The sequence below is a fragment of the Thalassomonas sp. M1454 genome (genome assembly GCF_007097525.1).
Taxonomy (GTDB): domain Bacteria; phylum Pseudomonadota; class Gammaproteobacteria; order Enterobacterales; family Alteromonadaceae; genus Thalassotalea_A.
On record NZ_VKDD01000004.1, the window covers coordinates 1 to 57,671 of the forward strand.

General features: G+C 37.3%; 42 protein-coding genes, 2 tRNA genes and 2 rRNA genes (1 of these 46 running past the window's edge). 34 read left to right on the plus strand and 12 right to left on the minus strand.

Annotated features, from left to right (window positions below; genetic code table 11):
• From FNN08_RS09880 to hemN, 7 genes are all read left to right on the plus strand, one after another.
• Positions 1-118: ribosomal RNA gene (locus FNN08_RS09880) — 23S ribosomal RNA — on the plus strand; the annotation flags it as partial.
• 129 nt (positions 119-247) lie between these two features.
• Positions 248-362 (plus strand): 5S ribosomal RNA (gene rrf / locus FNN08_RS09885).
• Between the two features lie 34 nt (positions 363-396).
• A tRNA-Tyr gene (locus FNN08_RS09890) sits at positions 397-481 on the plus strand.
• 775 nt (positions 482-1,256) lie between these two features.
• Positions 1,257-1,808 carry a Der GTPase-activating protein YihI gene (gene yihI / locus FNN08_RS09895; RefSeq protein ID WP_143585306.1) on the plus strand — a complete coding sequence of 184 codons (552 nt, stop codon included), beginning with the start codon at positions 1,257-1,259 and terminating at the stop codon, positions 1,806-1,808.
• An 11-nt stretch (positions 1,809-1,819) separates the two neighbouring features.
• Entirely contained in the window at positions 1,820-2,305 is a 486-nt protein-coding gene (locus tag FNN08_RS09900; protein ID WP_143585307.1) for a DUF2489 domain-containing protein, read from the plus strand.
• A gap of 18 nt (positions 2,306-2,323) precedes the next feature.
• On the plus strand, positions 2,324-2,635 hold the full coding sequence (locus FNN08_RS09905) for a TraR/DksA family transcriptional regulator (protein WP_143585309.1): 312 nt from the start codon (positions 2,324-2,326) through the stop codon (positions 2,633-2,635).
• Between the two features lie 116 nt (positions 2,636-2,751).
• On the plus strand, positions 2,752-4,134 hold the full coding sequence (gene hemN, locus FNN08_RS09910) for an oxygen-independent coproporphyrinogen III oxidase (protein WP_143585311.1): 1,383 nt from the start codon (positions 2,752-2,754) through the stop codon (positions 4,132-4,134).
• Here the strand turns inward: hemN and FNN08_RS09915 are convergent.
• Together FNN08_RS09915 and FNN08_RS09920 are read right to left on the minus strand one after the other, a co-directional pair.
• Positions 4,131-4,670: a DUF1285 domain-containing protein gene (locus FNN08_RS09915; RefSeq protein ID WP_143585313.1), complete on the minus strand. Its 540-nt coding sequence runs from the start codon at positions 4,668-4,670 to the stop codon at positions 4,131-4,133. The two genes, hemN and FNN08_RS09915, sit on opposite strands and share 4 nt — an antisense overlap.
• 43 nt (positions 4,671-4,713) lie before the next feature.
• The gene (locus FNN08_RS09920) at positions 4,714-6,531 is read right to left on the minus strand and encodes a diguanylate cyclase (protein ID WP_143585315.1); all 1,818 of its coding nucleotides are present in this window, start codon (positions 6,529-6,531) and stop codon (positions 4,714-4,716) included.
• A gap of 228 nt (positions 6,532-6,759) precedes the next feature.
• On the opposite strand from FNN08_RS09920, the gene FNN08_RS09925 reads away from it, so the two are divergent.
• From FNN08_RS09925 to FNN08_RS09940, 4 genes are all read left to right on the plus strand, one after another.
• Entirely contained in the window at positions 6,760-7,827 is a 1,068-nt protein-coding gene (locus FNN08_RS09925) for a leucine-rich repeat domain-containing protein (protein ID WP_185962625.1), read from the plus strand.
• A 213-nt stretch (positions 7,828-8,040) separates the two neighbouring features.
• Positions 8,041-8,116, plus strand: a tRNA-His gene (locus tag FNN08_RS09930).
• Positions 8,117-8,393: 277 nt separating this feature from the next.
• Positions 8,394-9,998 (plus strand): sulfatase, encoded by a 1,605-nt coding sequence (locus FNN08_RS09935; RefSeq protein ID WP_143585319.1) that lies wholly within the window; start codon positions 8,394-8,396, stop codon positions 9,996-9,998.
• Positions 9,999-10,118: 120 nt separating this feature from the next.
• Positions 10,119-13,163, plus strand: coding sequence for a response regulator (locus FNN08_RS09940; protein ID WP_143585321.1), 3,045 nt, complete (start codon positions 10,119-10,121; stop codon positions 13,161-13,163).
• A 67-nt stretch (positions 13,164-13,230) separates the two neighbouring features.
• Here FNN08_RS09940 and FNN08_RS09945 read toward each other — a convergent pair whose 3' ends face one another.
• From FNN08_RS09945 to FNN08_RS16525, 5 genes are all read right to left on the minus strand, one after another.
• A complete protein-coding gene (locus tag FNN08_RS09945) occupies positions 13,231-14,550 on the minus strand; it encodes an aspartate aminotransferase family protein (protein ID WP_143585323.1) in 1,320 nt (439 codons plus the stop codon).
• A 163-nt stretch (positions 14,551-14,713) separates the two neighbouring features.
• On the minus strand, positions 14,714-15,931 hold the full coding sequence (locus FNN08_RS09950; RefSeq protein ID WP_143585325.1) for a BCCT family transporter: 1,218 nt from the start codon (positions 15,929-15,931) through the stop codon (positions 14,714-14,716).
• A gap of 159 nt (positions 15,932-16,090) precedes the next feature.
• Positions 16,091-17,779, minus strand: a complete 1,689-nt coding sequence (gene betA / locus FNN08_RS09955) for a choline dehydrogenase (protein ID WP_143585327.1) — start codon at positions 17,777-17,779, stop codon at positions 16,091-16,093.
• A gap of 122 nt (positions 17,780-17,901) precedes the next feature.
• Positions 17,902-18,804 (minus strand): TIGR01212 family radical SAM protein, encoded by a 903-nt coding sequence (locus tag FNN08_RS09960; protein ID WP_143585329.1) that lies wholly within the window; start codon positions 18,802-18,804, stop codon positions 17,902-17,904.
• 369 nt (positions 18,805-19,173) lie between these two features.
• The gene (locus FNN08_RS16525) at positions 19,174-20,427 is read right to left on the minus strand and encodes a cytochrome c (RefSeq protein ID WP_260679318.1); all 1,254 of its coding nucleotides are present in this window, start codon (positions 20,425-20,427) and stop codon (positions 19,174-19,176) included.
• A gap of 189 nt (positions 20,428-20,616) precedes the next feature.
• Between FNN08_RS16525 and yihA the strand changes: the two genes are divergently transcribed.
• The gene (gene yihA / locus FNN08_RS09970) at positions 20,617-21,291 is read left to right on the plus strand and encodes a ribosome biogenesis GTP-binding protein YihA/YsxC (protein WP_143585331.1); all 675 of its coding nucleotides are present in this window, start codon (positions 20,617-20,619) and stop codon (positions 21,289-21,291) included.
• Positions 21,292-21,833: 542 nt separating this feature from the next.
• On the opposite strand, the gene polA is transcribed toward yihA, so the two are convergent.
• The gene (gene polA / locus FNN08_RS09975) at positions 21,834-24,590 is read right to left on the minus strand and encodes a DNA polymerase I (RefSeq protein ID WP_143585333.1); all 2,757 of its coding nucleotides are present in this window, start codon (positions 24,588-24,590) and stop codon (positions 21,834-21,836) included.
• Positions 24,591-25,136: 546 nt separating this feature from the next.
• Between polA and FNN08_RS09980 the strand changes: the two genes are divergently transcribed.
• Positions 25,137-26,633, plus strand: coding sequence for an alanine/glycine:cation symporter family protein (locus FNN08_RS09980; protein ID WP_143585335.1), 1,497 nt, complete (start codon positions 25,137-25,139; stop codon positions 26,631-26,633).
• Between the two features lie 351 nt (positions 26,634-26,984).
• Here the strand turns inward: FNN08_RS09980 and gorA are convergent, their stop codons facing one another.
• A complete protein-coding gene (gene gorA, locus FNN08_RS09985) occupies positions 26,985-28,334 on the minus strand; it encodes a glutathione-disulfide reductase (protein ID WP_143585336.1) in 1,350 nt (449 codons plus the stop codon).
• Between the two features lie 318 nt (positions 28,335-28,652).
• Here gorA and FNN08_RS09990 point away from each other — a divergent pair, with 318 nt between their 5' ends.
• From FNN08_RS09990 to FNN08_RS10010, 5 genes are all read left to right on the plus strand, one after another.
• On the plus strand, positions 28,653-29,885 hold the full coding sequence (locus FNN08_RS09990) for a dicarboxylate/amino acid:cation symporter (RefSeq protein ID WP_143585969.1): 1,233 nt from the start codon (positions 28,653-28,655) through the stop codon (positions 29,883-29,885).
• 133 nt (positions 29,886-30,018) lie between these two features.
• Positions 30,019-32,061, plus strand: coding sequence for an oligopeptidase A (gene prlC / locus FNN08_RS09995; RefSeq protein ID WP_143585338.1), 2,043 nt, complete (start codon positions 30,019-30,021; stop codon positions 32,059-32,061).
• 184 nt (positions 32,062-32,245) lie between these two features.
• A complete protein-coding gene (locus FNN08_RS10000; protein ID WP_143585340.1) occupies positions 32,246-33,334 on the plus strand; it encodes a flavin-containing monooxygenase in 1,089 nt (362 codons plus the stop codon).
• 87 nt (positions 33,335-33,421) lie between these two features.
• Positions 33,422-34,138: a DNA-3-methyladenine glycosylase I gene (locus FNN08_RS10005; protein WP_143585342.1), complete on the plus strand. Its 717-nt coding sequence runs from the start codon at positions 33,422-33,424 to the stop codon at positions 34,136-34,138.
• Positions 34,139-34,257: 119 nt separating this feature from the next.
• A complete protein-coding gene (locus tag FNN08_RS10010; RefSeq protein WP_143585971.1) occupies positions 34,258-35,001 on the plus strand; it encodes a class I SAM-dependent methyltransferase in 744 nt (247 codons plus the stop codon).
• A 62-nt stretch (positions 35,002-35,063) separates the two neighbouring features.
• Here FNN08_RS10010 and FNN08_RS10015 read toward each other — a convergent pair whose 3' ends face one another.
• Positions 35,064-38,072, minus strand: coding sequence for a hypothetical protein (locus FNN08_RS10015; protein ID WP_143585344.1), 3,009 nt, complete (start codon positions 38,070-38,072; stop codon positions 35,064-35,066).
• A 613-nt stretch (positions 38,073-38,685) separates the two neighbouring features.
• Between FNN08_RS10015 and FNN08_RS10020 the strand changes: the two genes are divergently transcribed.
• A complete protein-coding gene (locus tag FNN08_RS10020; protein ID WP_143585346.1) occupies positions 38,686-39,507 on the plus strand; it encodes a transporter in 822 nt (273 codons plus the stop codon).
• A 29-nt stretch (positions 39,508-39,536) separates the two neighbouring features.
• On the opposite strand, the gene FNN08_RS10025 is transcribed toward FNN08_RS10020, so the two are convergent.
• Positions 39,537-40,496, minus strand: coding sequence for a LysR family transcriptional regulator (locus tag FNN08_RS10025; RefSeq protein WP_143585348.1), 960 nt, complete (start codon positions 40,494-40,496; stop codon positions 39,537-39,539).
• A gap of 188 nt (positions 40,497-40,684) precedes the next feature.
• Between FNN08_RS10025 and FNN08_RS10030 the strand changes: the two genes are divergently transcribed.
• From FNN08_RS10030 to FNN08_RS10080, 11 genes are all read left to right on the plus strand, one after another.
• Positions 40,685-41,704 carry a DUF1254 domain-containing protein gene (locus FNN08_RS10030; protein ID WP_143585350.1) on the plus strand — a complete coding sequence of 340 codons (1,020 nt, stop codon included), beginning with the start codon at positions 40,685-40,687 and terminating at the stop codon, positions 41,702-41,704.
• 159 nt (positions 41,705-41,863) lie between these two features.
• Positions 41,864-42,832 carry an AAA family ATPase gene (locus FNN08_RS10035; protein ID WP_143585352.1) on the plus strand — a complete coding sequence of 323 codons (969 nt, stop codon included), beginning with the start codon at positions 41,864-41,866 and terminating at the stop codon, positions 42,830-42,832.
• Positions 42,833-42,842: 10 nt separating this feature from the next.
• Positions 42,843-43,790, plus strand: a complete 948-nt coding sequence (locus tag FNN08_RS10040; RefSeq protein ID WP_143585354.1) for a DUF58 domain-containing protein — start codon at positions 42,843-42,845, stop codon at positions 43,788-43,790.
• A 59-nt stretch (positions 43,791-43,849) separates the two neighbouring features.
• Positions 43,850-44,356: a DUF4381 domain-containing protein gene (locus FNN08_RS10045; protein WP_143585356.1), complete on the plus strand. Its 507-nt coding sequence runs from the start codon at positions 43,850-43,852 to the stop codon at positions 44,354-44,356.
• Positions 44,349-45,377 (plus strand): VWA domain-containing protein, encoded by a 1,029-nt coding sequence (locus tag FNN08_RS10050; RefSeq protein WP_143585358.1) that lies wholly within the window; start codon positions 44,349-44,351, stop codon positions 45,375-45,377. The genes FNN08_RS10045 and FNN08_RS10050 overlap by 8 nt, the downstream gene beginning before the upstream one ends.
• Positions 45,370-46,365 (plus strand): VWA domain-containing protein, encoded by a 996-nt coding sequence (locus FNN08_RS10055; protein WP_143585360.1) that lies wholly within the window; start codon positions 45,370-45,372, stop codon positions 46,363-46,365. The genes FNN08_RS10050 and FNN08_RS10055 overlap by 8 nt, the downstream gene beginning before the upstream one ends.
• On the plus strand, positions 46,359-47,033 hold the full coding sequence (locus tag FNN08_RS10060) for a tetratricopeptide repeat protein (RefSeq protein ID WP_143585362.1): 675 nt from the start codon (positions 46,359-46,361) through the stop codon (positions 47,031-47,033). The genes FNN08_RS10055 and FNN08_RS10060 overlap by 7 nt, the downstream gene beginning before the upstream one ends.
• Positions 47,020-48,411, plus strand: a complete 1,392-nt coding sequence (locus tag FNN08_RS10065) for a BatD family protein (RefSeq protein ID WP_143585364.1) — start codon at positions 47,020-47,022, stop codon at positions 48,409-48,411. Before FNN08_RS10060 ends, FNN08_RS10065 begins: the two co-directional genes overlap by 14 nt.
• 143 nt (positions 48,412-48,554) lie before the next feature.
• Positions 48,555-49,625 carry a DUF1254 domain-containing protein gene (locus FNN08_RS10070; RefSeq protein WP_143585366.1) on the plus strand — a complete coding sequence of 357 codons (1,071 nt, stop codon included), beginning with the start codon at positions 48,555-48,557 and terminating at the stop codon, positions 49,623-49,625.
• Between the two features lie 375 nt (positions 49,626-50,000).
• A complete protein-coding gene (locus tag FNN08_RS10075; RefSeq protein ID WP_143585368.1) occupies positions 50,001-51,059 on the plus strand; it encodes a DUF1214 domain-containing protein in 1,059 nt (352 codons plus the stop codon).
• 707 nt (positions 51,060-51,766) lie between these two features.
• The gene (locus FNN08_RS10080; protein ID WP_143585370.1) at positions 51,767-52,840 is read left to right on the plus strand and encodes a DUF1214 domain-containing protein; all 1,074 of its coding nucleotides are present in this window, start codon (positions 51,767-51,769) and stop codon (positions 52,838-52,840) included.
• 133 nt (positions 52,841-52,973) lie between these two features.
• On the opposite strand, the gene FNN08_RS10085 is transcribed toward FNN08_RS10080, so the two are convergent.
• Entirely contained in the window at positions 52,974-53,468 is a 495-nt protein-coding gene (locus FNN08_RS10085) for an NYN domain-containing protein (RefSeq protein ID WP_143585372.1), read from the minus strand.
• Between the two features lie 135 nt (positions 53,469-53,603).
• Between FNN08_RS10085 and FNN08_RS10090 the strand changes: the two genes are divergently transcribed.
• From FNN08_RS10090 to FNN08_RS10105, 4 genes are all read left to right on the plus strand, one after another.
• Entirely contained in the window at positions 53,604-54,077 is a 474-nt protein-coding gene (locus tag FNN08_RS10090; protein ID WP_143585374.1) for a peroxiredoxin, read from the plus strand.
• Between the two features lie 42 nt (positions 54,078-54,119).
• Positions 54,120-54,653: a non-heme ferritin gene (ftnA, locus tag FNN08_RS10095; protein ID WP_143585376.1), complete on the plus strand. Its 534-nt coding sequence runs from the start codon at positions 54,120-54,122 to the stop codon at positions 54,651-54,653.
• A gap of 14 nt (positions 54,654-54,667) precedes the next feature.
• Positions 54,668-55,858 (plus strand): NAD(P)/FAD-dependent oxidoreductase, encoded by a 1,191-nt coding sequence (locus FNN08_RS10100; RefSeq protein ID WP_143585378.1) that lies wholly within the window; start codon positions 54,668-54,670, stop codon positions 55,856-55,858.
• Positions 55,859-56,427: 569 nt separating this feature from the next.
• On the plus strand, positions 56,428-57,671 hold the beginning of the coding sequence (locus FNN08_RS10105; RefSeq protein ID WP_185962626.1) for a response regulator. Its footprint extends 2,203 nt past the window's final position; only the first 1,244 of its 3,447 coding nucleotides appear in the window; it begins with the start codon at positions 56,428-56,430; its stop codon lies off the right edge, out of view.

Here is a 57,671-nt window from a genome sequence, read left to right on the forward strand (position 1 = left end):
CACTGGGACTTTGAGTCCCCTAAAGGGTCGTTGGAGACTACAACGTTGATAGGTCAGGTGTGTAAGTCCTGTGAGGGATTGAGCTAACTGATACTAATTGCCCGTGAGGCTTAACCATACAACACCCAAGCGGTTTTCGTTTGAGGCTGTATGGTCTGACAAAGAAAATGTGGAAACACATTCACGCATTAAAGAATACGACTTGAGTAAGTCATTAATACAGCTTTCAAAATTGTACATGTTTTTGTCTAGCGACAATAGCACTGTGGAACCACCTGATCCCATGCCGAACTCAGAAGTGAAACGCAGTAGCGCCGATGGTAGTGTGGGGGTTCCCATGTGAGAGTAGGTCATCGCTAGGCTCCTATTTCGAAATAACGCATTGCGTATTTCATTGGAGGGGTTCCCGAGTGGCCAAAGGGATCAGATTGTAAATCTGACGGCTCAGCCTTCGGTGGTTCGAATCCACCTCCCTCCACCATCATTATTAAAGCCTGCTTTCGAGCAGGCTTTTTTGTTTTCTAAATTTAATATTTGTATCAATCAAGAGGGTCAGATCAACTTGATTAGTGGGTACCGTCCCAAAAAGTGTGTCTGCCCTAATTTAATTCAAATAGTTTTACCCCATTAATTAAACAGTTCACTTGTAATAATTCAATTTATATTTTTGTAGGTTATTGGGTATAACTATGATTATATTTGTGAGACATTGACCATTGTTTTAATGGTGAATAACTAATCTATATAGTGTAAAGATAATTAAATCAATAGGTTATCTATGTGTTGTGTGATTTATTTATAAAATGTAATTTTAGTACATTGTAACTATTTGTAACTAAAGTAGAATTAATTTCAGTTACAGGATGTAGCTTTATATAGAAATCAAATTAACATATGGAATATCAAGTACGGACGCTAAATGGATTGCACAATGGAGTGCTAGTAAAAGGTTAGGATAACCTTAATACATTGGATAGTATGCCTTAACGGGCTTTATGGATAGACAATAAGGTGTCAGGAAGACCGAAAATAAAAAACAAAGTATGGAAACGTATCAAACGATAGGGATAGTGTGCAAGGATAGGTTCAGGGCTGGATATACCAGAACATAGACAAAAGAATTTGTCGAAGAAAGAGAGCATTTATTGCTCTCTTTTTTTTTGTTTATTTTTCTTGTAAGAATTTGATCAATAACTAACAGTTTTCCTTATTTTTAGCGTAAAATATAAGCAATTATATGTAACTTAAGAAAACCTATGTCACGCAAAAAAAAATCTCGTAAGCCAGGTTGGATAAACCTACCTAAAGCTGATAAAACTACAGTTGAAGAGAGAACTCCTAGAGCTCGTAAAAGTACGGGTAATAAAGCGGGTACTCGTCAGCAAGTAGCAAACAAGCCTCGTGTAGTTGTAGAAAATACACAACCTAAAGATCCGCGCATTGGTAGTAAGAAGCCAATTGATTTAGGTATAGCTACAAAGCCTGTTAAGAAAGAAAAAAAGCAGCCTAAAGATTCTCGTCCTTTAGTTGCGCCAATTAAAGTTGCTGATGATACAGAATTATTTGAGCAGGAACTATTAGCCATTGAGAATAATACAGAGCTGCAGCTTTTAGCTGAACGTCAAGAAGATGGTGAAGTGCTATCTGCAGAAGAGCAAGCAATGCTAACAGCTAGTTTAGAGCGTTATCAAGAGCTGATAAGCAAACTTGGTCTTGAAGATGAAGAAGAGATTGTTCAAGAAAGTGATGATGAAGATGAGCTTTGGAGCCACTTAGATAAAGATGACTTTTCAGATTTTAAAGAATAGGTACTAGTTTAATGGTTTGGTTTATTCTTGCTTCCATTATAATTTTTGTTCTTGCAGCTTATGCGGCATTTTTAATGTTCAAGTTACGTGAACAAAACCGTGTGCAACAGCTTATTAAAGATCAGCAAGAGCAAAAACAATTAACTCGAGACCTTAAGACAATCGATAGTATTGTGCTTATTAGTAAGGCCGTTAATGAGCAACAATGCGAGATCTCTGAAGGCTGTTGGCGTTTATCTGTTCTTATTGATTCAATGCCTGAGCATAAAGAAATTATGAACAGCAAATTTCCTGCTATATTTAAGTTATATAACGAAATCAGCCATATGCCGATTCTTGAGGCGAGAAAAGCCTTATCTAAAAAAGAGCGATTAAAGTTAGATTTAGAAAGAATGGGTATAGAGCAAGAATTAGAAGCACAGGTCTTAGCTGATGCAAAGCTGTTAGTTACTTATGCCAGCTCCATTAAAGAAGACTTAGAGCAAAAACAAAAATAAGCAATATAGAGGTAATTTATGTCTGAGCAATTAAAAAAAGAGTTTACCAATAGAATAATTGAATTACAGGCACGAGTTAGTTCTATTCACGGCGATTTTGCGCAAGGACGTGATGCTGACTGGGCAGAGCAAGCGAGAGAGCGTGAAAATGATGAGGTTTTAAACGCTCTAGAATCGGAAGCAAAAGTTGAGATACAAATGCTATCGAATGCTATTACTCGTATAGATAATGGTAGTTACGGTATTTGTGATACTTGTGGTGAAGATATTGCTGTTGCTCGCCTTAAAGTCCAACCAGCAGCCTTAAAATGTATTCAATGTGCTGACTAGAGCTGCTTTATTTTTGCCCGCCAATTGTTAACTGATTGCTAAATCATTGCGCCTGATCAAACTTTATTAGGCGCATTCTTTTATACTTGCTAGCTTAAGTTTAAAAGGCTCTTAATATGTCACAAATTCATCAACACTCTGAAATGTTTTCTCCAGAATTGCTAAACAAATATAATGTTAGCGGTCCTAGGTACACATCGTACCCTACAGCATTAGAGTTTAACGAAAACTTTTCTAATTCAGACTTGCTAGAAGCGATTGAGCAGTCTAACAATAAAGACCTTTCGTTGTATGTACATATCCCTTTTTGTCATAGTCTGTGCTACTACTGTGGCTGTAATAAGATAGTTACTAGGCACTCAGAAAAAGCTGATGAGTATCTGCAATATTTATTTAAAGAAATAGAGTTAAGAGCTAAATCATTTCAAGGCCATAATGTTAAGCAGTTGCACTGGGGCGGTGGTACACCAACGTTTTTAACTAAACAGCAAATTAGCTTATTAGTTAATAAACTTAAATCGGTATTCACATTTTCAGAGCAAGTGGAAATGAGTATTGAAGTGGACCCAAGAGAAATTGAGCTTGATTTAATGGACCACCTGGTAAATGAAGGATTTAATCGCCTAAGTATTGGCGTTCAAGATATCGATAGCAAGGTACAAAAAGCAATTAACCGTGAGCAATCGACAGAGTTCATCACCGACTTAGTAAAACGTGCACGTGAAGTTGGCTTTAAGTCAATTAACCTAGATTTAATTTACGGCTTACCTCACCAAACGGTTGCTACTTTCACTAATACCATGAAAGCGGTAAAGATTATGGATCCAGACCGTATATCTTTATTTAGCTACGCCCATATGCCAAGTCGTTTTGCCGCGCAACGTAAAATAAGAGATGAATGGCTACCTAATGCCGAGCAGAAATTTGAATTGATGCAATATGCAATAGAATCGTTTATTGAGCATGGTTATGATTTTATTGGTATGGATCATTTTGCCAAACCAACTGATGAATTAGCTATAGCTCAAAAAGAGGGCACTCTGCACCGTAACTTCCAGGGTTATACAACCTTAGGTGATTGTGATCTATTAGCTTTAGGCGTCTCATCAATCAGTGCAATTGGGCAAAGCTTCAGTCAAAATAGTAAAACCTTAAAAGAGTATTACCAAGCTGTAAGTGAGAAAGGTCATGCCCTTGAAAAAGGAATTGTGACTACTCAAGATGATGTTATTAGAGCCACAGTGATTAAAGATCTTATGTGTAACTTTAAGCTAGATAAACGTGCAATCGAGAAGCAATACGATATTAACTTTGCACAATATTTTGCTCAGGATTTAGCAAGTTTAGATACTTTTAAGCAGGATGGTTTATTAACCGATACTGATGATGAGATAGTTGTTGCTGCTAAAGGCCGTTTATTAATACGAAATATCTGTATGTCATTCGATATCTATATGAAGAGCAAACTTAATCAACAACGCTTTTCTCGAGTTATTTAATCGCTATAACGACCGATAATAAAATCTTGACCAGCACTAGTGAGTATTAATTGCTTTTGTTGGTCGCGGCTTTCTTCCTTAGCTATATCAACCCACTGATAAAACACATTACGATGCACACTGGCAAACAAGTTACGTCGTATTTTTACCGACAAATTTCCTTCACTATCGCATTCCAGTGGATGTTCATCACATAATAAAATTGAATCACCGAGATTAGTGGTTAACTTGATCGTAGCAGGACTTAAATCTTCGAGCCATTGCCAATTGGTAATAACAAAAGGTTTGTCTTCGACCTTTATTTTGATTTTTTCAACAGGGGTTACTAAAAAATAATCCTCCTCTTCTTTTTTGATCACAGAAGCGAATAGCTTAACTAATCTGAGGCGGCTGATAATGGAGCCATTATAAAACCAATCACCATTGGCTTTTATGACAATATCCATTTCTCCACAATAAGGAGGATCCCACAACTCAACAGGAGGGATTGATTGGTTTAATGATTTTAATTGTTTCGTAATGGCTTCTAGAGACATAACCAAGTCACTATTCGGTAAATAATCTAGCTACAACTATAGCCTACGCAGCGTAATGAGTAACTTTGTTTTTACCCTGAGTTTTAGAAATATACATAGCTTCATCTGATTTTTTAATGACAGCCTCTAAGTCATCACCATCAACCACTTCGGCAATACCAACACTTACCGTTGTTGAAAACTCAAAGTCATCAAACTTTATAACACAATCTTCAATCGACTTGCGTAAGCGCTCCGCTAAGTAATGCGCATCGCCAATGCGATTATTATGACAGCCAATCATAAACTCTTCGCCGCCAATTCGGCCACAAAAATCACTAGCGCGGATGATTTCTCGAGTAAGCTCAGCAAAAACCTTTAAGGTTTCATCACCAGCAGGGTGACCATACTGATCGTTGATTTGCTTAAAGTTATCGATATCAAAAGCTATAAAAGATAAAGGCTTATTTTGGCGAGATGCTTGAGCTATGGCCATCTTAGCAAGGTTCATGAAAGCTCGACGATTTGGCAAATGCGTAAGCATATCGGTTCTGGCTTCAAACTCTGCTTGCTCTTTCGCTGTTTTGAGCATTTGATTTTGCTCTTTAACTTGTTCTTGTAGCGCGTAAGCCTGTTGGTAAGCATCTGTGATTGTATTTTGATCTTCTAGTGAGCCTTCAAAATAATGAGTACGAGCTTTGCAATACATAGCCCAAATTAAACAAGTTAACTGTGCAACCATACCAATTGTAGGCAAGAAGACTAGGCCGTAAGTTGGCTTTATCCAACCCCAAGCTTGTAAGTTAGTCACCATTAGTGTGATAAAAAATAATATTTTTGCCAACACCATAGTCGACATTTGCTTTTCGCCTAATACACCACAATAAATTGCTGTAATGATTGCAACAGGGAAAATAAATATTGCTAACTGTTGTATTTGCATCGCTAAATCATGGAAACCAATAATTGCTAATGGTAAAGCGGCTAATACCAAAGTTAGGGTTAAATGCAGTAGCTTGTCGGCTTTAATTGAATGATAAGCAGCGTTACTATATGCACGTATAAATTGCACACCTGCTGCCATCATTACCACCATCGAAATAGTACCTAAAGGATGGTAATCAAGATTCGGAACATATAAGTTTAAAATGCCCGTAGTTAAACCTAAAACCGGTATAGAACTTACGGCAAATAAGCTATACCAAATAAAGAACTTTTCTTTTAAAAATCTATATAAAACTATACTTGCAATGGCTGAAAGCAGGGTAAAGCTAATCACCATACCAAAAATTATGTGCTCTATATTTGATGCTTTTACTAATGATTTAGTCGACCAAATACGAAAAGATGAAAACCTTGGTGTTGCAATATCGCTGAAGGTTTCAAGGAGCACTTCTTTACTTTCACCTGGCTGCAAACTTAAAGGTATGCTTAAACGTGGGGTTGCTATTGCGCGGTTATTGCTAGTTTTTCTAATATCAGATTCTTTGGTGATAAATTTATTGTTACTTAAAAAAGTTCTTGCATGTAAGTACACAGTAGAAGGTTGAATAAAAGGATATTCAAAATTCACTTCGATGGCTTGCTGTGTTGGGTTCTTAAGGATCACTCGAGTCCATACCGACCCTTCTACCTTTCCTAGCCATGAGTTTTCATTATTTAAATCTGAAACCGATTTAAAAGCGTGAGATTGAGAAACTTGTAATACACTTAATTCAGAATCCTTATCTACTAAATATTGAATAGATTGATGAATTGAAGTGCCATCTTCACTGCCATCTACAAGTACTGTTTTTACATTAGATTCAGCCAAACTAGCATTAGAAACTAACGTTAAGATGAAAAAAGAGAGTAGTGTTGTTATGTTTTTGAAAAATGTCATATTAGTTTATAAATCTTCCAATTAAAGGCAAATTCCATCTGCAACCTATTACTTTAAGCAAGTAACTATCCTTAATTCTTTTATTATTTTTTTTGATTTGTCCAATTTAGCAGATTTTTTAACAAAAATGTAACTAACTATAAGAACATAATTGATTTTTTTACTATAGTTAACTTTAGGGGAAGGAATGCATTTCCTGAATACCAATATACTTATGCAAGGATGAGCATGAAGAATAATGCCTTAAAAATATTTCTGCTATTTATTTTAGCTACTTCACTCAATGGTTGTGGTGGAGGTAGTTCAAGTAAACCTGAAGTCATGGTTGCTGATCTTGATGGCGACGGTATTGCAGATGATATCGATCCAGATATAGACGGCGACAATGTTAATAATGACGATGACGCTTTCCCTTTGGATAGTAGTGAAACCTCAGATTTAGACGACGATGGTGTAGGTGATAATTCTGACCCAGATATTGACGGCGATGGTGCTGATAATGAAGATGATATGGACCCCCTTGACCCAAACTTCATTGCACATAAATTGAATTCAATAACTTTTTCAGATAGTAATTTAACCGATTGCTTAGCTCTTACTTATCCAGGGGACACATTAATTAATGAGATTAAAGTTGTTGATTGTCCAAATAAAAACATTAACTCTTTAGATGGTATTGATGAACTTGTTTTTATTGAAAACCTAATGATTTATAACAATGGGTTAAACGATCTGACTCCTATATCAAGTCTTAATAAATTAACCTTGTTATACATAGGTAATGCAGAGTTTGGCGGAGTGAAAAGTAATATTACAGATTTAACTCCTTTATCCAACCTCCACGCTCTAATAGAACTCAGATTTACTTATAGTGACGTTACTTCTATAACTGCACTTAAAAACCTTACTAAATTACAAATTTTATTTTTAAATAAAAATAAAATCAGCGACATTTCGCCACTATCTGATTTACAGCAACTACAACAATTGTTTATCAATGAAAATGTAATTGCGGATCTTACTCCCTTATCAAATTTAGCTAATTTGAATGTTTTAGAGTTTAGTCAAAATTTAGTAAACGACTTAACTCCGCTCTCTGGCTTAACATCATTAGTAAATTTAAACGTGAAAGAAAATAATATTACCGATGTTAGCACTATACTAAATTGGCCCAAGCTTCCGACAAAACTTAACTTAGAAGGGAATATAATTGCTTGTGCTGATGATCAAGCCTTGATAGATAAAGCAAATACCCAAGGAACTACTTATATAGCTGCAACATTTACATGTACTTAACGCTAAATAAGATTAGATTTCAACATTGCATTAACATTGAGTTGTTCCAAATCAGAGCGAAACCATAGCAGCAGATAATTCTTGAATTATTTATAATAATTATGCAAATTCATCTTGAAATGATCGCTATATCTAATATAAAATCCGCGCACTGTTTCAAATTGAGGCGGTAAACACGCAACACCCGTATGTATTGCTATACATATATCAGTGGTGGCTATAGCTCAGTTGGTAGAGCCCCGGATTGTGATTCCGGTTGTCGTGGGTTCAAGTCCCATTAGCCACCCCATTTTTCAAACACCTTAGTAGGTGTTTTTTTATGCCTGATTTTTATTGAAAGCACGACCGAATCACTAGTGATTCCGACTCTTGTTAACCGTGAGGTTCAAGTCCCATTAGCCACTTCAACTTCCCTAGTTTCAAAAATATGAGCTTATACTTATCAATTATTTCTTTAATTAACATAAAGTTATTAACTATGGTTATGGCAGATGTAGGTTGCGTGTCAGATTAACCATATGATATTTTTTAATAATATCTATAAAAATAATAAGAGAAAATATTTAATGTTAAAGTCGAATTTTCTAAATCTGGCTACAAAACTTATTGCTATATCAGTAGTCTTTTTTAGCTGTTTTTCTGCTGTAGCGCTTGAGCAAGAATCTAAAAAATTAAATTTTCTGGTATTTTTAGTCGATGATTTAGGGAAGATGGATTTAGGTATAGAAGGAAGTAATTTCTATGAAACTCCACATATAGATAAGCTTGCAACTAAAAGTATGCGCTTTACAAATGGTTATGCAGCGGCACCTGTGTGTTCACCATCAAGAGCATCTATTTTATTAGGTACTTATCCGGTTCGTCATGGTATTACAGATTATCTTGGTGTTAAAACAGGCACTAATTGGAAAAGGAATACTAAATTACTTCCTCCTAGTATTAGTAGTGGTTTACCCAAAAATGACATCTCTATTGCAGAAGCTATGCAACAAGGCGGTTATAAAACATTTTTTGCTGGTAAATGGCATCTTGGTAAGAAAGGCTCTCTGCCAGAAGATAGTGGCTTTGATATCAACATTGGTGGCCATCATCGGGGCTCGCCTCCTGGTGGTTACTATTCGCCTTATAAAAACCCTAAAATGAAAAATGGTAAATTGGGAGAATCACTAACATTAAGGTTAGCTCAAGAAACTGCAGACTTTATTGAGCAAAATAAAACCCAACCTTTTTTTGCTTATCTCTCTTTTTATGCTGTCCATGGCCCAATACAATCAACAGAACCGTTATGGAAAAAATATCAAAATAAAGCGGTAAAACAAGGGTTACATGAAAAGCGGTTTAAGTTTGATCGAACTAAAAGCGTACGACAAGTCCAAGATAACCCTATTTATGCAGGCATGATGGAAACCCTCGATAATGCTGTTGGTTTAGTTTTAAATAAATTAAAAGAAACGGGCCAAGATAAAAATACGGTAATTATTTTTACCAGTGACAATGGCGGTGTTTCATCGGGAGATGCATTTGCCACATCATCATTACCATATCGCGGTGGTAAAGGGCGTCAATGGGAAGGAGGAATACGTGAACCGTTTTATATTTATACTCCGCAGCTAACCAAGAAAAATCAATTATCTGATGTGCCAGTAATTGCTACAGACATTTATCCTACCATTCTCGACTTAGCAAAACTGCCTTTATTACCTAACCAGCATAAAGATGGCTTAAGTTTGCTACCTTTGTTAAACAATCAAAAATCTTTAGGCAAATTAAATGAACGTAATTTATTTTGGCATTATCCTCATTATGGTAATCAAGGTGGTGAACCATCAAGCATAATTCGTTCAGGGAATTGGAAGCTAATTCACTATTATGAAGATGGTCGTGATGAGCTTTATAATCTTGAACAGGATATTTCAGAGCAAAATGATCTTGTTGCTATTCAAACCGAAAAAGCTCAAGAATTGCGAATGCTATTAGATGGCTGGCTAAAAGAAACGGGTGCACTTACTCCTGTGATAAACCCTAATTTTGATGCTGAAAAACATGCCAAAGAATTGCATCAAGCAGAAACTTCGAAGATGAAGTGGCTCGAATCTAAACATGCAAAATATTTAAAAGCGGATTATATTCCTAATAAAACATGGTGGGATAGCAAGATCCCTAAAGACTGATAAATGTCTTTAAATTGCACAATCTTGAATAAAACTAGAGTTTTAATTGCTATAGGATTATATTAGTCATATCAATAACTTATTTTAAAATAACTTAAAGTTGGTACGGATGCCTATATTTTGAATATTTCGTTTCTTAAAAACCTGAACTTTCGTAATAAAATTGTCTTAGGGCTTGCTCTGCCTTTGATCCTCATATCGGCGGTTTCACTTTTTGTTTATAACAGCATAAATAAGCAAGCAGAGACTGCTGATTGGGTTGAGCATACGCACCGAGCAATTGCCGATGGCCGTGAAATTCTTACATTGCTTATCGATATGGAAACCGGTGAACGAGGATTTTTAATCACAGGTAATGAGGACTTTTTAGAGCCTTTTTACCGTGCCCAAAAAGAATGGGATAAAAAATTAACAAGCCTAAAGCAACACGTTAGTGATAACCCTTCACAGGTGAAGCGTTTGGATGAAATTGCTCTGTTAAAAGTTCAATGGATTGATCAAGCTGCCAATATAGAAATAACTGCACGAAGACAAGCGAGTAATGAGCAACAGATTGCAGACATTATTGCCCTTATTGAAAATAAAACAGGTAAAAAAATAATAGATCAAATAAGGTCTATCCAGAAGCAATTCATAGTTGAAGAGCAATCTTTAATGGCCAAGCGCCAACAAGAGGCTAATCAGGCCAAAAACCTAACATTAGCAGCGATAATAGTCGGTACATTATTAACCCTAATTATTGCGGTATTTTTTGCTTATTTATTGGCATCTGGCATTCTTCATAATTTAAATAAATTAATTACTGGTACAAAAGAAATATCTGCAGGTTACTTAGATACTCAGATCAGGGTTACCTCAAAAGATGAATTTTTTATATTAGCAAATGCATTCAATAAGATGACAGCGTCGCTAAAAGCATCAATCAAAGAAGTTGAAGCCTCAGCGCAAGTCAAAGCCGATTTTTTAGCAAATATGAGTCATGAAATACGAACCCCAATGAACGCCATTGTGGGAATGAGTTATTTGGCTTTACAAACCAATTTAAATCCCAAACAAGCCGACTATGTAAATAAGATCCATAGCTCAGCAAATGCTCTGCTAGGTATTATCAATGACATTTTAGACTTGTCAAAAATAGAGGCAGGTAAACTTGAAATTGAAGCTGAGCCATTTTTCTTGGATGAAACATTAAAGCTATTAGTACAAACCATTTCTCATAAAAGCGAGGAAAAGGGGTTAGAAGTGCTAATTGATTTAGATTCAGAGCTACCTCAGGAACTCATTGGCGACTCTCTTCGTTTAGGCCAAATACTCATTAATCTCACCAATAACTCTATTAAATTTACCGAACAAGGAGAGGTAATCATAAGAGTTAAGGAGCTTAGTCGAGATGATAAAAATATCACTGTAGAGTTTTCTGTTTGTGACACCGGCATAGGTATGACTGAAGAGCAACTAGGCCGTTTATTTCAATCCTTTAGTCAAGCAGATGCTTCGACGACAAGAAAGTACGGCGGTACAGGTTTAGGATTAGCTATTAGTAAAACCTTAACTAATATGATGCAAGGTGATATTTGGGTTGAAAGTACTTATGGAGAAGGTAGCCAATTCTACTTTACTGCAACGTTTGGATTAACAAATGAAAGTAATAGCCTAACCAATACCCTAAAAGAGAACCTAATAGACTTACCTGTACTAATTGTTGATGACAGTGTTGCTGCTAGGGAAATTCTGTTTAATCTTACCGAGAGTTTAGGATTTAAGCCTGAACTCGCTTCATCAGGCAAAGAGGCGTTAGAAAAGCTTACTATTGCAGAAAAGCATAATACCCCATTTAAACTGGTCTTTGCTGATTGGAAAATGCCAAACATGGACGGTATTCAATTAGGTGAGATAGTCACTAGCGATGACTTTTTAGCTACACCTCCTAAATTTGTCATCATCACAGCTTATGATCGTGACGTGATGCTAAAAAACGCAGGACATATTAAATTAGATGGCTCTTTGACTAAGCCTGTATCAGCATCTACCTTACTCGACACCACATTGAAAGTGCTCGGTCAGAAAGGCCTTCTGCTTGATAATAACCAAGTAGGGCAGTTAGATCTGAATGTAGTACAAGACATTATAGGCGCTGATATTTTATTGGTAGAAGATAATGAGATTAACCAACAAATTGCTGTTGAATTATTAGAAATGGCAGAGTTGATTGTTACTGTTGCAGATAACGGCAAAATAGCGGTAGAAGAAGTTGAAAGCAATGCTTTTGATGCGGTTTTGATGGATATTCAAATGCCGGTTATGGATGGTTACACAGCAACTAAAGAAATTAGAAAGAATGAAAAAAATGCCTCTCTACCTATTATCGCAATGACAGCTAATGCAATGAGTGGCGATAGAGAAAAGTGCATTGCTGCAGGTATGAATGAGCATTTAGCTAAGCCTATTAATCCACAAGAGATGTACCAAACTCTTGCAAAGTGGGTTAAACCTACAGGTAAAAGAAGCTCGCAAGATATAGCACCACAAACTGATACTGAACAAGTAGACTTATCGTCATTATCAGAGTTTGATGTTGAGAGTGCACTTTTAAGAGTGGCTGGCAATGTGCAAGCCTATAGAAAAATCCTTAAAAAAGTGGTTAATTCAGAAGCCGACGCCGTTGTACGTATCCGCCAGGCTCTTGCAGAACAAGATTATGATACAGCTATTTTAATCGCTCATAGCTTGAAAGGTTTAGCTGGTAATATTGGTGCTACTTTTGTAGTGCCTAGTGCACAACAGTTAGAGTTACTATTTAAAGCTAAGATTGAGCAAGATAGCGAGTTAGTCATAGATGAAGTTGAAGAACTCCTAGTTGAATGTGAGACTCAATTAAATGTTATGGTAAGCGCCATAGAGAACGACCAACAACAATTACAAGCGCCGGTTAAAACAAAAACATTTGATGCTGATGTTATTGCTCAATTACTTAATCAATTGAAGGGAAAAATTGCTAGCTTTGACTCATCGGCAGGAGAGACCTTGCAAGAGATTCTCAGTTATCTTGATGCCGAGCAGATATCGGATGTGGCAACGAAACTAACCAATGCGTTAGAGGCTTATGACTTTGATGCTGCAGTGCAGCTAGAGCAAGAATTTGAACAAGAGTTAAGTGCTAAATAACACAAATAAAATAGCCACTAAAAATAGGTCTTTAGTGGCTAAGAATATTAAATCAATCAGTTTTACTTTAAGCTTTTAAAGCGTCAGCCATTGATTTTTCAGCTACTTGCTCTAACCAAGCAAAATCGATTGTTTGATGAGCTTCACAAATAAACCAAGGTTCGCGAGAATCAGGCTCTAACATAACCCCATTTTCAATTAGATTCATTGCAAAGGCGGTATACAATTCACTGTCAGTGCGTTTCCAGTCTCGATAGTTTTGTGGCACTGTACTACCTAAATGCACACCAAACATTGAATCAGGTCCGGCAAAGCAATGCTCAATATTAAACTTATTAAATACGCGAGATAGTAATGCTTGGATATCTTTACCAACTCGGTTAATTGTTGCTAGTGCATCAGTCTCTTTTAACACGGTAAGAGTTGCTTTAGCTGCGCTTAATGCAATCATGTTTGCCGTATAAGTACCGCCATGAGTTACGCCATCGCTGGCGAAAGAAATTGTATCCATAACTTTGGCCTTACCACCAAATGCGGCAACAGGGTAACCATTACCAATTGCTTTTGCATAAGTCGTTAAGTCTGCGTAAATACCATACAACTCTTGTGCACCGCCTTTGGCAACACGGAAGCCAGTTTTAACTTCATCAAGTATTAATAATGAGTTGTTAGCGTCACATATATCACGTAACTTTTGCATGTACTCTTGAGTTGAAGCGATTGAACCACAGTTACCCATGATCGGCTCAATTAGAATAGCAGCAATATCATCGCCGTACTGTGCAAATACAGCATCTAGAGCGGCAAAGTCATTTAGTGGAATGCTTACTTGATTAGCTCGGGTGTTTGCTGGAATACCACCGCCAAATGAAATGATATCTGGAGATTGTTCGCTATCTGCATCCCAATTATCTACATCAGACTTCCACATAACTTCATCATGTAAACCGTGGAAACCACCTTCAACAACAACAATTTTATTACGCTTAGTGTAGCCGCGAGCAGTTCGAACTGCGCCAATTACAGCTTCTGTACCTGAGTTGGCAAAACGCATTTTTTCAATATTAGGGCACATCGACTTAACTAGCTCAACTACATCAGAGTCTAACCCAGTTGAGAAACCAGAAATAGCTCCAACGTTAGTAATGGCATCAATAACGGCGTTGTCGATACGCTGATCACGATAACCAAGGATCACTGGACCATACGCTATACGGAAATCGACAAATGTTTGGCCATCACAATCGGTAATAGTGCAACCTTTCATGCTGCTTAAAAATACCGTGTTTTCTTCACCCCAGTAGCGGTAGCTGTCTGCTACACCTAATGGCATGTTTTCATGGGCTCTTTTCAACATAGCTTTACTGTTGGGTTTGTTTATTGTCATGGGTTCCACCTAATCTAATAGTGATATTCACACTTACTGTTAATATCGAATTGCCTAACTGCCCCAAAGGGGAAATTTGATGGCTTATCATACCGAATAAGGCAATGGTTAAACGTAGTTTAATGTTATGTATTTGTTAACCAGCTAAAGTGACGCTACTTTATTAGTTAGTTAAATTAATTTTATCAAAATCTATTTTGTTGGCTTTGGGTGAAGCTGTAATAGCTTTAACCTGTGCGAATTTTTTAATTAAAATATAGCTAAAGCAGCTAAAGAATAGGCCAATAACTACAGCGCCAACCCATTGAATTTGTAAAAAATCTAATTTAAATAATAAGGTTAATAAGCTCAAAGCTAACAGGTTACCTATAAAATAGTTAATTCGACCAATACGAGCTACGCCAATATTAAGGTTATCGGTATAAAGGCGAATTAATGAATCAAGCGAGTTGATCACAAAGGTTATGCCGACAATCGCCATGGTTATATTATAAAAACCAGCGGTATTTATACTGTTTGCACTAAAGTAATACAGCACAGTAAACCAAACCGCGATAGGAATAGATGGGAATACCAACATAGCCAATAATACTTGGTAAGTTCGTAAGCCACTGACAAACCTTGAGGTAAACTGGCCAATCATAATGCTCCAAGCAAACCACCAATAAAGATAAAATTCATGGTAGTCGTTCAGAGGCAATGCAAATTTTTGGATATTGGCAAAGTAGCCACCAAGTAACGTTAAAGTATTAGCAAATTCACTGATACTAGAATCTTTTGACAGGAAAGCGCCAGACCACATTAAAGCAATGAGGGCAATAAACAGCCAAGTGGTTGCCAAGCTTAAAAAGCGAACGTAACGTATATTGGTACTTGAATAAACCGCGATGGCAATGACCATAAAAACTACTAAATAAAAACTGCCAATAATAGATTCACCATCACCCATTTCAGGTAAGTACCAAGGTAAATTACTTAACAGCAAATAGGCGGTAAATGCGCAGGTGCCAATAATGACAATATTGTTGATAAGTTTAACTACAGGCAATTCAAAAAACTGAACTCTAGGCTCAATAACACAAAAGTAAAAACAGGTTAAAAAATAAAAGCCCCAAATAAGAAAGGCCCAAAAACCAAACTCAATTGCCAGAGGATTAGTAAAGCTGTATTCAGGACTTGTTGCTAAATCTGCATAGCCAGCAAATTCGGTTAACGGGAACATGATCAAGCCAACATCAAGACCGGAAGTGAACAAAATGGCAATAAAGGTAAAAGTACGCACAGGAGTTACCCCTACGCAGCGAATATTGCCCCATCTATATACCACAAAGGCGATTGCGCATAATGTAAATACGATACCAGCGGATAGCCACAAGGTCATAAGCTTTGCTTGAAAATACTTTCAATAAACACTGCTATTAACATAGTGATGTTTTACCCTTTTATTTTTGTTTTTAAAGTGCCTAACTTGCTAGGTTAGACTCGAGGTTAGTTAGACCTGTTTAGAGTAACTAACGCCATGTATAATTTAGGTAAGGGATTAGTCGCTTACCACACGTTTTGGATCATTAGTTCTTTGCTTTGTTGGCCAGTCAGCAGAAACATGTACAGAAGCTGTTGATGGTTCTAGCATTGCCTTACCAAGTATTAAATCTGCTGCTCGCTCTGCCACCATAATGGTTGGTGCGTTAAGGTTGCCATTAGGAATTGTTGGGAAAATCGAAGAGTCGACAACGCGTAAACCAGTAATACCATGCACCTTAGTGTTTGGGTCTACAACGGCCAAATCATCAGTACCCATTTTACATGAGCAAGATGGGTGATAAGCACTCTCAACAAACTCACGTACAAATTTATCAATATCTTCATCCGTTTGAATATGGCTGCCTGGTTGTATTTCATCACCACGATATTGATCAAACGCCTGTTGATGGATTATTTCTCTGGTTAAACGCACACATGCGCGGAAACCTGCACGGTCTTCTTCGTGCTCAAGGTAATTAAATAAAATTTCAGGGTGTGCTTTTGGATCGGCAGATTTTACTTTTACCGCGCCGCGACTTTTGGGTTTGTTATGGCCAATGTGTACTTGAAAGCCATGATCGTCAAACGCTTCTTTTCCGTCATAACGCATTGCTGCCGGTAAAAAATGATATTGTAAATCTGGCCATTCGACTTCAGGGGTTGAACGTATAAAACCGCAAGACTCAAAGTGATTAGTCGCACCTAATCCTTTTCTGGTGAAAAACCAACGAGCGCCAATTAAAAACTTATTCCATAAGCCTAAGTTACCATTAAGAGAAATAGGCTTTTTACATTTAAATTGGAAATAAAACTCAAGGTGATCTTGCAAGTTTTCACCCACACCAGGTAATTCATGGTGAACTTCAATGCCGGCATTTTCTAAAGTTTCTTTACCACCTATACCTGACAACTGTAATATTTGCGGCGAACCAATCGGGCCTGCTGATAACACAACCTCTTTATTAGCCGTTACATCAATTATCTTACCTTTGCGTTCAAAGCGAACACCGACTGCTTTTTTATCTTCTAGCAAAACTTTGTGTACTAATGCATGAGTAACAACGGTTAAGTTATCTCTACTCATTGCAGGTCTAAGGTAGGCATTTGAGGTTGAACAACGCAGACCATTTTTGATGGTCATATGCATAGGGCCAAACCCTTCTTGCTGCTCACCGTTATAATCTTTGGTTGCCATATAGCCAGCTTCAACACCGGCGTCAATAAACGCACGGTATAACGGGTTTTTCATTTGGTTGCCGTTATTTATACCCATAGGACCACTGTCACCATGGTATTGGTCATGCTCAAAAGCCCAAGTTTCAGCTCGTCGAAAATAAGGTAAACAATGGGCATAATCCCAATTTTCGGCACCATGTTGTTGCCATTCATCAAAATCTTTGGCGTGGCCACGTACATAAACCATACCGTTAATAGAAGATGAACCTCCTAATACTTTACCTCTAGGGCAGTGCATACGGCGGTTATTCAGAAAAGGCTCTGGCTGAGTTTCATACTGCCAAGCGTATTTTTTGGTATTCATTGGAATAGACAAAGCGGTTGGCATTTGAATAAAAATACTTTTATCCGTTCCGCCGGTTTCAAGTAGCAGTACTTGGTTATTGCTATCTTCACTTAAACGATTGGCCAATACACAACCAGCTGAGCCGGCGCCGACAATGATGTAATCAAATACTTTGTTATTCATTTTTAATTATTACCTCTTGTTATTTATTGGCAAAACTCAAGTGAATGTCATTAAACAATATTAAGTCTATCACTAGATTGAAATTTAGAAAGGTGAGCTATGTTGGCTGCTAACCAACAGAGCTATAGATCGTTACCTTGAATGCCTTTGGCATGTAAATCACGACATATTTCAGTTATTGAAGGCCATCTTAGCTGACACCAGTCAGGTGCAAGTAATATTGGCTTATTCGCCGTTGCAGATACGCGGTGAAAAATTATATGGCTAGGAGTATTACGTATTAGGTTACCAGCAATAGATGCATACTCTTGCATGCTCATCACATCTAACTTATTTGCCTTCCATGCTTTTGCCATGGTGCTACCTTCAACTACATGTAGAGGGTGCAATTTTATGCCATCAACAGGGTGTTCTAATACTTTTTGTAGTGTTACTAAATTATCTTGCTCTGTCTCGTTTGGAAGGCCAACAATTAAGTGGGTACATATCTTTATGCCAGATTTACGTGCACGCTTAACTGCGTCAACGTAGGTAGCAAAATCATGACCGCGGTTAATCCGTTTGAGAGTTTCATCATTTGCTGTTTGTAAGCCAAGCTCAAGCCAAACTTCATAGCCTTGTTCGACATAACCTTTAAGCAGGTCGAGAACTTCAGTAGGGACACAATCTGGACGAGTACCAACACATAAGCCAATTACATTTGATTGTTCAAGTGCCTGCTCGTACTTTTCTTTTAAGTACTCAACTTCTTGATAGGTGCTGGTATATGCTTGAAAGTAAGCAAGGTATTTTTCGGCTTTGTTACCTAACTCTTCTTTCTTCTTAGTCATCTGTTGAGAAATAGAGTCATGTTTTTGCTCACTACTAAATGAGTCAACATTACAAAAGGTACAGCCACCTTTACCTAAAGTGCCATCACGATTTGGGCAAGTAAAAGCTGCATCAATAGTGAGCTTTTTGATACGGGTACCAAATTTAGCTTTTAAATATTTGCCGAATGTATTTACGTAATGATCAAGTTGCATGCTGATACCTTAAATGGTTAATCGGCTATTTTATCAGCAACTCGTGTGACTTATTTTTATCAAGTGTGTTGAATTGTAATGCTAATTTTTTACCTTAGGCGCTAACAAAAAATATAATTTATTGAATTATTAGATAATAAAAAAGCAGCCGAAGCTGCTTTTCAGTTATTGCGTTTTAGTCATTACTTTAACGAAGACATGCACTGGGCAACTGCTGCAATATCATCATTTGTTAATTTAGATGCGCTTGTATTTGGGGTCATCATAGAATTCATTCAATTTCGGGAATTAACTTGGATTAGCCAATATTTATTTTAAGCAAAAAAAAGCAGCGATTTACGCTGCTTTTTAGTTATCGTTTTATAATCGTTACTTTAACGAAGACATGTACTCAGCAACTGCTGCAATATCATCATCTGTTAATTTAGATGCAATAGTAGTCATCATTGAGTTCATATCGTTATGGCGAGAGCCGTCACGGAACTTGTTAAGCTGAGTTTTTAAGTAATCAAGATTTTGGCTTGATACTGTAGGGAAACCAGCTAATGCAGCACCTTTACCGTCAACACCATGACATGCGATACAAGCTGTAATGCCACGGTTTGCATCACCACCATTGTATAACTTCTCGCCTGTTGCATTTGTTGCAACATTGGTTGGTGTAGTTTTTTGGCTAGCAAAGAAAGCTGCTAAGTCTTGAATATCTTCTGTTGAAAGAGTAGCAACCATGCCACCCATTACTGGGTCGTTACGACCTTCATCAGCGTTAACTGTAGCTGCTTTAAAGTCAGCAATTTGTTTTGCTAAGTATTGCTCATGTTGGCCAGCAAGTTTTGGGTAAACAGCAATTAAGCTATTACCGTCAGCACCATGACAAGATGCACAAACCATTGCTTTTGCTTTACCTGCTTCAACGTCACCAACGAAAGTTAACTTAGCTGCAGACTTTTTAGGTGCTGGCGTAGAGGCTACAGCAGCAGGATCTTTAAAGTAAGCTCCTAAATCTAAAACGTCTTGCTCACTTAAGTGCTTAGCAATAGTGTTCATTGAAGGGTCGATACGTGAACCATCAATAAAAGCATGTAATTGCTTTTCAATGTATTCAGGGTGTTGCTTAGAAAGATTAGGGTTAATTAATACTTCACTATCGCCCTTATCACCATGACAAGCTACACAAGCTGTAATACCACGAGCAACATCGCCATTATTATATAAGTCCTTACCGGCAGCAGCATTAGCTACTACTGAAGGTGCTGCGGCAACAGGAGCTGCACTTGGTGCACTCGCTGATGTTGCTGAACCTGCTGGAGCTTCGCCGCTAAGAGAAAAGCTTGCGAAGTAAGCTGCAATATCAGCCATATCTTGATCAGATAAAGCCGCAACCATAGGAGCCATTAGAGGGTCTACACGAGAACCCTCTTTAAAAGCTTTAAGCTGTTTAGCTATATAATCAGCATGTTGGCCTGCTAAGTTAGGATAGTTATCAGCAATACCTATACCATTTGCACCATGACAACTTGCACATGCCGCTGCTTTTGCTTTTCCTGCAGTAGCGTCACCTGCAGCAAAAGCGTTACTAATAAAGCCACAGCTTAATATTGCTAAAAGTATAATTTTTTTCATTGAATTTCTGCCTGTTAATGCTCGGAAATATCGTTCTGTATTTCTTTTTATAGCGTTTGGAATAAAATCTTACACTATTTTACACAATTCCCGCGCTAGTGTAATGGTTATTGCTTAAAAAAATTACATAAAAACACTGCGTCTAATTGTTAAAAACAGGATATAATTGAATCAGTTAATATTTAAACCATGGTGGAACCAGTTTTGACAGCTCCTGTAGTTAATTTACACATAGCAAAATTTACCCTTAGTGCCCCTGATATTCGTAGGCTGCCAGCCGATAGCGGTATAGAAGTTGCCTTTGCAGGACGTTCAAATGCAGGTAAGTCGAGCGCACTAAATACGCTGACTAATCAAAAAGGTTTGGCTCGTACAAGTAAAACACCTGGTCGTACTCAACTGATTAATGTATTTGATATTAATGATGACCGACGCTTAATTGATTTACCTGGTTATGGTTTTGCTAAAGTTCCTTTAGAAATGAAGAAGAAGTGGCAAAAAGCGTTAGCTGAATACCTTGAGCGAAGAATGAGCTTAAAGGGATTGGTTATTCTTATGGATATTCGCCATCCTCTAAAAGATCTAGATGTTGATTTAATAAACTGGGCCAATGATTGTGGTCTTGCTACGCTAGTTTTATTAACCAAAGCTGACAAGCTTAAACCTGGTAAACGTAATAGTGAAGTATTACAGGTGCGTAAAAAATGTAAAACCATGCACAATAATATTCAGGTGCAAGCGTTTTCTTCATTAACTAGAGTTGGTGTTGAAGTTACTACCAATATATTAAGCGAGTGGTTTAATACCATTGAAAAGCAAGAGCTGGTTGAACAAGATTATGAAGTGGAAAGTAGCGAAGATTAGTTACTAACTGAAATTTTGCAAGAATTAAGAGTCTCTATTAAATAGCGGCTCTTTTTTTTGTGCTGAATTTATAGATTTGTAATTGGGATAATTTAAATAAAAAAAACCGACTTCACAATGCAAAGTCGGTAAGAAGCTTATGGGGAAGCTAGAAAATAAAATTTTTACAACAAGAGTTCTGTTAGGAACGAAAATAATAATAGAGTGTTAACTCTATGTTGTAAAGCTTTTACTCTAATTTTTTTAAGAAAGTGAAATATTTATTTAAATGGGATTAGTTTATTTTTGTTTTGAGTAAATTGCAGACAAAAAAAACCGACTTCACAATGCAAAGTCGGTAAGAAGCTTATGGGGAAGCTAGAAAACAAAAGTTATTACAACAAGAGTTCCGTAAGGAACGAGTGTTATAATAGAGTGTTAACTCTATGTTGTAAAGTGTTTACTCTAACTTTTATTACATTTTTTTACAAAAAGTGAAAAAAAAACAGGTTTTAAACCTGTTTTTTTCGTTTTAGTAGTTGTTTTTGTAATAAAACTACAAATTAGTGCGCCTGCTGCCAGTTACTACCAGTACCGGCTTCAGAAATTAATGGCACATCTAATTGCACTGCATTGTCCATAATTTGTACTAATTTTTGTGTTGTTTCAGAAAGAATGGCCTCTGGTACCTCAAAAATAAGCTCATCGTGTACTTGCATGGTCATTTTTATACGAGGATCATTGTTTTCTGTTAACCATTTATCTACAGCTATCATTGCCTTTTTAATAATGTCGGCAGCCGTTCCTTGCATTGGTGCGTTGATTGCTGCACGCTCAGCTGCTTTTCTACGAGCACCGTTCTTAGATTTTATTTCAGGTAAGAATAGGCGACGGCCAAAAATAGTTTCTACATAACCTTGCTCACTCGCAAGCTGGCGCGTATCTTCCATATATTCTAAAACGCCAGGGTAGCGCTCAAAATATGCATTCATATAATCTTGGGCTTTACCTCGGGCAATATTTAGCTGTTTGGCTAAACCAAATGCCGACATGCCATAAATTAAGCCGAAATTAATGGCTTTAGCGCTACGACGGTGATCGCTGGTTACTTCATCTAATGGCAAGTTAAATATTTCAGCAGCTGTGGCTTGGTGAATATCTCGACCTTGCGAGAATGCAGTAAGTAATCCCTTATCCTTTGATAAATGCGCCATAATACGTAATTCAATTTGAGAATAATCGATCGCTAATATTTTATAACCTTGTGGCGCAATAAAAGCTTGGCGAATTTTTTTACCTTCTTCACTACGAATTGGAATATTTTGTAAATTTGGATCAGATGAAGACAAACGTCCCGTTGCCGTTACCGCTTGATGATAAGAAGTATGTACGCGACCCGAATTGCTATCAATCATAAGTGGCAGCTTGTCAGTATAAGTAGACTTAAGTTTGCTTAAGCCGCGATGCTCAATAATTAATTTAGGTAATGGGTAATCAAGAGCCAGTTCTTGTAGTACTTCCTCTGCTGTAGAAGGTGCTCCCTTTGGTGTTTTCTTAATAACAGGAATGCCTTGCTCTTCAAACAAAATTACTTGTAGTTGCTTTGGCGAACTCAGGTTAAACGTTTTGCCTGCTAGGTTATGAGCTTGTTGCTCTAACTCATCTAGGCGACTACCAATTTGCTGGCTTTGCTCTATTAGTAAATCAGGATCTATTAATACACCACCTTGTTCCATTTTAGCCAGTACATTTAATAGTGGTAATTCTACATCGCTAAAAATCGATTTTTGATCAGTATATTTTTCTAATTTTGGCCAAATAGCTTGGTGTAATCGTAATGTAATATCTGCGTCTTCGGCTGCGTAATGACCCGCTTTTTCAATGTCGATTTGGTTAAACGTTAGTTGTTTAGCGCCTTTACCGGCAATATCTTCAAAATGCACTGTGTTATAGCCTAAATACTTCTGGGCTAATGCGTCCATATTATGGCGAGTTGAGACACTATTTAAACAGTAAGATTCAAGCATGGTATCAAAGGCAATGCCTTGTAGGTTTATGTCATAACGACTTAGTACATTGGCATCGTATTTTAAGTTTTGACCAATTTTTCCAATGGTTTTACTCTCAAGCAGAGGCTTTAATTGAGCTAATACCCAGTCTAAATCTAACTGCTCCGGCGCATCGATATAATCATGAGCTAATGGTACATAGGCGGCTTTACCTGCTTCTATAGCAAACGAAACACCCACTAAATTAGCTTGCATGTAATTTACGCTAGTTGTTTCAGTATCAAATGCAAAGCTAGAGCTGTTTTGTAATTTAGTTAACCACTCATTGAATTGTGCTTTAGTAAGGACGATGTCATATTCTGCCGTAATGTCTTGCGCAACTACTTCATCATCACTCTCTTGACTAGCCGTTTGTGCTGCCGCTTTGTTATTGCTCTTTGTTGCAGGGCTTTTGCCATCAAGTTCAGCTAATAAACGTTTTAGTTCAAACTGAGTGTACATTTCGCGTAATGTATCAGTATCTGGCTCTGTTGCTTCTAATTCATTAATTGGCTTTTCTAGCTCTACGTCTAATTTAATTGTGGCGAGTTCATAAGAAAGTGGTAGTTGCTCTAATGCACTTCTTAAGTTCTCACCAATTTTGCCTTTTACTTTGTCAGCGTTGGCAATGACATTGTCTAAAGTTTCGTGCTCTGTTAACCATTTTACTGCTGTTTTAGGGCCACACTTTTCAACTCCTGGGATGTTATCTACTTTGTCACCCATTAACGCAAGATAATCAATAATTTGATCTGGACGTACACCAAACTTTTCAATAACACCACCAACATCCATAGCCACATTGGTCATAGTATTAATTAAGGTTACATGCTCGGTTACTAACTGTGCCATATCTTTATCGCCAGTAGATATAACCGTTTCTAGTCCTTGCTTACTGGCTTGATCTGCAAGTGTGCCAATAACATCATCGGCTTCAACACCTTCAATTACTAGCATAGGTAAGCCCATAGCGTTGATTATTTTGTGTAAAGGCTCAATTTGGCAGCGTAAATCATCTGGCATTGGCGGGCGATTAGCTTTGTATTCAGGAAATAAATCATTGCGGAAGGTTTTACCTTTGGCATCAAATACCACCACAATTTTTCCGGTTGGGTAGTCTTTTTGTAGACTTTTAATCATGTTTAGCACACCAGTTATAGCACCAGTAGGGTGGCCATCTTTGGTACTAAGCGCCTGTAAATAAGGCACATAATAAGCTCTAAAAAGATACGAAGAACCGTCAACAAGAATGTAAGGAGATGTTTGAGTCATAGAATTTGATTTATTGGCTGAAAATTACTGCCAATAGAATGCCATAGATAGCAAATGCTGACTATAAAAATACTTTCAAAATAAAAGTTAGCTTGTGGATAAGTCTGTTAATGGAATTGATAAACCCACCTATCATAAAGAAAAAATGATAAGTGTAAGCAGCCTGTAAGGCTTTGTTAGTATAGTTTTAGGAAGATACAAATGACCGTTTCTATTTATTATTATTGGTAAAATAGATGTGGATAATTATTCCGTAAATGCTAATTGATGCACAATTCTTTTTGATCGTTTTTTCAACAGCGCAATGATATTAGCAGAATGATTTTAGAAAAAATATCATTATTTAACATTTTTTTAATAAATTAAATCGATTGCTATTTGTTCTTTTAAATGGTTTTGTTAATTAGCCTTTTGTAGCAAGGCTTACAGTCAATATTTCTAATATAGTAGTTAATAAATCCTATACTGAATCAATTCACATTCTATTTACATAGCTTATTCTGTTAACCTAGTTAAATTATCTAAGACAATAACAAGAATGTGCAAATGAAATGGACTATGAGCTTTGCCTTTATATTAAATATTTTAAGCTTTAATGCGTATGCAACAAGTATTGATCAGCAAATTAATGCTTGGCTCGCTCCCGTGGGCGAATTATTTACCAGTATTATCTTTTATTCATTCAATGTTTTTTCGGTAGATATCCCTATAATAGTGGTGTGGCTTATTTTAGCAGCACTTGCATTCACAGCTTACTTTGGTTTTATCAACATCAAAGGCTTCAAACATTCTTGTAAAGTCATAAAGGGTGATTATTCCAATCCAAGCGATCCCGGAGAAGTCAGTCATTTTCAAGCTTTAACAACAGCATTATCGGGTACTGTAGGCTTAGGTAATATTGCCGGAGTTGCTATCGCGGTTTCTATTGGTGGTCCAGGGGCAACATTCTGGATGATGGTTGCTGGTTTTATGGGGATGTCTACTAAATTTTTAGAATGTACCCTTGGGGTAAAATACCGCCATATCACTAAGCAAGGTAAAGTGCTTGGTGGACCTATGTATTATTTAAAAGATGGTTTAGCTGAACTCGGTCATCAAAAACTTGGCAAAATACTGGCCGTTTTTTTTGCTATTTGTTGTGTTGTAGCCTCTTTATGCGGCAGTAATATGCTGCAATCTAATCAAGCTTATCAACAGTTTGTAATTGCTATGGGCGGCAGTTCCAGCTTTTGGGCTGATAAAGGCTGGTTATTTGGTTCTATTTTAGCTGTTGTTATTGCAGTGGTAATTATCGGTGGAATTAAATCAATTGCTAAAGTCACTGCCAAAGTTGTACCACTAATGGCTGGCATATACCTACTTGCTGCATTGTTTGTATTAGCCGTAAATTATGATGCAATTATTCCTGCTTTTGCCTTAATTATAAAAGGAGCTTTTTTTGCCGAAGGTGTTGTTGGGGGAATGATTGGCGTAATGATCCAAGGCTTTAAACGCTCTACCTTTTCTAGTGAGGCTGGCGTTGGTGCGGCATCAATTGCTCATGCAACGGCATCCACTAAAGAACCAATACGAGAAGGCTATGTCGCCTTGCTAGAACCATTTATTGATACAGTGGTAATTTGTACCATAACAGCGTTAGTCATTGTTATAACTGGCGCTTATCAAGGTGTTGAAGGTATTGATGGTGTCGCGTTAACATCAAAAGCATTTGCTAGTGTTATTTGGTGGTTTCCGTACCTTTTGAGTATTGCTGTACTGCTTTTTGCTATTTCAACTATGATCTCTTGGGCCTATTATGGTTCTATCGCTTGGAGCTTTTTAGTGGGTAATAGTAAAAGTTTAGATTTGGCTTATAAATTTGTATTTTGTATGTTCACAATTCTTGGTGCTTCTACTAGCTTAGATGCTGTGATAGCTATTTCAGATTCGATGTTCTTTTCAATGGCTATAGCCAATATCGTCGGTTTATATATGTTAGCGCCATTAGTGAAACAAGATTTACATACATACCAAGAAAAATATCTAACTAAAGTAAGTACTTAAAATAGGAAAGTAACGCAAGGAATAGCAGCTATACAATAATAGAAAAAGAACACCGTAAGATAATATATGCACTATACGCTGAAGGAGGTCCCGTATCTCGCTTAAACTCGTACAGGATGACGGCGTTTTTTCTAAATGTAGTTGGGTATCAGACAATATAGTTAATTTACACCACGTCATCCTTGAGGACTTGTGCATGTATGCACATAGGTAGAATAACGCAGGAGCAGTTGTCGAGCACTAGCGATATCAGGGACCTCCTCCAGTGACGCTGTGGATTTGTTATGTAGAATAACAAATATAAAAAAGCCCAGATAAACTGGGCTCTTAACATGCTGTAATAACTAGTGCCTAACGCATAGTAACGAACTCTTCAGCAGCCGTAGGATGGATAGCGATAGTATTATCAAAGTCTGCTTTAGTGGCACCCATTTTAACCGCTACAGCAAAACCTTGTAGCATTTCGTCACTACCTAAACCAATACAGTGCATACCAACGATTTTTTCATTGCTACCTTGGCAAATAAGTTTCATACGACACGGTTGGCGGTGTTGCGTAACAGCTGTATACATTGAGGTAAATTGCGATGTATAAACCTTAATGTCTTCATCACCATATTGTTCAACGGCTTGCTTTTCAGTTAAACCAATTGTGCCAATAGTAGGGTGCGAGAATACAACGGTAGGGATCAGGTTGTAGTCTAAGTGCAAGTCAGTTTGACCGTTAAATAAACGCTCTGATAATCGACGTCCAGCTGCAACAGCAACAGGAGTTAATTGTGCTCGGCCAGTGTTATCACCAACGGCATAGATGTTAGCCACACTAGTATTTTGGAATTTATCAGTTTCAATAAAGCCACGTGCGTTTGTGGTTAAACCAGCAGCTTCAAGATTAATGTTATCTGTTGCTGGCTCACGGCCAATAGCCCAAATCAATGTATCAACGGTGATCGCTTCACCACTTTCTAATTCAAGCGTTAAGCTGCCATCAGCATTTTTAATTACTTCTTTTGGTGTGCATTGTGTTTTTAATGTTGGCCCTTCCGCAGCCATAATTTCTACTAAAGTATCGGACATCATATCGTCAAACTCGCGCAGTGGCTTATGCTTACGAACTAGTAGTGTTGTGTCACTGCCAAGTGCATTTAATACTCCGGCAATTTCAACGGCAATATAACCTGCACCAACAACAGCAACACGTTTTGGTTGTTCTGTTAAGGCAAAAAATCCGTCAGATGTTATACCATGCTCAGCACCCGGAATAGTTGGCACAGTTGGTCGGCCGCCAGTAGCGATTAAGATATGGTCGGCAGTGTAAACTTCACCATTAACTTCGATTGCATTTTTGCCGACAAATTTACCAAAGCCATTGATAACCGTAACGTTGTTTTTTGCTAAGCCACTATCGTATGAAGCATGGATACGTGAGATATAAGCTTCGCGACTTTCAACTAACTTGGCCCAGTCTAACTTTCCGGCAGTTAAATCAAAACCGTAATCGTCTGAGTAATGAACGGCATCAGCAATTTGTCCGGCATACCACATTACCTTTTTCGGTACACAACCCACATTTACACAAGTGCCACCTAAAGCTTTCGCTTCAATAATTGCACATTTTTTTCCATGCATTGCTGCTCTGTTGATTGAAGCAATTCCGCCACTACCTGCACCTAGTGCAATATAGTCAAAATGTTGAGTCATGTATTTCTCCGAAAAGGTCTAGCACTAAGTTAATTAGTGAAATTTGTATATCAATATTATCTTTACTATTTGATGCTTAGTTACCCAAAACTCAAGGGCAAAGATAATTTATTTAAATGGGCTATTATTAATTCTAATCAGCTTCATTTAATCAATGACCTAAACTATAGCAAAATAATTCCAAATTATTTTATGGGGTTACATAATGAAACACTTACCATGAAAAAATATGATTAGTATCAAACAAGTCGATTTATGCACAGTGCTACTATCGATGAAATCTTTATATTAATTTTAATTAACCCAATCGAGCAAATTATGACACAAGCAAAGCAAGGCCTTATGCACAACATTGGATTACAAGTGGTTATTGCCATGGTCATTGGTGCAGCAGTTGGTGCATTTATGGGCGAAAGTGGTTCTATGTTTAAACCACTAGGAACCATATTTATACAGCTAATTACCATGTTAGTGATTCCTTTGGTGGCGGTATCAATTATTTCTGGTGCTGCAAATTTAGGTGCTAGCCCGCAAGCAGGTAAAGTTGGTTTTGGTACCTTACTATTCTTTATGGCAACCTCGGCTTTAGCGGTTTTTCTAGCTATTGTGTTAGGTGTGGTATTTGAACCTGGAGTCGGCGTTGACACTTCAGGGGTATCAAGTATGTTTGCCAATACTTATGCCGATAAAGGCGAAGTTCCTGGCTTCTTCGATACTATTATTAGCATGATCCCGAGCAATATCTTTGTATCTTTAAATGGCAGCAACATATTACAAATCATAGTGTTTTGTATGTTCTTTGGTATCGCTATTGCTAAAGTAGGTAACGAAGGTTCTAAGCATTTCTTAATTGGTGTTAATACCATTATCGATGCTTTCGTTTGGATGATTAACAAAGTGATGATCATTGCACCTATTGGTGTGTTTGGTTTAATGGCTGACGCTGTTGGCACCTTTGGTTTTGAAGTTTTAGCTATTATCTTGAAACTGGTTGTGGTGTTTGTTATCGCGATTATCATTTTTGGTTTTGTCGTTTACCCACTATTAGTTAAATTATTCTCAGACGTACCTGCGCGTGAGTTCATGTCTAAAATGAAGAAACCACAAGCAGTAGCATTATCAACAGCATCTTCAATGGCTACTTTACCGGTAACTTTGGAAGTATGTGAAAAAGAAATGAACGTATCCAATTCTGTTGCTTCATTTGTATTGCCGTTAGGGGCAACAATAAACATGAGTGGTAATGCGATTTATTACGGCTTAGTGGCTATTTTCTTTGCGCAAATGTTTGGTGTTGAATTAAGCTTTGCCGCTTATGTAGCAATTATTTTCACTTCAACTATTGGTGCTATTGGCCAAGCCGGTGTTCCTGGTCCATCGTTTTTGGTGGTTGCAGTATTATTAGCTGCAGGTATTCCAATTGAAGGCTTACCATTATTATTTGCCTTAGATAGAATTTTCGACATGATCCGCACCTCGTTAAATATCACCGGCGATGCTGTATGTGCTGTTATTATGGATAAAGTGGTTAAGTCATCTGCTGCTAAATAAGCTTAGTAGTTAAATCTGCAAAGTAATTAAAGGCATTAGGATTTTATCCTAATGCCTTTAATTTTTATTGGCCCTTGATAAATACCTGCAAAGGTCTTATTTCTATATCATCATTTACAACAAAAGAATTCCTATGAGCAATCCGTTATTAACGAAAACAGACCTTCCTGAATTTTCAAAAATTAAACCTGAGCATATTAAACCTGCGGTAGAACAAGCAATTAGCGATGGTAAAAAAGCCATCGAAGCAGTTGTTGCCTTAGATGTACCTTATACATGGGATAATTTAGTTGCTCATTTAGATGAAGTTGATGACCAGCTTGAGCGTATGTGGTCACCAGTGTCGCACATGAATTCTGTGGTAAATACTGATGAGTTACGAGATGCGTACGATTCATGTTTAGCTATGCTTTCTGAATACGGTACTTGGGTTGGCCAGCATCAAGGCTTGTTTAATGCTTACCAACAATTAGCCGACAGTCCAGCCTATTTAGATTTAAATTCAGCGCAGCAAAAAGTTATCAAAAATGCACTACGCGACTTTAAACTTTCTGGTATTGCATTGCCGGAAGATGAACAAAAACGTTACGGCGAAATCCAAACAGCGCTGTCAGAGTTAGCCTCTAAATTTAGCAATAACTTGCTTGATGCTACAGGTGCTTTCACCGTTAATATTACCGATGAAAGTGAATTATCTGGCTTACCTGAAAGTGCTCTAGCTGGCGCTAAGCAATTAGCCGAGTCACAAGACAAAGAAGGTTGGTTATTTACTTTAGATATTCCAAGCTACTTACCTATTATGATGTATGGGGATAATGCCGACTTGCGTGAAAAAATGTACGTGGCTTATGTTACCCGAGCATCTGATCAAGGACCAAATGCAGGTGAATTTGATAACTCAGAATTTATTAGTGAAACATTAAAATTACGCCATGAAGTGGCTAATTTATTAGGCTTTGCTAACTACGCAGAAGAGTCTTTAGCAACAAAAATGGCTGAAAACACTTCGCAAGTCTTAAGCTTTTTAGAAGATTTAGCGCAAAAATCAAAAGCACAAGGTGGTGAAGATTTAGCGCAACTGCAAGAGTTTGCTAAACAAGCTTATGGAGTAGAGCAACTTAATCCTTGGGACTTAGCCTATTACAGCGAAAAGTTAAAACAAGAAAAGTACTCTATTTCAGATGAAGACTTGCGCCCTTATTTCCCAGAAGATAAAGTGATTGCTGGCTTATTTGAAGTTGTACATCGCTTATATGGCTTAGAAATTAAACCGCGTGCTGGCGTTGATGTTTGGCATAAAGACGTAAGCTTCTTTGATGTATTCGACGTTGATGGCAATTTACGTGGTAGCTTTTATTTAGATTTATATGCACGTGAGAAAAAACGTGGCGGAGCTTGGATGGCCGACTGTGTAGGTCGTCGCGCACTTACTGACAACACCGTACAACTTCCCGTTGCATTCTTAACTTGTAACTTTACTAAGCCAGTTGGTGATAAACCGGCATTATTTACTCATGACGAAGTCGTTACTTTATTCCATGAATTTGGTCATGGCTTACACCATATGCTTACGCAAGTTAATGAAGCTTCGGTTGCTGGTATTAATGGCGTTCCTTGGGATGCAGTAGAATTACCAAGTCAGTTTTTAGAGAACTGGTGTTGGGAGCCAGAAGCGTTAGCATTCTTATCTTCTCACTTTGAAACGGGTGAAGCATTGCCACAAGCTATGCTTGATAAAATGTTGGCAGCGAAAAACTTCCAGTCAGCTATGCAAATGCTACGTCAGTTAGAATTTAGTATTTTTGACTTTAAAATCCATGCTAACTATGACGCAAGCAAAGGCGACCAAGTACAAGCTATTTTAGATGAGGTTCGTGCTCAATACGCGGTAGTTAAAGCGCCTGAATTTAATCGCTTCCAGCACAGCTTTGGTCATATTTTTGCTGGCGGTTATGCGGCAGGTTATTACTCATATAAATGGGCGGAAGTGTTATCTGCAGATGCATTTTCTCGCTTTGAAGAAGAAGGTATATTCAACCGTGATACGGGTAAAGCATTCTTAGAATGTGTACTTGAAAAAGGTGGTTCAGCTGAGCCAATGGAGCTATTTAAAGCATTCCGCGGGCGCGAGCCAAAAGTTGATGCCTTACTGCGACACTGTGGTATCGGTGCATAATCTAAGTAAAACATAAGTGTTTTCAAGAGCCCTGAATTAGCATTAATTCAGGGCTTTTTATTATGTCTAGCAATGGTAAGGTGTAAATCTATTGTTCCAAGCCTTTTGCTACTAAATCATCTACAAACTCTGTATTTTCTTACTTGTTTGTTATGATTGCGCAAATTTTTTGCGTGAGTAATGAATGTACGATTTTATTGTTGTCGGTGGTAGCCAAGCAGGCTTAGCCATGGGGTATCACTTAAAACAGTTAGGTTTCAACTTTATTATTGTTGATAGCGCTGATGAAATTGGTCGTGCTTGGCTTTCTCGCTGGGACTCTTTAACATTGTTCACGCCTAAAAAATATAACGCGCTACCTGGAATGAAATTTGAAGGGGACCGTGAATACCCCAATAAGCATGATGTAGCCGATTACTTAAAGCGCTATGTAAAGACTTTTGATTTACCCGTGCAATTAAATACTAAGGTTTTATCGGTTGATAAAAATGCTGATATTTACCAAGTACATACCAATACAGATGTGCTGCAATGTCGTAACTTGGTTGTTGCTACAGGCCCATTTCACACACCATTTATTCCTAACTTTGCTAAAGATATATGTAGCAGTATTAAACAAGTACATAGCCGAGATTATGTTAGCCCTGCCGAGCTTAATCAGGGTGATACATTAGTTGTTGGCGGTGGTGATTCGGGCGTGCAAATACTGGCAGAGGTTGCTGATAGCGGTTGTGCAGCATATAGCTCTGGCGTTACTAGTACGGCATCATTACCACAAACTTTGTTTGGCAAAACCTTATGGTGGTGGCTAAAATCGTTAGGGATTTTGTCATTATCGCGCTATTCCTATTTAGGCAAACAAATTAAAAAACGTATGCAGCCAGTTATTGGTACTAACGTTAAAGCCCTTCTTGCCCGCGATAATGTTAAGGCATTAGGCCGTACTTTAAGTGCTAATGGTACAGAGCTTACATTTAGCGACGCCAAAGTTTCATCAATAAAAAATATTATTTGGGCAACTGGATATAAACCAGATTTTTCTTGGTTAAGTGGTGAAGGCCTTGAAGATATTAAATTTACTGATGATGGTTATCCAAGTAATTATCGGGGTATTGGCGATACCCAAGGTATGTATTTTATTGGGTTACCTTGGATGCATACACGCGGCTCTGCTACCTTAGGTGGCGTTGGCGTTGATGCTCAATATCTAGCGCATCATATTGCTCAGCAAATTCAAGTAGCAGATGAGGAGCTAATTAACTGCACTGTCTAGTTTTCGTGGCTGCTAATACATTCTTTCTATTTAAATTCTAACGCTTTACCTTTAAAATGATTTTACAAAAAATCATGAGGTAGAGTTTTGGAAAAGTTAGCAGCGATATATCAGCGAGCATTAGAGCGTAAAGGGGGCGAAGAACAGCTTGAGCTTTTACTTACTCCTTATCAAACTTTAACCAATTCAACTGCCGAGTTAGCTGCTTTAGGCCATGATCGTTTTTTAGCTGAATTTACTAAGAAAGTTTTCCAATCAGGCTTTGTGTGGCGTGTTGTTGAAAATAAGTGGCCGGGCTTTGAAGAACATTTTTTTGACTTTAATATTGAAAAAATATTAATGATGTCCGATGAAATGTTAGAGACCAAAGCGCAAGATCCTAAAATTATTCGCAATTTTAATAAAGTTAAAACCATTAAAGCTAATGCCCATATGATTTATGACGTAAATCTTGAGCAAGGCGACTTTGCCAAGTTTATTGCTAACTGGCCGAGCGAAGATATTATTGGCTTGTGGGCATTTTTAAAAAAGCACGGTCAACGTTTAGGTGGTAATACTGGCCCGTACGCTTTGCGCGCGTTAGGTAAAGATACTTTCTTATTGGGTCGTGATGTTGAAAGTTACTTCCGCAACTACGATTTGATCAGTGGCGGTATCAACACCAAGTCGAGTTTAAATACAATTCAAGCCTGTTTTAATGATTGGCAGCAACAAAGCGGCTATAGTTTAATGAAAATAAGTCGCCTTATTGCCTTAAGTATTGGCGATAACTATTTACACGCAGAACAAGTTGAAAGCAATTAATGTCAAAGTCACCGTCATCACATAGCTCTTCTTTTCACTCGCCAAAGTCATCAGATTCAGTTGCTGTTACTAAAGAAAGTGCCCACTGTATTGTTTTTGCCGATAGCTTTAATAATTTAATGCGCGCTGAAAATGTAGCACAAAAGTGGGGATTGCCTTTTGGTGGTGAGCTGCGAGATTTAAATAAAGTTAAAAGTGCGTTCTATTTATTGTCTACCGATGAGCAACTGCAACTGTATAAAACCGATGAACCTAAACTAGGTGCCATTGTCGTGGATTTTGTTGGTGGCGCAGTAGCCCATCGCCGCAAATTTGGTGGTGGTCGAGGACAAGATATTGCTAAAGCAATAGGCTTAAAGCATGGTTTTGAGCCCAATGTACTTGATGCTACTGCAGGCCTTGGTCGTGATGCTTTTTTATTGGCAAGCCTTGGCTGTAAAGTGACTATGATGGAGCGACAATTACCGGTTGCCGCATTGCTTGATGACGGTCTTGAACGCGGTAAAAATGATGCTGAATTAGGGGGATGGCTCGAGCAGCGTTTATCGTTAATTAATGAATCATCGATTGAAGGTATGGAAAAGCTTAGTGATATTGATGTTGTTTATTTAGATCCTATGTATCCACACCGTGAAAAATCGGCTGCGGTAAAAAAAGAAATGCGCGTGTTTCAAACCTTAGTCGGTAGCGACCCCGATGCCGATGACTTACTTGATAAAGCGTTAGCATTAGCTAAGTATCGAGTGGTAGTTAAGCGCCCCAGCTATGCCGAACCTTTAAATGGCAAAAAGCCATCAACAAGCATTAAGATGAAAAAAAATCGCTTTGATGTCTACGTTAATCAAGGCATTCCTAAACATTAATATGTTAACGTTTAGATAATCAAAACCCCGTCATTAAGTCGGGGTTTTATTGCTAATCTTTACTAGTTACCTGTAGGTTGTGTAATGCTTAAATCGATTGCATGCATGGTATCTAAATCGCCCCAACTGATAAAAGCACCATCTGTTTTTTCAATCAGTATTGAATACTCAAGTACCCAAACATTAGCGACATTTGAAATTTGCTTAATAACTTGTTCTTCTCCATTGTCGTTTAACCACAATACACTTAATACATTATTAGAAGTTAAGTAGGCATAGTGTCTGTGCTGCCACAAATAAATAAGTTCCTTGATATCGGTATGCTTTAATGTTTGACCGCTTTCGTTTACCTGAAATAATTCTTTATTATCGGTTAGAATGAGAGTATCGAAACTTGGAATTGTAAATGCAGTTATAACTGCAGTTGGTATGTCGTTTATATATTGAAACTGGTCGTCATAAAGACTGCTACCAAAAGCAAAGTTTTGGCCTTCAAGCGTTGTGGCAATAAACCCGCGTGTCGTATAGGTAACGCTTTCAAAGTCATCTCTTTCTGAAAGTGATGCGGGAATGGTCGCTGTTTTAATGCTTTGAACCTGCTTATTGGTATTAAGTGCCACAACACCCGCATGCCTTTGACCGTAAACTTCAGCTATATCTTCGTATACTTGTACTGAATAAAGCCCGCCAAATTTAACTAATTTATTGTCAGCTGTTAAGGCATAAAACTCTTGCTCAAAATAGAATATATCATTAACCTTTTGCAAAGCATTATTGATTGCAGCTATTTCATGTTCAGGGTAATAATTGTTGATTGTATGTTTAAGCCAATGACTAACACTGCCATCTTGATGTATAAATACAATACCATCATAAGTTGACGATACTACTTTCTTAACATCGGTTAAGCTTGCGACAAAGGTGGAAAAGCCTTCAGTTGGCTCATCACTGTCTGGTAACCTCTCGTAATAAACGTTACCAGTAGCTAAAACAGCTAAAATAGCGTGATCGTAATAGCCAAAACTCACAACATTGTTCAATTCTCTGATTTTTTTAGGTAAAGATGGCCCTCTGATAGCATGTAATTTACCTTTGTCGGTTAACATTACTGTACTTGAACTAATATGCTGCATACTCACAGGTTGGCTAATATTGTCTTGAATATAATTTGATTGTGCACCACCAATAATAAATTCTCCACTGGTTGTGATTGCCGCAAAATTATTGTTATTAGAAAAAGCCAATCTTGCGATTTCTTTATCTTGAGTATCGCTATTAAGTTCAGAAAACAATCCCCAACTGTAAGCTCGATTGTTGTTATCTAACGCCCAGAAAACCCCGTTTTCTACAAAAATATCTTTAATATTTGCCAGCTTTTCAGCGGCTGTTATTAACGCTAGTAGCTTGTGGTGATGAATAGGCACTATTTCTCCCCACATTATTACATTGCCATCTTGGGTTAAGGCTGCAAACATACCACTATCACCAATAACTTTTTTGAGGTCAATGAGCTTATCGGTTACATTAAAGTATTCACTCTGATAAGAAAATCTCCCCCAAGAAAAAGCAGTCTTTTGTTTGGTGAAAGCCGTAAGGGCAGAGCCACTATCAACTATGTAGTCAATATCGTGGAGTTTATCTTGTACGCTGCTAGAATCCCCACCCTCTGAAGCTCTCCCTGCGGTTGTTACTTCACCGGTCTCGCTAATGACCGTTATAGGTGATAAAAGCCCCTTTCTGAATAACTTCATTGGTTGTTTAAGATCGTCTAAAACAGAATAATCATCAAGGGAGTCTTTATAACCTAAAAAGCGACTATTATTATCCTCATCTGTTATTATCAATCCAGCATTGCTGGTTATTACTTGGGTGATATTTACAAATGGTTCAATCGAAAATGCGGGCTCTCCCCAGATTAAAAGTGTTTTATCTTTTTTCAGGGCAGCAAACACAAAATCGGTGGTATAAATGTGTTCAATATTTACCAATTGCTGATTTATTTCATTAATGGTTAATACTGGCTCGCCATAGAAACTGGTGTTTGTACTATAAGTGATGGCAGTGTTATCTTGCTTGAGTAACGTGACACCAAGCGGGTTAACAATAACGTCTTTAACATTGGCGATAGGTTCTTTTGGTAACTCTAGTCCAGTAAAATTCTTATATCCCCAAATAACAACACTATTATCTTCACGTAGGGCCGCAAAGCCTGAACCATCATGGTGGGCATATATTTTGGAAACATTTTGTAAATACTGTTGCACATTGGATGAATCACCTCCACTTCTTGGATCTCCCCATGTTGCAACACTACCGTCTTTGCGAATAGCTGAAAATGCTGATTTATTTGCAACAATAGCTTGGGCTGAATTTTTAGTGCTAACAGCAAAGTTATAAGTCAGGGTGTCATTTAGTGTAATGGTGGTTTGGGCTTTTGTAAGTGAAAAAGGTGATGATTTAACTCGAACAGTTAATAACTGTTCATTATTAATGGTACTTGACTCTGCTGAGAAGTTTCCTGAATCTATAGCATACTCACCCCCATCAATAGCGATACTAATAGGCTTTGTAATACCGGTAATAGTGATTGGGTCAGATTCTATCCATTGCTCGGGATCTACATCTGCTTTATTATTCAATACCAAGTTTTTCGGTGTTGTATTGTGTTTTGTGGTTACGGTAAAGCTAAAGCTTTTATCGCCAATAGCCAATTGCATGCTCTTTTCAGTAAAAGCTTGCTCAGAGGAACGTAATTTTAGGGTGATAGTTTGGTTGCTCTCGACGGTGCTTGGTGTGTCGATAAAGCTTTGGTTGTTTATACTATACTGTCCGCCGATAACTGAAATATCTGTCTCGGTATTTATGCCTGTTACGGTTAAAACATCAGAATAAATATCGCTATTTAACTCAGCGTCAACAATTTTATCTATGTTAATACTATCGGGAGTTGTATCGATAATTTCAGGTGTTTTTTGAGTTTTATCAGAGCCAGCGCCACCACCACAAGCGGCCAAAAACAAACAACATACAATGGTTAAAAAATATTTTTTTAAAGAGGTTTTATGAGACATAACACATACCTGTGAGTTTAAATTCCTTGTGAAATGGATTTTAACAATTATATTACATCTGTACAATTTAATTGTTAAAATTAATCTAAAAGTCAAACTTATAAAAATCACTCGTCATTTATCGGCGTAAACTTATCACATAGGATTAATAATGAGTTTGCCATTAGTTGTTCTGCACCAACCATCTCAACTTCACATTTAAATTTAGCGCGCAGTTTAGTCATCAGTAAATCAAACCATCATCGCTAGAAAGAAAAATACTTTATCCGCTCTTGCTGCTTACTCAATAGCAACGAAAATCATTTCTGCATCCCAGCAGCTTTACGTCAAATGCAAGCCTTTATGCACTAACTTAACTTATCTACATGGCTAATATTCAAAGATAAAAAGTGTAAGGCTAATTTAATTCATTATTTTTATTCATATTAACTATTAGTGAATCATGCCTAATTAAATCTATTGTTTGTTGCTATATTGTTAATATACATGGGCTTAAATGTAACCTAAGCTATATTTTTATGTGATAGGACGTTGTTTGAGCTAAATAACTAATGCGAGTTGCTTAAACGTATCCCTTTATTTAGATCTGAATTTATTTAAGAGGCCTGAAATTTTGTTCAATATTAATAAAAAAAACGCTATTTCCTTAGCATTGTGTTCTTCATTATTTACTGGTGCAGCTTTTGCTCAAGAAGCAAGTGAAGGCAGCTCTTCAAAAGACATGGCACAAAATGCTGTAAACCCACTCACCACAACCATCACTGTACCTATTCAGTTTGAATATAATGAAAATATTGGCCCAACAGATGATGGCACTCGTTCTACTGTATTTGTGCAACCCATCGTGCCTTTTGATTTAGGCGATAACTGGAACTTAATTACCCGCACTATTGTGCCATTTATTCAGCAGGATGATATTTTTCCTGGAGCTGGCTCGCAAAGTGGTATTGGTGATATTAGCGAAAGTTTATTCTTTTCACCCGATGAAACGATTGGTGGCTGGACCTTAGGTTTTGGCCCTTATTTACAGTTTGATACCGCAACGGATGATTATCTTGGTTTTGAAGAGCATGGCGCAGGGGCTTCATTTATTGCATTAAAAGTTGATGGCCATTATCAATATGGTTTTTTAGCTACGCAGATGTATTCAATAGAAGGCCATGTAGGTGGGGCTTATAGCAACACCTTTATCCAACCCTTTTTTGATTACACCACAGATGGCGGCTTAACGTGGGAGATAACATCAGAATCTAATTACAATTGGAATGATGATCAATGGTCTATACCGCTAACCCTTACAGCATCACAATTTTTTATGGCCGGAGACCTACCAGTACTACTTGGTGGTGGCTTTAAATACTGGCTTGAATCCGGCCCAATGGATCCTGAAGGAATGTCGCTTAACCTGAATCTGTATTTATTATTCCCGAAATAATAGTTTTAACAACATTAGAGAGTACGCAATTAATTTTTATTTTGAATGACAGCAGAAACACTTTTTATAAGTAATTGTTTTAGCCATTGATGAGCACTGCTTTGATGAGTAATGCTGTGATCATTTAGGTATGTAGCAACCGCGTATTTGTCATCATCAAATAAAAATACTCGTTCAAACTCTTTGGCAAACTTAGGCTGAGCCATTAAATAATGGGCACCAATTAGTAAGTAGTCATTTGCAATCATGACTTCAGATAACAAGCCTAATTGGCTGCCTTTTAATGCGACTTTTCTTTGTAATTGATTATCTTCAATGTATTTCAAAGCAGGGTGAGGCATTGATGCATCAGAGTTTGAATCTAAGTTATGTTCAACAAATTTATATTGTAGGCAATCGTTAAGGGTTATTTGGTTTTGTTTAGGTTCTTTGCGCAGTAAAGGGTGATTTTTACTAGCAAATATTGCTGGATAGGCATTACCTAAGAATGTGGAGCTAAAGTTTTCTTCAGTAATAGGCTTTACATAAATGGCAAAATCTAGATTACCACTAGCTAATTGCTTTGATTGCTCTACAGAAGACGGTTGCTGAAAGATAACAACATTAGGTGCTTGCTGAGCGACTAGATTTATAACCGGTAGAAGTAATGAGTGGCCCATTAAACTTGGTACCGAGATAGAAAATGATTGGTCACAAGTTTCACGGTTAAAATCAACACCATCGATTAAATCATTAAGTTGACTTAATAATAGGGTGATAGGTTGTTTAAGCTCTTGAGCTCTAACCGTTGGTCTTAATCCATTGGCCTCACGTATAAATAATGGGTCTTGGAAAATATCACGCAGCTTTTGTAATGCTCGACTTACAGCTGGTTGCGAAACAAAAAGTTTTTCGGCGGTACGACTAACGTTATTTTCCTCAAGTAATATTGAGAGAGTAACCAGTAGGTTTAAGTCGATTCGAGCAAGGTTTTGGGAGATTGAACGCATTAACTTTCCTTTACCAAATATTTAGATATACGGTAGGAGTATAGCACATATCAAAAATCGTTATTTGTAGTTATATGGGGTTGGGACTAATATTCTAATCAACAAGTTGCTGAGTAAGCTTTTTAGGTTATTTAGCCGTAAGTATTAAATTGAAACATATTTTATTTGAATTATTTAAAGGTGCGAACATGAAAAAAGTATTACTAACCTCATTAGCAGTTGCCGCGACATTATCATCGTCTGTTTTTGCGAAAGACTTAACCGTTACTCGTGACAACTTTGTCCAAGCTGAAACTAGTAAATATTACGCAGTTACTATTATGAAAGCAGGTGGTGTTAATAAATTTAAACACTATTTAGTACCACCAGAAACTGAAGCTCAGCCTATTGTTCGCATGAATCGCGACACGCTATACAGCACAGCCGTTCTGGATGTATCAAAAGGTGGCACCATCACTGTTCCTGATGTGGGTGACCGCTATATGTCAATTCACTTTGTTGATGAGAATCACATTAGTTACGACATGATATATGGTCCAGGTACCTATAAAGTGCCAACAAGTACTAATTTTATGTTTGTTAACGTGCGTTTTGGCCTTAGAGATATTAATGACAAAAATGAAATTGCAGAAATTAACAAATATCAAAAAGCCATCAAACTAAACTTGGGCAGTGCAGACAAATACGTACCGTTTAACCCTAACTTAAAAGAGTTAGCTGCTGGCACTGAAGTAATTAAAGAAGAGCTTTTAGAGGAAGTGCAAGCATTAAAAATTGCTGACTCTGCTTATATGTTTGGTACGCCAGATTACACTAAACCAGAGTATCACCTAATGGGTGTGGCTTATGGTTGGGGTGGTGCAAGTTATAAAGATAACATTTATCAATACTCACCATTTTTTGAATCAAATAAATGTCATGCAACAACATTCCCAGATCCTAAAAACGTTGGTGGTTTCTGGTCAATGACGGTATATAACTCAGCTGGGTTTATGTACAACGATAAAGCCACAATTAACTCAAATATTGCGGTACCAAATAAAGATGGTTCTTTTACTGTTCATTTTGGTTGTGAAGGAAAAGCGAACAACATCCCAACAAAAGGACATGATGGTTCTTGGAATGTATTAGTTCGTCATTACACGCCAAGTGCACGTGTTAAAGACTTAAACATTGATCCATCAAAAACTATTAAGCCAGTTAAATAATAACTAGTTAATAGCTCAAAGCCATACCTTAAATGTGTGGCTTTTATGATATTAATTAACAACTTATTAAAGCATATTTTTTATTTGAACTATCATTAATCGTTCTTAATAAACTAACTTTAAAATTATACAACAGGTTAAAAATTCAAAGGAATTACCATGAACCCAACACTTAATACCATTTTGCAATTAAAAAAGCAGTTACAACAATCGGTTATCGGGCAAACGCATATGGTGGAAACACTGCTAGTTTCGTTATTAACTAATGGTAACGTGTTATTAGAAGGTTTACCGGGAACAGCAAAAACTCGTTCAATTAAAGCCTTGTCAGAAGCCCTTAGTGTTGATTTAGGTCGTGTTCAGTTTACCCCTGATTTATTACCTTCTGATGTAACGGGTACTGAGATCTATCAAGATGTAGATGGTAAGCCAACATTAACCTTCCAAAAAGGTCCTGTATTTAACAACTTACTATTAGCGGATGAAATCAACCGCTCTCCAGCAAAAGTCCAAGCCGCTTTGTTAGAGGCCATGGAAGAAAGACAAATAACTGTAGCAGGTAAAACCTACAAACTACCTGAGCTATTTATGGTACTTGCTACGCAAAACCCAGTTGAGCAAGAAGGTACTTATCCATTACCAGAAGCGCAAATGGATAGATTTATTATGAAAATAAATCTTGATTACCCAAGCCATGAAGACGAAGCAAAAATCATCAAATTAGTTCGTGGTGAAGAAAAGCCTAGTGAAGAAAAAATAGAGCCAATCGATCCGCAATGTATTTTTGATGCCAGAAAACAAATCCAAGACATCCACTGTAGCGATGCAGTTCTTGATTACATGGTATCTATTATTATCGCCACCCGTGAACCAGAGCGTTACCCAGATTCACCACTTGCAAAATGGGTAAGTGTAGGTTCAAGCCCGCGAGCGAGTATTGCACTAGATAAATCGGCGCGCTCAATGGCGTGGTTAAATGGCAAAGAATTTGTCGACCCAGATGATGTTCGTCAGGTTGTTCATGGCGTGTTAAGACATCGCTTAATTTTAAGCTACGATGCCATTGCTGATGGCGTGTCATCTGATCAAGTGATAGATGAAATTCTTAAACAAGTAGCTGTTGCTTAAAGAGGCGCTCATGAACGCGACTAATGCTAAAAACAAGGCTTCGCGAGATGATCCTAACATCTATACCAGTTTAGATTCTTTGCGCCGCTTACAATTTAAAGCACAAGGCTTTTCGTTTACACCTAAGCAGCCGATAAATAGTATTTTAGCTGGTAAAAATGTGTCGAAACTTAGAGGCCGAGGCTTAAATTTTGAAGAAATGCGTCAATACCATATCGGTGATGATATTCGTACCATGGACTGGAAAGTTACGGTACGAACAGGCAAGCCACATGTAAAAGTTTACACTGAAGAACGTGAACGCAATGTATTTCTGCTTGTTGATCAACGCCAAAGTATGTTTTTTGGAAGTAAAGGCAAAATGAAATCGGTAATAGCTGCAGAAATTGCCGCTCTTGCTGCATGGAAGGTACTTGAAGGTTCAGATAGAGTCGGTGGCATTATCTTTAATGATGACAAGTCAGTAACCATGCCTGCTAAACGCAGTAAGCACCAAGTAATTCAATTTTTATCTGAAGTTACTCGTCAAAATCAGCTATTAAAAAGTGGCGATGTGGGTAAAGAACATCACTTGTCGCTTGAAGGTATGCTTGAGCAATTAAAACGAGTTATTGGTCATGACGCATTAATAATGTTTATTACTGACGGCTACGGCTGGAATGATAAATGTAATGAGTACATAAAAACCATAACTCAGCATAACGAAATGATCTTTTGCCATGTTAGTGACCCACTTGAGCACGAGCTAGCAACTATGCAGCAAATGGTCATTAGCGATGGTGATATGCAAATCGAAGTATCTTCACAAAAGCCGGAATTACAGAAAAAGTTTCAGCAAGATGTGATTGATAAATTAGAACTATTTGCCAAAGTTGCTGGTAAATATCGCATCCCAGTTTTGCCGTTCGATACCGTAACCGACACAGTAAAACAAATGCGTAAAGGGCTTGGCCTTTAATTTACCTTGCAGCTTTTTAGCGATAAAAGTTAAACAAATTAGGATGAAAACTATATTTTATGGTTGTCACAGCTACAGATTCTATAACCCCAAACCAAGCTAACCCTTTATTAAAGGGGTTTAGTGAGGTTGCTGCACCGGCTGAAGTTAGTTGGCTGCCACAAACGTTAGGGTGGCAGTTAGTGTTATTGCTGATTGTCAGTTATTTATTATATCGAGTGTATTTAATTGCAAAGCGTTATATTGCCAATGCCTATCGTCGAGCGGCGCTGGTTAAGTTATTGCAACTTGGCGATGAAGCGACTGATGTACAAAAAATACCACAGTTATTAAGAAGAACGGCTCTTTATGCTTACGACAGGGAATTAGTTACACCATTAATAGGTAATGACTGGGAGCAATGGTTAGACCAAGAATGTAAAGGCGCTACTTTTGCTGCTAATTGTCCTGGTATTTTAAATCAACTGGCTTACGCGCCAGATATTGCCATTGAACCGTCAAAGCTTGTTGTGTTTAAACAGCAAGTTGCCCATTGGATAAAAAATCATAGGGGCCAACATGATTGAATTAGCATACCCATGGGCGCTAGCTCTTTTAGTATTGCCTGTTATTGTCTATTTTGCTTTGCCGGCTTATAAAGAGCAACGTGATTCACTACAGGTTCCTTATTTTAAACGCTTGGTCAAAGTCTCTGGTGAACAACCTCGTGCTGGGGCGGTATTACTTAAACGCAACGTTATTCAAAAAATATTATTGTTTATTGGCTGGATTGCTTTAGTGTTCGCTATTGCTAAACCAGAGTTTGTTGGCGAGCCTATTGAGCTTAAAAAATCTGCTCGAGAAATTATGGTTGCCCTTGATCTGTCTGGCTCAATGTCTGAACAAGACTTTACTGACAAAAATGGCAAACAAATTGACCGACTTGCAGCAGCTAAAATTGTTCTCAATGACTTTGCCAGTCAACGCCAAAGTGATCGTTTAGGTTTGATTCTATTTGGTGATTCCGCGTATTTACAAGCGCCGTTTACTGATGATATTCCGGCATGGCAAGAATTACTTAATGATACTCAACTTGGTTATGCTGGCTTTTTTACCGCCTTTGGTGATGCTATTGGTTTATCTATAGCAACCTTTGAGCAAGAAAAAAGTAAACAACGAGTGTTAATTTTACTGACCGATGGTGAAGATACGGGCTCTAAAATGCCACCTATTAAGGCTGCTGAAATAGCGGCTAAACATGATATTAAGATTTATACCATTGCTGTTGGTGACCCTAGTAGTAAAGGTATTTATAAAATGGATTTACCTACTTTGGAAAAAATAGCCAAGATAACCAATGGTGCAAGTTTTCAAGCGATCAACCAAGAAGAGCTACAGCAAGCTTATAAAACCATTAATGAGTTGGAAGAACAGCAATATGAAAGCTTATCTTTTAGGCCTCGTACCAGCGTGCATCACTGGGCATTCGCTGTGTATTTTATTGCCAATTTATTAGTGATCTTTATTTATCTTTTAGGTCAGGTAGGCAAAAAAGTAAGTCTATCTCGAGTTCAAGAACAAACGAATAAAGGAGACGCACATGGTTGATTTTATTTTATCAGCGTGGGATTCCTTAGCGTTATCACAACTAGGTAATTTTCATTTTTTAAGACCTTGGTGGCTTTTAGCAGCTGTGCCTTTATTTGTGTTTTATCGTTTACTACATCTTAGCGGCGACTTATTTAGCCAATGGCGCGGCGTAATGAATGAAAATATTATTAGTAGTTTGGCGCAAACTCAGCAAAAAAGCAGATGGTTTAACCCTAAAAAATTGTTTGCTGTGTTTTGTGTTATTGCCACGTTAGTTATGGCCGGACCAAGCTGGAAACAACAAGCAACGCCATTTTTTGTCGATGAGTCGGTATTAGTGATTGCACTGGATGTATCTGAATCGATGCAGACGAGTGATCTACAGCCATCAAGAATACTTAGAGCAAAGCAAAAAATTAATGAATTGCTTGAAGCTCGAGGTGATGCCAAAACCGCATTGATTGTTTATGCCGGTAGTGCACATGTTGCTATGCCAATTACCCGAGATAGAAAAATGATCGCGCATTTTCTTGATGTACTTGATACCGATTTAATGCCTGAAAAAACCAAGAACCAGCAATCAATTATAAAACCGGTTGCAAAGCTATTAGCGCAAACCAATTCGCCCTCAACCTTGTTGTTAGTTACTGACAAAACAGATAGCGATAATGTTGGCAAGTTTAAAGAGTTCTTTAACGAACAACAGCATCAAATGGTGGTTTGGGCAATTGCCGAAAATCCAGACAGTGGTTTAGCAAGCAGTACCGGTCTTTCTGAGATGCAGTTGCAACAACTAGACAGCTTAGCAGATGCAGGGCATGGCAATTTAGTAACCTTTACCCATAGTTCTGATGATGTTCAAAATGTGAAGCGTTCTATTAATAACAACATGTTTTTAGGTAATGATAAGTCTCAGCCATGGTATGACGCGGGCTATTTATTATTGTTTATATTATTAATCTTACAGGCACAGTGGTTTAGACGTGGGTGGACGATGCAATGGTAACTTATCAACAAACTTTAAAAGCCAATGAAAATGTAGCAAACAACCCGTTCAAAAGTGTTTTAGCGTTTTTATCGGCAAAGAAAAAACACCTAGTTATCGCAATAATTGCTGTGCTGGCGCTGTCTATTTATTTAAAGCCACAAAGCTTTATTAATTTATGGCTAACCCGTGATCAGCAAGGTCAAATATATTTTGAGCGTGGCGATTATGAAAAGGCAGCCTTAACCTTTGCTGATACTAAATGGGTTGCTTATAGCTATTACTTACAAGGTGACTTTAAGCAAGCCGCTGCAATATATTCTCGTTTTGACGATCTAAATTCTAACTTTGCTAAAGCTAATGCTGACGCCCACAGCGGTAAATATTTGCTAGCAATAGATGAGTTTGAGCAAGTATTAAAACAGCAGCCTGATCACAAAGGAGCGGCCTTTAACAAGGACATGTTAGAAAAGTTAATGGCGACCATGGTTAAAAAACCAGGAAAGAAAGCTGTTGATGATGAAGGTGAGATCAGTTTTAGAAAACAAGAAATGGATGCCAAAGATATTAAAGACAAAGCAGAGAAAAAGTCTCTGTCAGATGAGATGTGGTTGGAAAATGTACAAAAAAATCCTGAAAAGTTTTTACGCAAAAAATTTCAATTGGAGTATATAAATGCTTCTAAGTAACGTTTACCAAGTACGCAACAAAGCGATGAGACTGATAGCTATAATTATTAGCACTTGCTTACTATTTGTATCTATAGCAAGTAATGCAGCAAGTATTGACGAGTTAGTTGCGAATAAACAAATCGTGGTTTCAATGAAGCTAACGAATCAAACAGACATTATACCTAATGAACCAGCAATATATGATGTTGAAGTATTAAGTGCCAGTCCGTTTTTTGACAACATGGAATTATCCTATGTTGATGTTACAAACTCTGTTGTGGTGCCACCTAGTGAAAATACTAAGTTAGATGTACGTAGCATTGACGGTAACGATTGGTTTGTGCAAAGTAAAAAAGTCATCATTTATCCACTTCAAAGCGGTGAATTTGTTGTACCTAATATCGCGGTAAAGGTTTCTATAAACGTAAATAATAATGAGAAAATTGCTGGCGCTGTTAGCACTGAGAAACAAACGTTTTTGGTAACCGAATCACCGAATGAACTGCAAGGTTTAGAGTATTTGGTTAGTTCTAATTTAGAATTAGAGTTGCGAAAAAAATCGCCTGAACAAGAAAAACTTGAAGTAGGGCATGCGATCACGCAAACCTATATTATTAAGGGTGATGACTTACATACATTAGTACTACCTGAATTTAATATTCCCGAATTTGATGGCGTTAAAATGTATAAAAAAACGCCAAATAAACGGGATGAATTCGAAAGGCTTGCTAAAATCGATCAAGCAAGTATTCGCCAAGAAGTGACGTTTATCTTTCAAAAGGATGGTTACTATGTGGTTCCTGAACAAAAAGTACTGTGGTGGAATACTAAAACCAAGGCTGTTGAGGAAGCAATAATTGCTGAACAAACATTTGTTGTCGGCGATGGTGTACCGTCAGCGAATAATGACGCAACAAACGCAAATGCACAGAAATCGCAGTTATCACTGCCTATTATGCAATGGCTTATTATTCTTATTATAGCGGTGTTTTTAATTGCTATTTTAGTGGCGCTTTATCGTCATAGAGATGCCATGATGCAGTCGTTTGATAGATTAAATAACACACAGCGCAAGCAAATTGTTAGCAAGTGTTTGCAGCACGTTGCTGAGCAAAATCATAAAGCCGCGATGATGAGTTTATATCAACTGGCAAGTTTAATACCAGGAAACATAAATTCACTGGTTGAACACTTAAAAGCTAGCCCCAAACAACAAGAACTTTTAATGAAATTACAAGAGCTTGCGTTTGGTTCTAATGATAAAACTGATTTAACTTTCTCTGCAGAAGATGCACAGCAGCTAGTAGCGGCTATATTAAAAAATAAAAAAACAGGAGCTCAAGTTAAGCGCTTTACCTTCTCAATGGATCTTAATAATGCAGACAACAAAACATAACTGCATTATGTAAATAAATCACTACCATTTTATTGGGTATTCATTTGAATTTATTAAAATTTTTATTAAGCTTTATTTATAAACAACAAAGAGTAAACATAGGTTTGTTACAGCAAACATTTATTAGTATTAAGGAATAGAAGATGAAAAAATTAGTATTAGCAACAGCAATTTGTTTCGGTGCAATGTCGGCTTCAGCTTTTGCTGCTGAAAAGGTTACAACATTAGCCGGATTTTTCTCTGAAGACGGCGTAAAAGTAACGGAAGATAGCTACCCAACGCATGAAACATCACGCCAACTAGTAAAGATTCAAGACAAAGTAGGCGTAAACAAGTTTGACCACAAACGTTTACTTACACCAACAGACGCGCAGCCAGTAGTTCGTATGAACCGTGATACTTACTATTCATTTTCTTTAGTAGATGTATCTGAAGGTGCATACATTACTCTACCAGAAGTGCCTGAACTGCCAGGTGGTACGTACATGACGATAGAAGTTGTAACTGAAGACCACCGCGTACAACCTATGGTTTACGGTCCTGGTAAATATAACTTAACAACTCATATTGGCGATCACGTATATGCACTTGTTCGCTTAGATGCTCGATTTTCAGTAGCAGAAGCCAATGCATTACAAGACAAAATGTCAATTACGGCAAAATCAAGCAAGCCATTTGACACCGTGCAAGTTGATAAAGAGTCATTTGAAAAAATTGAAAATGGCTTAAAGAAACAAATGGTTGGTTTAGCTAAAGAGAATCCAGCTGAAGCTACTTTTGGTATGTTTACAGCTCCTACGGATGATTCTAAAGAATTATTTGTTAAGAAAAAATATGCTGTAGGCGCTGCTATCGGTTGGGGCGGTGCGCAATTAGTTGATAACTTATACGAAGTATCTGGAAACTACCCTACAGGTGTATGCCATCAAGCGACATTTGAAGATCCAAAAGACAAAGCGTTTTGGTCTTTCACTGTGTATGACAAAAAAGGTTTCATGTTTAAAGACGTAGCTAACATGAGCTCTACTACTGCTAAGCCTAATAAAGATGGTACGTACACGGTTAGTTTCGGTTGTGGTAAAAATGCAATCAACAACCTTGAAACAGATAACCCTACAGGCGTATTTAACTTAGCAGTACGTCACTACGTCCCTTCAGATCGCGTAAGAAACGAAGGCTACCGTTTACTGCCATTCGTTAAAGCGGTTAAATAGTAATTAGTGGTTAATATTCTGTAAAAAATACACACTAATTTGTAAAGGTCGCTTACAAAGCGGCCTTTTTTTATGTCTATCGATAAGAGCAAAAAATAGCTATAAGCCAGTTATGAGTGCGTTTAGCCATGATTCTGTATCTGATTATGCATTAATGTTATAAGGCTCGATGTGTATTATTCATTTGTGTAGGTTATAAATTCAGCTAATATTACCTCATCAAATTCGTTAACGACTTATTTACAGCGAGATATGCAAAATTAGCTTTAATTACATATCTTAACAATTATTAACAAGTGTTTAATTGTGTGTTGTAAATAAGGTGTTAACATTAAGTTATTAAGTCTATAACCCTTTATATGGTAGGTGTTCAAAATGAAAAAATTAGTATTAGCAACAGCAATTTGTTTTAGTGCAGTTTCTCTTTCAGCAATGGCTGGAAATATGGCAACAAACGAAGCTCAGTTTTTTGATAAAAATGGTACAGTAGCAACAGAAGCAAACTACCCAACATTAGAAACGTATCGTCAATTGCTAAAAACTCAAGATGAAGCGGGTATAAACAAATTACTTCATAAGCGTGAGTTAACGCCAACAGATAAACAAGCTGTTGTTCGTATGAACCGTGATACTTACTATTCATTTGCTACTGTTGATGTATCTAAAGGCGCATACATTACTATGCCAGAAGTTCCAGAAGGTACTTACATGTCAGTACAGCCGGTAACAGAAGATCACCGCATTCAAGCGATGACATACGGCTCAGGTAAATTTAACTTAACAACGCATACAGGTAACTACTTACATTTAGTTATTCGTTTAGATTCATCACTGTCAAAAGCTGATGCTCATAAATACCAAAACATGATGAAAATAACGGCTAATTCAAGCGTGCCATTTACTGCAAAACCAGTAAATAAAGAGTCATTCCATAAAGTAGAGAATGAGTTAAAAGCACAAATGCCTGCATTATTTAAAGCGGAAGGTGCTGAAGCTTTATACGGTATGTTTACTGACCCTCGTGATTCTTCAAAAGAAATGTTTACTAAGAAGAAATATGCAATTGGTGCTGCAATTGGTTGGGGTGGTGCACAACTTGTAGATAACGCATATGAAGTATCTGGAAATTACCCTGATAACCAATGTTACCAAGCAACGTTTGAAGATCCTAAAAACAAAGCATTTTGGTCTTTCACTGTATACGACAAAAAAGGCTTTATGTTTAACGACCTTGCTAGCTTAAACTCTAACCAAGCAAAGGCAAATAAAGATGGTACATATACTATTAGCTTTGGTTGTGGTGATGATGCAATTAACAACATCAAAACTAAAAACGACACAGGTATGTTCAACTTAGGTATTCGCCACTACATGCCTTCTGAGCGTGTAATTAACGGCTACCGTTTATTACCAACTGTTAAAGCTGTTAAATAATTATTTAACACTTAATTAAGAAAAATATCAAAGGCCGCTTTTTAGCGGCTTTTTGCATTCAGGGATGAATGTATGCAAACCACCATGGATGGTTTTAGGTTTGTAAAGTAGGATGTAGGTACTTAGGCTCTGTCTGGAACATTGAGCCTGTGCATTCAGGATGTGGAGTATGCCCAAACACCATGGATGGTGTAGTTTCGGTAGTGCATGAATGTATGCAAACCACCATGGACGGTTTTAGGTTTGTAAAGCAGGATGTAGGTACTTAGGCTCTGTCTGGAACATTGAGCCTGTGCATTCAGGGATGTGGAGTATGCCGAAACACCATGGACCATTCCTTCGCATCCCCGGTAATTGCTCCTGCATTACTCTAATGCTTCACATCCATGTGAGAAATGCGATCATGGTATTCGTACATACCTATACTGCCCTAGTATAAATTTTCTCGCCTAGTTAAATATCATCAGAAACGTTAGGTTTTAAGGTCTCTGTAACCTTTATGAGCTAATCAAAAGCTTTAAATTAAATAGGATGGTTTCGAAGAAACTTACATTATTTTAGGCTCATTAATTAAGGATATACGCTGTGCGTATAGCACATATAAAAATGTATTATTGGATTTATATCTGGTGCCCGTATAAAATTTCATCATCAAGTTACTTAGACGTTAAGTAATTTATTTTAAATTTTAATTATAGGTAAAGACAATGAACAAATTATTATTAGCAGCAACAATCAGCGCAAGCCTTTTATCACTTTCTGTAAATGCCGCAGAGATGACTGACAGCTTAAAAAATTACTTTTCTGCCGATGGCGTACAAGTAACAGAAGATAACTACCCAACGCTAGAAACATCACGTCAGTTAGTTAAAATTCAAGATAAAGTTGGTGTTAATAAGTTTGACCATAAACGTTTACTTACACCAACTGACGCACAACCAGTTGTTCGCATGAACCGTGATACGTACTACTCATTTTCTTTAGTTGATGTATCTGAAGGTGCTTACGTTACTTTACCTGAAGTACCAGAGCTTCCTGGTGGTACTTACATGTCATTAGAGGTGGTTACTGAAGATCACCGCGTACAACCTATGGTATACGGCCCAGGCAAATTTAATTTAACAACTCATAATGGCGATCACGTATATGCGCTAGTTCGTTTAGATGCTCGTTTTTCTGTAGAAGAAGCAAATGCACTTCAAGATAAAATGAAGATCACTGCTAAATCAAATAAGACATTTTATGCTGAGCAAGTAAATCATGAGTCATTTGAAAAAGTTGAAAACGGCTTAAAAGCCCAAATGCCAGGGTTATTAAAATCTAATCCAGTTGAAGCTACTTTTGGTATGTTTACAGCGCCTACAGATAATTCAAAAGAATTATTCGTGAAGAAAAAATACGCAGTTGGTGCAGCTATTGGCTGGGGTGGCGCGCAGTTAGTTGATAACGTATATGAAGTATCGGGTAATTACCCTATGGATAAATGTCACCAAATGACGTTTGAAGATCCAGAAAACAAAGCATTCTGGTCGGTAACTGTTTATAACAAAAAAGGTTTTATGTTTGGTGATTTAGCTAACCTAAGCTCAAACACTGCTAAAGTAAACAAAGATGGCACATACACTGTTAGTTTTGGTTGTGGCGCAGATGCAATTAACAATATCCCTACTAAGAACGATACAGGCGTATTTAATATTGCGATGAGACACTATGTTCCTTCTGACCGTGTAAGAAACGAAGGTTACCGTTTACTACCATTTATGAAGCAAGTTAATAAATAATTAACGCTGAATTGATAATGAATTTTAAAGGCCGCTTTTTAAGCGGCCTTTATTTTTTTAATCGTTTTAGGCTAGGAAAATAATAGTAAGTATAACTATTTCGTATTGTACAATTTGTCTTATCTAGAGGGAACTACAACAATAAATTATCATCAATACCAATAAAATCATCACAAGCTATCAGTAGCGATGTTGCGGTTAACTCTTCTACGCCAACAACAGTTACTTCACATTTATGCTTAGTTCGTAATTTAGTTACTAATAAATCAAAGTCACCGTCACCTGAAAGTAAAATTACCTTGTCTGCTTGTGCGCCATATTCAATAGCGTCTAGCGTAATACCAACATCCCAGTCACCCTTAGCACTACCGTCTTTGCGTTGAATATAAGGTTTAAGTTTTACCTCAAAGCCGATAGCTCGCAAAATATTTTGAAATTGACGCTGCTTCTCATTACCTGAATCAATAGCATAGGCAAAAGCTTTTACCACTTGCTTATTCTCAGTTGCTAAAGCCCATAGTGCGTTATAGTCAAAGCTGCGGCCGTATTTTTGGCGACAGGTGTAATAAATATTTTGTACATCGACAAAAATGGCGACGCTTTTTTGGGGCTTTTTTTGCTCTGTCATAATAGATAATCTATATATTTTGTTTGCGTTAGTGTAACGCTAATTCCATAATAATTCAGACAAATGTTAACTTAGGGCTTATAATCTTGGTTTGCATTATCAATTATGACCAAATATAAAAAATAAGGGCTACCAATGATAAAAGTTAACGATAAATTTCCTGCTGGCGAACTGCAGCAATTAACTGCACAAGGTATGATTAATCACAATACAGCAGAGTTATTTGCCAATAAAAAAGTTGTTATGTTTGCTGTTCCTGGCGCTTTTACCCCAACTTGTTCACAAGCGCACTTACCTGGATATGTTGTTAACTATGATCAATTTAAAGCCAAAGGTGTTGATGCCGTTATTTGTACCTCAGTAAACGACGCATTTGTAATGGATGCTTGGGGCAAATCACAAAATGCTGAAAATATTCTTATGCTAGGTGACGGTGATGGCTCCGTAGCAAAAGCATTAGGTTTAAGTATGGAAACTGGTGGTTTTGGTGGCCTGCGTTCACAACGTTACGCTATGGTTGTTGAAAATGGTGTTGTAACTCACCTACATGTAGAAGCACCAAAAGAATTTGAAGTAAGTAAAGCTGAAAGCGTACTTGCAGTTTTATAGAACAATATCAGCCAAATTATAAATAAAGACACGAGAAGTATTATGTTAAAAGCAGAAATGGTCGAGCAATTAAATGCTCAAATTAATCTAGAGTTTTATTCATCAAATTTATACTTACAAATGAGTGCATGGTGTGAAGATGCTGGCTTTGAAGGTGCTGCGCAGTTTATGCGTAAACACGCAATTGAAGAAATGCAGCACATGAACCGCCTATTTACTTACGTAAGTGAAACAGGCGCTATGCCAATTCTTGGCGCAATTGATGCGCCGCCACATGAATTTACTTCGTTAGTTGAAGTATTCCAAGAAACGTACAAGCACGAATGTGAAATCACTGAAAAGATTAATGCCTTAGCGCATACCGCATTTACTACGCAAGACTACTCAACATTTAACTTCTTACAGTGGTTTGTATCAGAGCAACACGAAGAAGAAACATTATTTAAATCAATCATCGATAAAATTGAATTAGTTGGTAATGATGGCCATGCGTTATTCTTTGTTGATAAAGATTTAGCTGAGATGGCGAAAGGTGCATCAACTTCAGCAATTCCAGAGCCTGCAGCTGGCGCATAAAGCTTAAGTATATTATGACTCTACACACTGTTGATGTATTAGTGATTGGCGCTGGCGCAGCTGGTTTAATGTGCGCCCTTAATGCCGGATATCGCGGCCGCAATGTTGCTGTTGTCGATATGGGTAAAAAGCCCGGTCGCAAAATCATCATCAGTGGTGGTGGTCGTTGTAATTTTACTAATCAAAGTGCGAGTCCTGAAAACTATCTTTGCCGTAATCCTCACTTTGTTAAATCGGCACTTAGTCGTTATACCCAATACGACTTTATTGACATGGTTGAACGTCATGCGATTGATTATCATCATAAAACCTTAGGGCAATTATTTTGTGATAATAGCGCTCATGACATTGTTGATATGCTAACCACTGAATGTGACTGGGCAGGTGTTGCTATTAACTTGCAAAGTGAAGTTGTAAAAGTTGCCAAAACTGATGATGGTTTTATTGTCACTACCACAGGTAAAGATTATCAGTGCCAATCTTTGGTTATTGCTTCTGGTGGTTTAACCATGCCAAAGCTAGGTGCCTCGCCAATAGGTTATAAAATTGCAGAACAATTCGGGTTAAGCGTTTTACCAACTTGTGCGGCATTGGTGCCGTTTACCTTGCACGAGCAAGATAAACAACGTTTTGATGGCTTATCTGGGATCAGTGTTGATAGTGAAGTTAGCAGCATTGATGGTACTCGTTTTAGAGAAAATATCCTCTTTACTCATAGGGGCTTGTCTGGCCCGGCAATTTTACAAATATCTTCATTTTGGAAGGCTGGTCAAGAAGTGAGCATTAACTTACTTCCCGAAATTCAGTTGTCAGAGCGCCTTTTGCAAGCTCGCAATGAAAGCCCAAAACAAGCCCTTAAAACAGCACTTAGTCATCTATTACCTAAACGCTTAATCGAGCGCCTTTACGATGCTAATGAACTACCAGACAAAGCACTAAATCAATTAACTCATAGTGAACTTAACGAGTTAGATGATTATTTCCATAACTGGAAAATCAAACCTAATGGCACAGAAGGATACCGTACAGCTGAGGTTACCTTAGGCGGCGTTGATACCGACGAGTTATCTTCAAAAACCATGGAAAGTAAAAAAGTACCAGGCCTATTTTTTATCGGTGAAGTAGCCGATGTTACTGGGTGGCTTGGCGGCTATAATTTTCAATGGGCTTGGTCTAGTGGTTGGGCTGCAGGGCAAAATGCGTAATTAGGTGCCGCAATAATAAATTTATTCAAGAATGCTTTTTCAATTTTCATGATGAATTTATTATGGGCTTCTACCAAATTTAATCATCATCCATTAACTCTGTCTATATTTGGTCATTGTGTTTTTAATTTCCCTAAAAATTGAAATCAAAGCTTTATCAATTAGTGTCTAATGACATTAAAAATTTAAACGTTTGATTAGAAATGATTGAAGCACTCTCGAGTTATAGCACTTGATAATTAGCCACTACCAGCAACGAAATTAAATAACTTCCATCGTAAATATATGAAGCTAACATGCCCTAAATTAGTAGCTACTTCCCATTAAATGAAATTATACAAATGTGTTATTAAGTGTTAACATTTTGAGGGCTTTTATAAATCGTTAACATCATGATAAGAACACTTTTATCCATAACTATTTTCAGTTTACATGCTTGTCCTAATCATAAAAAAACAAAACTAAAGGATTAATAGATGTTGAGTAGTATTAATATTCGAACTAAGTTGCTACTAGTCATAGTATCCATAACTATTGTAGTGATACTTGTAAGTGCTATTACAATCAATATGAAAGCGCGTGAAACGGTTAAAAAGCAAGCGTTTGATAAACTTACTGCTATACGAGAAATCAAGTCGCAGCAGATAGAAGGTTACTTTAAACAAATCAACAATCAAGTTATTACATTTTCTGAAAACAAAATGATCGTTTCTGCAATGAATAACTTTCGCGAATCATTTGTAAATATTGAAGATGAAATTCTACATAAAAACGAAAGCTATAAAAACATAGATAAAAACCTAAAAGAATACTATCAATATCAGTTCGCATCTAAGCTTGAAAAACAAAAAATTGAGCAGATCAATATCGACGATTTATTGCCTTTAAGTAGTCGTAGTCGTTTATTACAATATTTATATATATCGAATAATCAACATCCAACTGGTGAGAAACACTTGCTAGATCAATCTGATGATATTTCTAGTTATTCGGCAGCTCATAAAGTTTACCACCCAATAATTAAGTCTTATTTAGAAAAGTTTGATTTTTATGATGTATTTCTTGTTGATGCAAAAACAGGAAGTATCGTTTATAGCGTTTTTAAAGAAATTGATTACGCAACAAATTTGCTAGAGGGGCCGCATCGTTATAGCAACTTAGGTGAAGTTTTTAAACAAACCTTAAAAGCAACTAAAAGTGACTCTGTTCGCATTGTTGATTTTAAACCTTACCTTCCTTCTTATAATCAACCAGCATCTTTTATGGCATCGCCAATCTATGATGGTGATGAAAAAATTGGCGTATTAATATTCCAAATGCCAGTGAATCAAATCAATGAAATCATGACTAATAATAATCATTGGAATACCGTAGGGCTTGGGGATACAGGGGAAAGTTACCTTGTTGGTGAAGATTTAATGATGAGAAGCCAACCTCGTTTACTAATTGAAGATAAAGAGAACTACTTGTCTGCACTTGAAAAAAATGGTGTCACTAGTTCAGTTAGAAATATTATTCGTAACTTTAATAGTGCGATTGGTCATCATAAAATGGATAACCAAATAGTGAGGGCGGCTTTAGATGGGGATATAGGCGAAAAAACGTTTAAAGATTACCGTAATCAAACCGTATTTGCATCGTATAAACCACTAAACCTTGAAGGTTTAAATTGGGTAATCTTTAGCGAAAAAGATGAGTCTGAAGCTTACGCCAGTTTCGTAGAACTTCGTCGCCAAATTTTGGTGTTCTCTATTTTACTTATCGCTTTCGCTATTATCGTTTCCTACTATGTGGCAAATTCGTTAACCAAACC

Coding starts and splice junctions, on each gene's coding strand:
- FNN08_RS10080 (WP_143585370.1), top strand. CDS start 51,767: ATGAACAAATTATTATTAGCAGCAACAATCAGCGCAAGCCTTTTATCA.
- FNN08_RS09915 (WP_143585313.1), bottom strand. CDS start 4,670: ATGTCTCTAGAAGCCATTACGAAACAATTAAAATCATTAAACCAATCA.
- FNN08_RS10070 (WP_143585366.1), top strand. CDS start 48,555: ATGAAAAAATTAGTATTAGCAACAGCAATTTGTTTCGGTGCAATGTCG.
- FNN08_RS10015 (WP_143585344.1), bottom strand. CDS start 38,072: ATGTCTCATAAAACCTCTTTAAAAAAATATTTTTTAACCATTGTATGT.
- FNN08_RS16525 (WP_260679318.1), bottom strand. CDS start 20,427: ATGAAAAAAATTATACTTTTAGCAATATTAAGCTGTGGCTTTATTAGT.
- FNN08_RS09945 (WP_143585323.1), bottom strand. CDS start 14,550: ATGACAATAAACAAACCCAACAGTAAAGCTATGTTGAAAAGAGCCCAT.
- FNN08_RS10045 (WP_143585356.1), top strand. CDS start 43,850: ATGGTTGTCACAGCTACAGATTCTATAACCCCAAACCAAGCTAACCCT.
- polA (WP_143585333.1), bottom strand. CDS start 24,590: ATGACTCAAACATCTCCTTACATTCTTGTTGACGGTTCTTCGTATCTT.
- FNN08_RS09900 (WP_143585307.1), top strand. CDS start 1,820: ATGGTTTGGTTTATTCTTGCTTCCATTATAATTTTTGTTCTTGCAGCT.
- betA (WP_143585327.1), bottom strand. CDS start 17,779: ATGAATAACAAAGTATTTGATTACATCATTGTCGGCGCCGGCTCAGCT.
- yihI (WP_143585306.1), top strand. CDS start 1,257: ATGTCACGCAAAAAAAAATCTCGTAAGCCAGGTTGGATAAACCTACCT.
- FNN08_RS10000 (WP_143585340.1), top strand. CDS start 32,246: ATGTACGATTTTATTGTTGTCGGTGGTAGCCAAGCAGGCTTAGCCATG.
- FNN08_RS10040 (WP_143585354.1), top strand. CDS start 42,843: ATGAACGCGACTAATGCTAAAAACAAGGCTTCGCGAGATGATCCTAAC.
- FNN08_RS10050 (WP_143585358.1), top strand. CDS start 44,349: ATGATTGAATTAGCATACCCATGGGCGCTAGCTCTTTTAGTATTGCCT.
- hemN (WP_143585311.1), top strand. CDS start 2,752: ATGTCACAAATTCATCAACACTCTGAAATGTTTTCTCCAGAATTGCTA.
- FNN08_RS09990 (WP_143585969.1), top strand. CDS start 28,653: ATGACACAAGCAAAGCAAGGCCTTATGCACAACATTGGATTACAAGTG.
- FNN08_RS09980 (WP_143585335.1), top strand. CDS start 25,137: ATGAAATGGACTATGAGCTTTGCCTTTATATTAAATATTTTAAGCTTT.
- FNN08_RS09960 (WP_143585329.1), bottom strand. CDS start 18,804: ATGCAACTTGATCATTACGTAAATACATTCGGCAAATATTTAAAAGCT.
- ftnA (WP_143585376.1), top strand. CDS start 54,120: ATGTTAAAAGCAGAAATGGTCGAGCAATTAAATGCTCAAATTAATCTA.
- yihA (WP_143585331.1), top strand. CDS start 20,617: ATGGTGGAACCAGTTTTGACAGCTCCTGTAGTTAATTTACACATAGCA.
- FNN08_RS10025 (WP_143585348.1), bottom strand. CDS start 40,496: ATGCGTTCAATCTCCCAAAACCTTGCTCGAATCGACTTAAACCTACTG.
- FNN08_RS10035 (WP_143585352.1), top strand. CDS start 41,864: ATGAACCCAACACTTAATACCATTTTGCAATTAAAAAAGCAGTTACAA.
- prlC (WP_143585338.1), top strand. CDS start 30,019: ATGAGCAATCCGTTATTAACGAAAACAGACCTTCCTGAATTTTCAAAA.
- FNN08_RS09905 (WP_143585309.1), top strand. CDS start 2,324: ATGTCTGAGCAATTAAAAAAAGAGTTTACCAATAGAATAATTGAATTA.
- FNN08_RS09920 (WP_143585315.1), bottom strand. CDS start 6,531: ATGACATTTTTCAAAAACATAACAACACTACTCTCTTTTTTCATCTTA.
- FNN08_RS10065 (WP_143585364.1), top strand. CDS start 47,020: ATGCTTCTAAGTAACGTTTACCAAGTACGCAACAAAGCGATGAGACTG.
- FNN08_RS10030 (WP_143585350.1), top strand. CDS start 40,685: ATGAAAAAAGTATTACTAACCTCATTAGCAGTTGCCGCGACATTATCA.
- FNN08_RS09925 (WP_185962625.1), top strand. CDS start 6,760: ATGAAGAATAATGCCTTAAAAATATTTCTGCTATTTATTTTAGCTACT.
- FNN08_RS10090 (WP_143585374.1), top strand. CDS start 53,604: ATGATAAAAGTTAACGATAAATTTCCTGCTGGCGAACTGCAGCAATTA.
- FNN08_RS09950 (WP_143585325.1), bottom strand. CDS start 15,931: ATGACCTTGTGGCTATCCGCTGGTATCGTATTTACATTATGCGCAATC.
- FNN08_RS10055 (WP_143585360.1), top strand. CDS start 45,370: ATGGTTGATTTTATTTTATCAGCGTGGGATTCCTTAGCGTTATCACAA.
- FNN08_RS10075 (WP_143585368.1), top strand. CDS start 50,001: ATGAAAAAATTAGTATTAGCAACAGCAATTTGTTTTAGTGCAGTTTCT.
- FNN08_RS10010 (WP_143585971.1), top strand. CDS start 34,258: ATGCGCGCTGAAAATGTAGCACAAAAGTGGGGATTGCCTTTTGGTGGT.
- FNN08_RS10060 (WP_143585362.1), top strand. CDS start 46,359: ATGGTAACTTATCAACAAACTTTAAAAGCCAATGAAAATGTAGCAAAC.
- gorA (WP_143585336.1), bottom strand. CDS start 28,334: ATGACTCAACATTTTGACTATATTGCACTAGGTGCAGGTAGTGGCGGA.
- FNN08_RS10085 (WP_143585372.1), bottom strand. CDS start 53,468: ATGACAGAGCAAAAAAAGCCCCAAAAAAGCGTCGCCATTTTTGTCGAT.
- FNN08_RS09935 (WP_143585319.1), top strand. CDS start 8,394: ATGTTAAAGTCGAATTTTCTAAATCTGGCTACAAAACTTATTGCTATA.
- FNN08_RS10100 (WP_143585378.1), top strand. CDS start 54,668: ATGACTCTACACACTGTTGATGTATTAGTGATTGGCGCTGGCGCAGCT.